This window comes from Thermoactinomyces sp. CICC 10735, from assembly GCF_016055175.1.
GTDB lineage: Bacteria > Bacillota > Bacilli > Thermoactinomycetales > Thermoactinomycetaceae > Thermoactinomyces > Thermoactinomyces vulgaris.
In genome coordinates this window covers 1-57671 of sequence record NZ_JAECVT010000007.1, presented here as the reverse complement: position 1 = coordinate 57671, position 57671 = coordinate 1, and the positions used below count along the sequence as shown (strand labels likewise).

The 57671-nt window shown below is 47.1% G+C and carries 62 protein-coding genes (1 of these 62 running past the window's edge); 43 read left to right on the top strand and 19 right to left on the bottom strand.

What is annotated here, in order from left to right:
- From purC to purD, 10 genes are all read left to right on the top strand, one after another.
- Nucleotides 1-213, top strand: partial view of a phosphoribosylaminoimidazolesuccinocarboxamide synthase gene (gene purC / locus I8U23_RS13135; RefSeq protein WP_037996219.1) — the 3' portion only. It extends 507 nt beyond the left edge of the window; the window shows 213 of its 720 coding nt (coding positions 508-720); its start codon lies off the left edge, out of view; it ends in the stop codon at nt 211-213.
- Complete coding sequence (gene purS / locus I8U23_RS13130) at nt 206-457, top strand: phosphoribosylformylglycinamidine synthase subunit PurS (RefSeq protein ID WP_037996215.1); 252 nt, start codon at nt 206-208, stop codon at nt 455-457. Before purC ends, purS begins: the two co-directional genes overlap by 8 nt.
- 1 nt (nt 458) lies before the next feature.
- The gene (gene purQ / locus I8U23_RS13125; RefSeq protein WP_049719582.1) at nt 459-1142 is read left to right on the top strand and encodes a phosphoribosylformylglycinamidine synthase subunit PurQ; all 684 of its coding nucleotides are present in this window, start codon (nt 459-461) and stop codon (nt 1140-1142) included.
- Nucleotides 1132-3414, top strand: a complete 2283-nt coding sequence (gene purL / locus I8U23_RS13120; RefSeq protein WP_370526955.1) for a phosphoribosylformylglycinamidine synthase subunit PurL — start codon at nt 1132-1134, stop codon at nt 3412-3414. Before purQ ends, purL begins: the two co-directional genes overlap by 11 nt.
- Nucleotides 3378-4802 carry an amidophosphoribosyltransferase gene (purF, locus tag I8U23_RS13115; RefSeq protein ID WP_037996212.1) on the top strand — a complete coding sequence of 475 codons (1425 nt, stop codon included), beginning with the start codon at nt 3378-3380 and terminating at the stop codon, nt 4800-4802. The genes purL and purF overlap by 37 nt, the downstream gene beginning before the upstream one ends.
- Nucleotides 4799-5842: a phosphoribosylformylglycinamidine cyclo-ligase gene (purM, locus tag I8U23_RS13110; RefSeq protein WP_198051120.1), complete on the top strand. Its 1044-nt coding sequence runs from the start codon at nt 4799-4801 to the stop codon at nt 5840-5842. The genes purF and purM overlap by 4 nt, the downstream gene beginning before the upstream one ends.
- Nucleotides 5833-6408, top strand: coding sequence for a phosphoribosylglycinamide formyltransferase (purN, locus tag I8U23_RS13105; RefSeq protein ID WP_037996205.1), 576 nt, complete (start codon nt 5833-5835; stop codon nt 6406-6408). The genes purM and purN overlap by 10 nt, the downstream gene beginning before the upstream one ends.
- Nucleotides 6409-6441: 33 nt before the next feature.
- Nucleotides 6442-7992, top strand: coding sequence for a bifunctional phosphoribosylaminoimidazolecarboxamide formyltransferase/IMP cyclohydrolase (gene purH, locus I8U23_RS13100; RefSeq protein WP_049719584.1), 1551 nt, complete (start codon nt 6442-6444; stop codon nt 7990-7992).
- A 103-nt stretch (nt 7993-8095) separates the two neighbouring features.
- The gene (locus I8U23_RS13095) at nt 8096-8368 is read left to right on the top strand and encodes a hypothetical protein (RefSeq protein ID WP_037996198.1); all 273 of its coding nucleotides are present in this window, start codon (nt 8096-8098) and stop codon (nt 8366-8368) included.
- A gap of 23 nt (nt 8369-8391) precedes the next feature.
- Nucleotides 8392-9651, top strand: a complete 1260-nt coding sequence (gene purD, locus I8U23_RS13090) for a phosphoribosylamine--glycine ligase (protein WP_037996191.1) — start codon at nt 8392-8394, stop codon at nt 9649-9651.
- A gap of 136 nt (nt 9652-9787) precedes the next feature.
- Here the strand turns inward: purD and I8U23_RS13085 are convergent, their stop codons facing one another.
- Together I8U23_RS13085 and I8U23_RS13080 are read right to left on the bottom strand one after the other, a co-directional pair.
- Nucleotides 9788-10000, bottom strand: coding sequence for a hypothetical protein (locus I8U23_RS13085; RefSeq protein ID WP_037996188.1), 213 nt, complete (start codon nt 9998-10000; stop codon nt 9788-9790).
- Between the two features lie 708 nt (nt 10001-10708).
- Nucleotides 10709-10906, bottom strand: coding sequence for a YgaP family membrane protein (locus I8U23_RS13080; protein ID WP_037996180.1), 198 nt, complete (start codon nt 10904-10906; stop codon nt 10709-10711).
- 122 nt (nt 10907-11028) lie between these two features.
- On the opposite strand from I8U23_RS13080, the gene I8U23_RS13075 reads away from it, so the two are divergent.
- The gene (locus I8U23_RS13075; RefSeq protein WP_049719586.1) at nt 11029-12810 is read left to right on the top strand and encodes an adenine deaminase C-terminal domain-containing protein; all 1782 of its coding nucleotides are present in this window, start codon (nt 11029-11031) and stop codon (nt 12808-12810) included.
- A 110-nt stretch (nt 12811-12920) separates the two neighbouring features.
- On the opposite strand, the gene I8U23_RS13070 is transcribed toward I8U23_RS13075, so the two are convergent.
- A complete protein-coding gene (locus tag I8U23_RS13070; RefSeq protein ID WP_049719587.1) occupies nt 12921-13748 on the bottom strand; it encodes an ABC transporter ATP-binding protein in 828 nt (275 codons plus the stop codon).
- A 355-nt stretch (nt 13749-14103) separates the two neighbouring features.
- Between I8U23_RS13070 and I8U23_RS13065 the strand changes: the two genes are divergently transcribed.
- The 4 genes from I8U23_RS13065 to I8U23_RS13050 all read left to right on the top strand — a co-directional run bounded on the left by I8U23_RS13065 (nt 14104) and on the right by I8U23_RS13050 (nt 17435).
- Complete coding sequence (locus I8U23_RS13065) at nt 14104-15453, top strand: O-antigen ligase family protein (RefSeq protein WP_037996176.1); 1350 nt, start codon at nt 14104-14106, stop codon at nt 15451-15453.
- 124 nt (nt 15454-15577) lie between these two features.
- On the top strand, nt 15578-16174 hold the full coding sequence (locus I8U23_RS13060) for a 3D domain-containing protein (protein ID WP_049719588.1): 597 nt from the start codon (nt 15578-15580) through the stop codon (nt 16172-16174).
- Nucleotides 16175-16337: 163 nt separating this feature from the next.
- Nucleotides 16338-17237 (top strand): DNA-3-methyladenine glycosylase family protein, encoded by a 900-nt coding sequence (locus I8U23_RS13055; protein WP_049719589.1) that lies wholly within the window; start codon nt 16338-16340, stop codon nt 17235-17237.
- Between the two features lie 45 nt (nt 17238-17282).
- Entirely contained in the window at nt 17283-17435 is a 153-nt protein-coding gene (locus I8U23_RS13050; RefSeq protein WP_165489714.1) for a hypothetical protein, read from the top strand.
- 77 nt (nt 17436-17512) lie between these two features.
- Here the strand turns inward: I8U23_RS13050 and I8U23_RS13045 are convergent, their stop codons facing one another.
- Together I8U23_RS13045 and I8U23_RS13040 are read right to left on the bottom strand one after the other, a co-directional pair.
- A complete protein-coding gene (locus I8U23_RS13045) occupies nt 17513-18445 on the bottom strand; it encodes a mechanosensitive ion channel family protein (protein ID WP_049719590.1) in 933 nt (310 codons plus the stop codon).
- A 34-nt stretch (nt 18446-18479) separates the two neighbouring features.
- On the bottom strand, nt 18480-19457 hold the full coding sequence (locus tag I8U23_RS13040; RefSeq protein ID WP_198051119.1) for a metal-dependent hydrolase: 978 nt from the start codon (nt 19455-19457) through the stop codon (nt 18480-18482).
- A 242-nt stretch (nt 19458-19699) separates the two neighbouring features.
- Between I8U23_RS13040 and mutY the strand changes: the two genes are divergently transcribed.
- The 16 genes from mutY to I8U23_RS12960 all read left to right on the top strand — a co-directional run bounded on the left by mutY (nt 19700) and on the right by I8U23_RS12960 (nt 35998).
- Entirely contained in the window at nt 19700-20803 is a 1104-nt protein-coding gene (gene mutY, locus I8U23_RS13035; protein ID WP_206760065.1) for an A/G-specific adenine glycosylase, read from the top strand.
- Nucleotides 20804-20833: 30 nt separating this feature from the next.
- Complete coding sequence (locus I8U23_RS13505; protein WP_062843401.1) at nt 20834-22159, top strand: VanW family protein; 1326 nt, start codon at nt 20834-20836, stop codon at nt 22157-22159.
- 457 nt (nt 22160-22616) lie between these two features.
- Nucleotides 22617-23306, top strand: coding sequence for a hypothetical protein (locus tag I8U23_RS13025; RefSeq protein WP_037996169.1), 690 nt, complete (start codon nt 22617-22619; stop codon nt 23304-23306).
- A gap of 64 nt (nt 23307-23370) precedes the next feature.
- The gene (locus tag I8U23_RS13020; RefSeq protein WP_082240699.1) at nt 23371-23814 is read left to right on the top strand and encodes a GNAT family N-acetyltransferase; all 444 of its coding nucleotides are present in this window, start codon (nt 23371-23373) and stop codon (nt 23812-23814) included.
- Between the two features lie 687 nt (nt 23815-24501).
- Nucleotides 24502-25332 (top strand): pyrroline-5-carboxylate reductase, encoded by an 831-nt coding sequence (gene proC / locus I8U23_RS13015; RefSeq protein ID WP_037996166.1) that lies wholly within the window; start codon nt 24502-24504, stop codon nt 25330-25332.
- Nucleotides 25333-25362: 30 nt separating this feature from the next.
- Nucleotides 25363-25701: a hypothetical protein gene (locus I8U23_RS13010; protein WP_037996164.1), complete on the top strand. Its 339-nt coding sequence runs from the start codon at nt 25363-25365 to the stop codon at nt 25699-25701.
- A gap of 132 nt (nt 25702-25833) precedes the next feature.
- On the top strand, nt 25834-26358 hold the full coding sequence (lepB, locus tag I8U23_RS13005) for a signal peptidase I (RefSeq protein ID WP_049719594.1): 525 nt from the start codon (nt 25834-25836) through the stop codon (nt 26356-26358).
- A gap of 220 nt (nt 26359-26578) precedes the next feature.
- On the top strand, nt 26579-27358 hold the full coding sequence (gene codY / locus I8U23_RS13000; RefSeq protein ID WP_037996159.1) for a GTP-sensing pleiotropic transcriptional regulator CodY: 780 nt from the start codon (nt 26579-26581) through the stop codon (nt 27356-27358).
- 167 nt (nt 27359-27525) lie between these two features.
- Nucleotides 27526-29307: an ABC transporter ATP-binding protein gene (locus tag I8U23_RS12995; RefSeq protein ID WP_052186753.1), complete on the top strand. Its 1782-nt coding sequence runs from the start codon at nt 27526-27528 to the stop codon at nt 29305-29307.
- A gap of 12 nt (nt 29308-29319) precedes the next feature.
- Complete coding sequence (locus I8U23_RS12990) at nt 29320-29730, top strand: ATP-binding protein (protein ID WP_037996158.1); 411 nt, start codon at nt 29320-29322, stop codon at nt 29728-29730.
- 430 nt (nt 29731-30160) lie between these two features.
- Nucleotides 30161-31111, top strand: coding sequence for a heme o synthase (cyoE, locus tag I8U23_RS12985; RefSeq protein ID WP_231564613.1), 951 nt, complete (start codon nt 30161-30163; stop codon nt 31109-31111).
- Nucleotides 31112-31278: 167 nt separating this feature from the next.
- Entirely contained in the window at nt 31279-32232 is a 954-nt protein-coding gene (coxB, locus tag I8U23_RS12980) for a cytochrome c oxidase subunit II (RefSeq protein ID WP_049719596.1), read from the top strand.
- A gap of 196 nt (nt 32233-32428) precedes the next feature.
- The gene (ctaD, locus tag I8U23_RS12975) at nt 32429-34198 is read left to right on the top strand and encodes a cytochrome c oxidase subunit I (protein ID WP_231564615.1); all 1770 of its coding nucleotides are present in this window, start codon (nt 32429-32431) and stop codon (nt 34196-34198) included.
- Complete coding sequence (locus I8U23_RS12970; protein WP_037996154.1) at nt 34198-34812, top strand: cytochrome (ubi)quinol oxidase subunit III; 615 nt, start codon at nt 34198-34200, stop codon at nt 34810-34812. The genes ctaD and I8U23_RS12970 overlap by 1 nt, the downstream gene beginning before the upstream one ends.
- Before the next feature lie 3 nt (nt 34813-34815).
- On the top strand, nt 34816-35124 hold the full coding sequence (locus I8U23_RS12965; RefSeq protein ID WP_049719597.1) for a cytochrome C oxidase subunit IV family protein: 309 nt from the start codon (nt 34816-34818) through the stop codon (nt 35122-35124).
- A gap of 142 nt (nt 35125-35266) precedes the next feature.
- Nucleotides 35267-35998 carry a hypothetical protein gene (locus tag I8U23_RS12960; protein ID WP_198051118.1) on the top strand — a complete coding sequence of 244 codons (732 nt, stop codon included), beginning with the start codon at nt 35267-35269 and terminating at the stop codon, nt 35996-35998.
- A 65-nt stretch (nt 35999-36063) separates the two neighbouring features.
- Here I8U23_RS12960 and I8U23_RS12955 read toward each other — a convergent pair whose 3' ends face one another.
- Both I8U23_RS12955 and I8U23_RS12950 read right to left on the bottom strand, forming a co-directional pair.
- Complete coding sequence (locus I8U23_RS12955; protein ID WP_131470860.1) at nt 36064-36273, bottom strand: hypothetical protein; 210 nt, start codon at nt 36271-36273, stop codon at nt 36064-36066.
- Nucleotides 36274-36520: 247 nt separating this feature from the next.
- Nucleotides 36521-37576, bottom strand: a complete 1056-nt coding sequence (locus tag I8U23_RS12950) for an alpha/beta fold hydrolase (RefSeq protein WP_198051117.1) — start codon at nt 37574-37576, stop codon at nt 36521-36523.
- Nucleotides 37577-37977: 401 nt separating this feature from the next.
- Here I8U23_RS12950 and I8U23_RS12945 point away from each other — a divergent pair, with 401 nt between their 5' ends.
- Nucleotides 37978-38322, top strand: coding sequence for a hypothetical protein (locus I8U23_RS12945; RefSeq protein ID WP_037996151.1), 345 nt, complete (start codon nt 37978-37980; stop codon nt 38320-38322).
- Between the two features lie 34 nt (nt 38323-38356).
- Here the strand turns inward: I8U23_RS12945 and I8U23_RS12940 are convergent, their stop codons facing one another.
- The gene (locus tag I8U23_RS12940) at nt 38357-38755 is read right to left on the bottom strand and encodes a globin domain-containing protein (protein WP_049719600.1); all 399 of its coding nucleotides are present in this window, start codon (nt 38753-38755) and stop codon (nt 38357-38359) included.
- Nucleotides 38756-38776: 21 nt separating this feature from the next.
- A complete protein-coding gene (locus tag I8U23_RS12935) occupies nt 38777-40069 on the bottom strand; it encodes a glutamate-1-semialdehyde 2,1-aminomutase (RefSeq protein ID WP_049719601.1) in 1293 nt (430 codons plus the stop codon).
- 253 nt (nt 40070-40322) lie between these two features.
- On the opposite strand from I8U23_RS12935, the gene I8U23_RS12930 reads away from it, so the two are divergent.
- From I8U23_RS12930 to I8U23_RS12920, 3 genes are all read left to right on the top strand, one after another.
- The gene (locus I8U23_RS12930) at nt 40323-42014 is read left to right on the top strand and encodes a coiled-coil domain-containing protein (protein ID WP_037996149.1); all 1692 of its coding nucleotides are present in this window, start codon (nt 40323-40325) and stop codon (nt 42012-42014) included.
- Nucleotides 42015-42092: 78 nt separating this feature from the next.
- The gene (locus I8U23_RS12925) at nt 42093-42836 is read left to right on the top strand and encodes a sporulation protein (protein WP_052186751.1); all 744 of its coding nucleotides are present in this window, start codon (nt 42093-42095) and stop codon (nt 42834-42836) included.
- Between the two features lie 43 nt (nt 42837-42879).
- A complete protein-coding gene (locus tag I8U23_RS12920) occupies nt 42880-43632 on the top strand; it encodes a sporulation protein (RefSeq protein WP_049719603.1) in 753 nt (250 codons plus the stop codon).
- Between the two features lie 59 nt (nt 43633-43691).
- Here I8U23_RS12920 and I8U23_RS12915 read toward each other — a convergent pair whose 3' ends face one another.
- The 6 genes from I8U23_RS12915 to gerPC form a co-directional block, all read right to left on the bottom strand.
- Nucleotides 43692-44459, bottom strand: a complete 768-nt coding sequence (locus I8U23_RS12915; protein WP_049719604.1) for a MurR/RpiR family transcriptional regulator — start codon at nt 44457-44459, stop codon at nt 43692-43694.
- Between the two features lie 110 nt (nt 44460-44569).
- On the bottom strand, nt 44570-45916 hold the full coding sequence (locus I8U23_RS12910; protein ID WP_037996264.1) for a 6-phospho-alpha-glucosidase: 1347 nt from the start codon (nt 45914-45916) through the stop codon (nt 44570-44572).
- A 147-nt stretch (nt 45917-46063) separates the two neighbouring features.
- Nucleotides 46064-47656 carry an alpha-glucoside-specific PTS transporter subunit IIBC gene (locus I8U23_RS12905; RefSeq protein WP_198051116.1) on the bottom strand — a complete coding sequence of 531 codons (1593 nt, stop codon included), beginning with the start codon at nt 47654-47656 and terminating at the stop codon, nt 46064-46066.
- 239 nt (nt 47657-47895) lie between these two features.
- On the bottom strand, nt 47896-48219 hold the full coding sequence (locus tag I8U23_RS12900; RefSeq protein WP_232335546.1) for a FluC/FEX family fluoride channel: 324 nt from the start codon (nt 48217-48219) through the stop codon (nt 47896-47898).
- Nucleotides 48110-48625 carry a fluoride efflux transporter FluC gene (locus I8U23_RS13495; RefSeq protein ID WP_049719607.1) on the bottom strand — a complete coding sequence of 172 codons (516 nt, stop codon included), beginning with the start codon at nt 48623-48625 and terminating at the stop codon, nt 48110-48112. The genes I8U23_RS12900 and I8U23_RS13495 overlap by 110 nt, the downstream gene beginning before the upstream one ends.
- A 61-nt stretch (nt 48626-48686) precedes the next feature.
- Nucleotides 48687-49004 carry a spore germination protein GerPC gene (gene gerPC / locus I8U23_RS12890; protein WP_049719608.1) on the bottom strand — a complete coding sequence of 106 codons (318 nt, stop codon included), beginning with the start codon at nt 49002-49004 and terminating at the stop codon, nt 48687-48689.
- Between the two features lie 146 nt (nt 49005-49150).
- On the opposite strand from gerPC, the gene I8U23_RS12885 reads away from it, so the two are divergent.
- The 6 genes from I8U23_RS12885 to nth all read left to right on the top strand — a co-directional run bounded on the left by I8U23_RS12885 (nt 49151) and on the right by nth (nt 52361).
- The gene (locus tag I8U23_RS12885) at nt 49151-49558 is read left to right on the top strand and encodes an Hsp20/alpha crystallin family protein (protein WP_049719609.1); all 408 of its coding nucleotides are present in this window, start codon (nt 49151-49153) and stop codon (nt 49556-49558) included.
- A 20-nt stretch (nt 49559-49578) separates the two neighbouring features.
- On the top strand, nt 49579-49785 hold the full coding sequence (locus I8U23_RS12880) for a spore germination protein (RefSeq protein WP_082240704.1): 207 nt from the start codon (nt 49579-49581) through the stop codon (nt 49783-49785).
- Nucleotides 49709-49969 carry a hypothetical protein gene (locus I8U23_RS12875; RefSeq protein ID WP_037996256.1) on the top strand — a complete coding sequence of 87 codons (261 nt, stop codon included), beginning with the start codon at nt 49709-49711 and terminating at the stop codon, nt 49967-49969. Before I8U23_RS12880 ends, I8U23_RS12875 begins: the two co-directional genes overlap by 77 nt.
- A gap of 380 nt (nt 49970-50349) precedes the next feature.
- Nucleotides 50350-50817, top strand: coding sequence for a thioredoxin-dependent thiol peroxidase (gene bcp, locus I8U23_RS12870; protein ID WP_037996254.1), 468 nt, complete (start codon nt 50350-50352; stop codon nt 50815-50817).
- A 91-nt stretch (nt 50818-50908) separates the two neighbouring features.
- On the top strand, nt 50909-51679 hold the full coding sequence (locus I8U23_RS12865; protein WP_037996253.1) for a class I SAM-dependent methyltransferase: 771 nt from the start codon (nt 50909-50911) through the stop codon (nt 51677-51679).
- A gap of 19 nt (nt 51680-51698) precedes the next feature.
- Nucleotides 51699-52361 (top strand): endonuclease III, encoded by a 663-nt coding sequence (gene nth, locus I8U23_RS12860; RefSeq protein ID WP_037996252.1) that lies wholly within the window; start codon nt 51699-51701, stop codon nt 52359-52361.
- Nucleotides 52362-52426: 65 nt separating this feature from the next.
- Here the strand turns inward: nth and I8U23_RS12855 are convergent, their stop codons facing one another.
- Nucleotides 52427-52798 (bottom strand): DUF4383 domain-containing protein, encoded by a 372-nt coding sequence (locus I8U23_RS12855; protein ID WP_049719610.1) that lies wholly within the window; start codon nt 52796-52798, stop codon nt 52427-52429.
- A gap of 229 nt (nt 52799-53027) precedes the next feature.
- On the opposite strand from I8U23_RS12855, the gene I8U23_RS12850 reads away from it, so the two are divergent.
- Nucleotides 53028-53465 (top strand): Fur family transcriptional regulator, encoded by a 438-nt coding sequence (locus I8U23_RS12850; protein WP_037996248.1) that lies wholly within the window; start codon nt 53028-53030, stop codon nt 53463-53465.
- Between the two features lie 58 nt (nt 53466-53523).
- Here I8U23_RS12850 and I8U23_RS12845 read toward each other — a convergent pair whose 3' ends face one another.
- From I8U23_RS12845 to I8U23_RS12835, 3 genes are all read right to left on the bottom strand, one after another.
- Nucleotides 53524-54933 carry an AMP-binding protein gene (locus tag I8U23_RS12845; RefSeq protein ID WP_049719611.1) on the bottom strand — a complete coding sequence of 470 codons (1410 nt, stop codon included), beginning with the start codon at nt 54931-54933 and terminating at the stop codon, nt 53524-53526.
- A gap of 147 nt (nt 54934-55080) precedes the next feature.
- On the bottom strand, nt 55081-55539 hold the full coding sequence (locus I8U23_RS12840; RefSeq protein ID WP_049719612.1) for a thiol-disulfide oxidoreductase DCC family protein: 459 nt from the start codon (nt 55537-55539) through the stop codon (nt 55081-55083).
- Nucleotides 55536-55877, bottom strand: coding sequence for a DUF2614 family zinc ribbon-containing protein (locus I8U23_RS12835; protein WP_049719613.1), 342 nt, complete (start codon nt 55875-55877; stop codon nt 55536-55538). The genes I8U23_RS12840 and I8U23_RS12835 overlap by 4 nt, the downstream gene beginning before the upstream one ends.
- 121 nt (nt 55878-55998) lie before the next feature.
- Between I8U23_RS12835 and I8U23_RS12830 the strand changes: the two genes are divergently transcribed.
- Nucleotides 55999-57489, top strand: a complete 1491-nt coding sequence (locus tag I8U23_RS12830; protein WP_198051115.1) for an MDR family MFS transporter — start codon at nt 55999-56001, stop codon at nt 57487-57489.
- Nucleotides 57490-57671 lie beyond the last annotated feature (182 nt).

Below are 57671 nucleotides of genomic sequence, written 5' to 3'. Positions count from 1 at the left end.
GGAATTGTGCTGGTGGATTTTAAATTGGAATTTGGAACGGATGAAAAGGGCGAAATATTGTTGGCGGACGAAATTTCACCGGATACTTGCCGCTTTTGGGATAAAGAAACCGGGGAGCGTCTGGATAAGGATCGTTTTCGCCGTGATCTCGGCCAGGTTGTGGAATCTTATCAAAAAATTTGGAATCGTTTGGAAGGGGATAGCCATGTTTAAAGCTGAAATTTTCGTGTCGCTGAAAGAAAGTGTTCTGGATCCGCAGGGAGTGGCCGTCAAAAGTTCACTGCATTCCCTCGGGTTTCAAAAAGTGAGCGATGTCCGCATCGGCAAGCGCCTGGAGATGATGCTGGAATGCGACAGCCGGGAAGAGGCGGAAAAACAGGTTCAGGCGATGTGTGAAAAAATGTTGGCCAATCCAACGATCGAAAATTATACCTTTGAAGTGGAGAGGGTGTCCTGACGTGAAATTTGCGGTTCCCGTATTTCCCGGATCCAATTGTGACATGGACTGTATCCATGCGGTTGAAGACGTATTGGGCGAACCGGTGACACCGGTATGGCATCATGAATCGGATTTGTCTTCCTATGATGCCGTGATTTTGCCGGGAGGATTTTCTTACGGCGATTATTTGCGCTCCGGTGCCATTGCACGGTTTTCCCCGGTGATGCAAGGTGTCAAAAAAGCAGCGGCAGACGGAAAACTGGTGATCGGCATCTGCAACGGATTTCAAATTTTGCTGGAAAGCGGATTGTTGCCGGGAGCGATGTTGAAAAACAAAAACCTTTCTTTTCTCTGTGATTTTCAGACCCTGCGCGTGGAAAACGCCAAAACCCCGTTTACGATGCAGTATCAGGAAGGTGAACGGATCCGGATTCCGATCGCGCATCAGGAAGGCAATTATTACTGTGATGAAAAGACCCTCGCCAGGTTGGAAGAAAACGGGCAGATTGTGTTTCGTTATGCGGATGAAAATCCCAACGGCTCCGTGCAAAACATCGCAGGCATTTGCAACCGGGAAGGAAACGTGCTGGGCATGATGCCCCACCCGGAAAGGGCAATTCACGAGTGGATGGGATCCGAAGACGGAAGACGCCTGTTTCAATCGATGTTGAAATACGGGAAGGAGAATGGCGGTGCAGCTTGAGAACAAAGTGATCGAGAAGTTGGGCAATGAACCCTCCCCGGAAGTGATCAAGGAGAAAAAATTATACCGGGAGATGGGGCTGTCGGATCAGGAGTTTGAACAAATTGCCGGGCATCTGGGACGTTTGCCGAACTGGACGGAAACAGGGATTTACAGTGTCATGTGGTCAGAACACTGCAGTTATAAAAATTCAAAACCGTTGTTGAAGCGGTTTCCGACCCAGGGCCCAAGGGTGATTCAAGGGCCCGGGGAGGGAGCCGGGGTGATCGACATTGATGATGGCCAAGCCGTTGTTTTTAAAATCGAAAGTCACAATCACCCTTCAGCCATTGAACCGTTCCAGGGGGCCGCAACCGGGGTGGGCGGCATCATCCGGGATGTCTTCTCCATGGGCGCCAGACCCGTTGCGCTTTTAAATTCGCTCCGGTTTGGCGATTTGCGTTCCCCGAGGGTCCGTTATCTGTTTGAACAAGTTGTGGCCGGGATTGCCCATTATGGAAATTGCATCGGCATCCCGACCGTGGGCGGGGAAGTCGTTTTTGACGATGCATATGACGGCAATCCGTTGGTCAATGCCATGTGCGTGGGTGTCTTGAATCATGACGAGTTGCAAAAAGGGGTTGCCATTGGTCCGGGAAATCCCGTGATTTATGTCGGTTCCAGCACCGGACGGGACGGGATCCACGGAGCCACGTTTGCCAGTGAAGAGTTGAATGAATCGGCCGGGGAAAAACGTCCGGCGGTTCAAGTCGGCGATCCGTTTATGGAGAAGCTGCTGCTTGAGGCTTGTTTGGAAATGGTGAAAAAGGAAATGTTGATCGGGATTCAGGACATGGGCGCCGCCGGACTCACCTGTTCCAGTGCCGAAATGGCGGCCAAAGGCGGGCACGGATTGGAACTGAATCTGGATCTGGTTCCCCAGCGCGAAAAGGGAATGACCCCCTATGAGATCATGCTTTCCGAATCCCAGGAACGGATGCTTCTGGTGGTGGAAAAAGGGCGGGAGCAAGAAATCATGAACATCTGCAAGAAGTGGGGCTTGCAATCCGCCGTGATCGGGCAGGTGACTGAAGGGGATCGTTACCGGATTTATTCCCAAAATCAATTGGTTGCCGACATTCCTGTCAACACGTTGGTGGATGATGCTCCGGTTTATACCCGGGAGGAAAAAGTCCCGGAATATTATGTGCAAAATGCCTCGGTCCAACCGGAAGAAGACTTGAAAGATATTGATCCCGGGCAAGCGCTTTTGCAGATGGTTTCTTCCCCCAACATGGGAAGCAAAAAGTGGGTTTACCGCCAATATGACCACATGGTGCGTGCCAGCACGGCGGTGCGGCCGGGATCGGATGCCGCGGTGGTCATTCTTCGCGGGACGGAGAAAGCCTTGGCCATGTCCACCGACGGAAACGGGCGTTATGTTTACCTTGATCCGGTTCAGGGAGGAAAAATTGCCGTCAGTGAAGCGGCGCGAAATGTGGTTTGTTCCGGGGCTGAGCCTTTGGGCATCACGGATTGCCTGAATTTCGGAAACCCGGAAAAACCGGAAGTGTATTGGCAGCTGTCCAAGGCGATTGACGGCATGTCCGAGGCTTGTCGCGTGCTTGAATCCCCAGTTATTGGCGGAAATGTCAGCTTATACAACGAAACCAAAGGAAATCCGATTTACCCGACTCCGGTGGTGGGAATGGTCGGGCTGATCCAAAAGCGGGAGCATATCACGACGCAAGCGTTTAAAAACGACGGGGATGTGATTATTCTCCTGGGGGACACTTATGCCGAATTGGGAGGAAGCGAGTTGCAACATCTGATCACGGGCTTGGTCAGCGGCCGGCCGCCGGTATGTGATCTTCAGAAAGAACAGGCTGTGCAAAAAGCGGTTCTTCAAGCCATTCGTTCCGGATACGTCCAATCGGCGCATGATGTGTCCGAAGGCGGTTTGGCTTTGGCTCTGGCCGAATCTTGTATTTCCGGCGGAAAAGGGGCAACCGTCTCCGTGGAGACTGACTTGGCACCGGCCGTCTGTTTGTTCAGTGAAAGTCAGTCGCGCATTTTGATCACCGCTTCCCCGGAAAATGCGGGTCAGATTCAGGAGATTGCCCGCCAATACGGAGTTCCTTGCCGCAAAATCGGGGAAGTGACCGGTGAACGTAAGTTGAAGGTCTCGGTAAACGGGCGCGGTGTTATTCACCAAGATGTTGATCTTTTGAGCAAACGATGGGAGGCTGCCATTTCATGCGCGATGAATCCATCTTCGACTTCGATGAGTTAAACGAAGAATGCGGTGTTTTTGCGATCATCGGACATCCGGATGCCGCGCTGCTCACATATTACGGCTTGCACGCTTTGCAACACCGGGGGCAGGAAAGTGCCGGCATTGTATCCGCTGAGGACGGGGAATTGTTTGCCAAACGGGGGACCGGGCTGGTGACCGAAGTGTTTGATTCCGCGAATTTGAAAGGGTTAAAGGGAACCACCGCCATCGGCCATGTCCGGTACTCCACCTCCGGGGGATCAGGATTGGAAAATGCCCAACCCTTGGTCTTTAATTTTTCGTCGGGCAAATTGGCGATTGCGACCAACGGCAACTTGGTGAATGCCAAACGGTTGCGCTTGCAACTGGAAAAAGAAGGATCCATTTTTCAAACCACATCCGATACGGAAGTCATTGCCCATTTGATTGCCCGTTCCAAAGCCCCGACATTGGAAGAAGCCGTCAAAGAAGCCCTGAAGCAAGTGGTCGGCGCCTATGCTTTGCTCATCCTGACCAATGATCAATTGATCGTCGCTTCGGATCCGCACGGCCTTCGTCCTTTTGCCATGGGGAAAATCGGAGAGGCTCATGTCTTTTCATCCGAAACCTGTGCGTTTAATGTGATCGGCGCAGAATTGGTAAGAGAAATCGAACCGGGGGAGATGATTGTTTTCGACCGGAACGGCGGGATGAAAACCACCCGGTTTGCCGGAAAAAGAGAACGCGCGCTTTGCGCATTTGAATATGTGTATTTTGCCCGTCCGGACAGTTTGATCCGCGGGGTGAATGTGCATGCGGCCCGCAAGCGGATGGGAAGAATCTTGTCGCAAGAAGCACCGGTGGAAGCGGATGTGGTGACCGGGGTGCCGGATTCCAGCACCTCAGCGGCAATCGGGTTTGCCGAAGCCACAGGCATTCCGTACGAGTTGGGATTGATTAAAAACCGCTATATCGGACGGACTTTCATTCAACCGAGCCAGGAATTGCGGGAACAAGGCGTGCGGATGAAGTTAAGCGCCGTGGAGGGTGTGGTTTCCGGAAAAAGAGTCGTCATGGTGGACGATTCGATTGTCCGGGGCACCACCAGCCGCCGGATTGTACGGATGTTGCGGGAAGCGGGCGCCACGGAAGTTCATGTCCGCATCAGTTCCCCTCCTGTGAAAAATCCGTGTTTTTACGGAATTGACACGCCGGACCGCAAACAGTTGGTGGCGGCGGTGAAAAGCATCGATGAAATTTGCAAAGAGATTGGCGCCGATTCGCTGGCTTTTCTCAGCGCCAAGGGAATGCTGAATGCCATTGGATACACTTCATCCGATCAAAACCACGGGCACTGTCTGGCTTGTTTCACCGGTGAATATCCGACCGAAGTGGAAGAGGGACTGGCATTGGAGGGGAAATCATGAGTCAAGCGTACAAGGCCGCAGGAGTCGATATCCAAGCCGGCAATGAGACTGTCAAACGGATCAAAAAGCATGTGCAAAGAACCATGCGTCCCGAAGTGTTGGGGAACATCGGCGGATTTGGCGGATTGTTTGCCTTAAAGCCTTATGAGGAGCCGGTGTTGGTATCGGCAACCGACGGCGTCGGGACCAAACTTTTGATTGCCATGATGATGGACAAACATGACACCGTCGGCGTGGATTGTGTGGCCATGTGTGTGAATGATATCATTGTTCAAGGGGCAGAGCCCTTGTTTTTCCTGGATTATTTGGCAACCGGCCGCCTTTTGCCCGAACAGGCCGAACAAGTGATCAAGGGGATCGCCGATGGATGCGAACAGGCAGGCTGTGCGTTGATCGGGGGAGAAACAGCAGAAATGCCCGGGATGTATTCATCGGGAGAATATGATATTGCCGGGTTTGCAGTGGGGGTTGCCGAGAAGAAAGATCTTTTGCCGCGGAAGGACATTCAAGAAGGCGATGTCTTGATCGGGCTTGCTTCCAGCGGACTCCACAGCAACGGGTTCAGCCTGGTGCGGAAAGTGCTGCTTCAAGACCGAAAACATTCGCTTCACGAAGAAATTCCGGCACTGGGACAAACCTTGGGCGAAGAGTTGCTCACCCCGACCCGCATTTATGTAAAAACCATATGGACGCTTCTCCGGGAATTTACCATCAAAGGCATGGCCCACATCACCGGAGGCGGGTTTGTGGAAAATATTCCCCGCGTTTTGCCGGAGGGGGCCTGTGCCGTGATTGACCGGTCTTCATGGGAGATCCCGCCGATTTTTTCCTTGATTCAAAAAGAAGGAGCCATTGGTATTGAAGAAATGTACCAAACATTCAACATGGGAATCGGCATGGTTCTGATCGTTCCCGAAGAAGAGGCCAAAGCGGTGCTTCAAGCTGCCGGGCAACTTGGTGAGAAGGCTTGGGTGATCGGAAACATCGGGAGCGGAACACAACCTGTCCGGTGGGCAGGAGGGGATGCAAAGTGGGTGTAGCCATTTTTGCATCCGGAAACGGGAGCAACTTTGAAGCACTGGTCCACCATTCCCGCAAGCACGCTTGGGCAGATGAAATCAGGCTGTTGTTTTGCGACCGGCCGGGAGCCGGTGTGATCGGGCGTGCCCAGCGGTTGAAGATTCCGGCCATTCAACGGAGCCCCAAGGAATTTGCCGATAAAGCGTCTTATGAAAGATGGCTGCTCGGGGTGTTAAAGGAACATGGGATTGACCGGATTGTGCTGGCAGGATATATGCGGTTGATTGGCCCGACTTTGCTTGAGGCATATCCCGACCGGATAATCAATATCCATCCGTCTTTGTTGCCGGCATTTCCCGGAAAAGATGCCATATTAAAAGCCTACCGCCATCCGGTGTGTGTGTCCGGCGTCACGGTTCACCTGGTGGATGAAGGAATGGATACCGGACGGATTTTGGCACAAGTCCCGGTTTCTATTGAAAAAGGGGACACTCTGGAAACATTTGAGGAAAAAATGCATCAGGCAGAGCACCGGTTGTATCCCGAAGTTGTTCAAAAATGGATTGCCGGTGAAATCGGGGATTAGAAGAACAGTACAGCTGATAAGGGAGGCAGAACATTGGCAAATGCAAAGCGCGCATTGATCAGTGTGTCGGACAAAACCGGGATCGTCGATTTCGCGCAGAAACTGGCATCCTTGGATATGGAAATCATCTCAACGGGAGGAACCTGCCGGTTATTAAAAGAAGCCGGGATTCCTGTCAAAAATATCTCGGAAGTCACCGGGTTTCCGGAAATATTGGATGGCCGGGTCAAAACCTTACATCCCAAAATTCACGGCGGGATTTTGGCCAAACGGGACGCCGTTTCCCACCTGGAGCAATTGAAAGAAAACGGGATCGGGACCATTGACGTGGTCATCGTCAACCTTTATCCCTTTCAAAAAACAATTGAAAATCCGGATGCAACGTTGGAAGATGCCATCGAAAACATCGATATCGGCGGCCCTTCCATGCTTCGTTCCGCGGCCAAAAATCATCAAGATGTCACAGTCGTGACCGATCCTCAGGATTATGACCGCGTTTACCGGGAATTGTCGCAACAGGGAAGCACCAGCTTGGAAACCAGAAGATATCTGGCCGCGAAAGCTTTTAACCATACGGCTTATTATGATGCGCTCATCGCCGGATACTTTAATCAGTTGCTGGACAATCCGTTCCCGGAACAACTGACGATGACATTCACCAAAGCACAATCGCTCCGCTACGGGGAAAACCCGCATCAAAAAGCGGCTTTCTACAAAAAAACCTTTGGCAACCACAGCCATACTTTGGCCGGAGCCAAACAACTGAACGGAAAAGAACTGTCTTACAACAACCTCAATGATGCCAATGCCGCCTTGGAACTGGTGCGCGAATTTGACCAGCCGGCCGTCGTTGCAATCAAGCATATGAATCCTTGCGGAGTGGGACTGGGTTCCAACCTTTTGGAGGCATATCAAAAAGCGTATGAAGCCGACCCGGTATCCATTTTTGGAGGCATTGTCGCAACCAATCAGACGGTGGATGCCCAAACGGCGGTGGAAATGAAAAAAATCTTCTTGGAAATCATCCTGGCGCCGGCCTTTACGGAGGAAGCCCTTGAGATTTTGAAAACGAAGAAAAATTTGCGTTTGTTAACCGTGGCAGAAGCGGCGCAAGGACAAGCGGACATTCCGCTGAAATTGCAATCAATCGGCGGAGGACTTCTTGTACAGGAAGAAGACCTCAAGGGCTTGGCGAAAGACGAATGCCAAGTGGTGACAGACCGTGCACCCAGTGAAGAAGAATGGGAGCAATTGTTGTTTGCCTGGAAAGTCGTCAAACATGTCAAATCCAATGCCATTGTGTTGGCGAAAGATTTCCGGACGGTGGGTGTCGGTGCCGGGCAGATGAACCGGGTTGGTTCGGCGAAAATTGCCATTGAGCAGGCCAAAGAGGATTCCAAAGGATCCGTGCTTGCTTCGGATGCTTTCTTCCCGATGAGGGACACGGTACAAGCCGCCGCCGAAGCTGGGGTGACTGCCATCATCCAACCGGGCGGATCGATCCGGGATGAAGAGTCCATCGAAGAAGCCAACCGGCACGGCATTGCCATGGTGTTCACAGGCATTCGCCATTTTAAACATTAATCATTCATGAAAGAGAACGGGAGATGTATCAGAAGCCTTTTCTTGTGCGTATACTGAGAATAATTTTTGTGGAAAATGTAAATAGCACAAAGGAGGAATGTTGATGCGTCTCCTTTCATGGTCTCTCATGTGGATCGGCATCGCTCTGGCTTTAACCGGGGTGACGACCTATTGGGCGTATGACCTGGATCCCGCTGTTTGGCAAAGGCAACTGCAGACCGCAAGCGGTGTCTTTTACATGGCGGCGATGATCATCGGCGGGGTGTTTACAACCAAACGGTCTTATCGCCATAAAAACCCTTTGGATAAAGAGCGGTCCTTTATCTGCATCATGGTCACACTGGGATTGTTTACGATCAGCCTGATGATTTCATAAGAAGAGCGGGGAGGAGACAATAAGTGAAAGTGCTGGTTGTCGGCAACGGAGGAAGAGAACATGCCATTGTTTGGAGTTTGCTCAAAAGCCCCAAGGTGGAAAAAGTGTATTGTGCACCAGGCAACGGAGGCATTCAGAAAGATGCCGAATGTGTGGATATTGCCGCCACCGACATTGAGGGGCTGGTTCACTTTGCAAAGGAAACCAAGGTGGATTTAACGGTGGTCGGTCCTGAAGTTCCCTTGTTGTCGGGAATTGTTGACCGCTTTGAAGAAGAGAGGCTTGCCATCTTTGGGCCCCGCAGGGAAGCGGCACGGATTGAAGGAAGCAAACGTTTTGCCAAAGAGTTCATGAAAAAATACGGAATTCCGACGGCGGATTTCAAGTCATTCACGGAATCTTCGAAAGCGATTGAATATATCCGCGGGAAAGGAGCCCCCATTGTCGTTAAGGCGGATGGTTTGGCTGCCGGAAAAGGGGTTGTGGTGGCAAGCACTGTGGAAGAAGCGGAAAAAGCCGTCATTGACGCAATGGAAGAAAAGGTTTTTGGCGATGCCGGCCGGGAGATTGTCATTGAAGAGTTTTTAAGCGGTCAGGAAATGTCGTTGATGGCGTTTATGGACGGAAAAACGGTCAAACCGATGGTGGTTGCTCAAGACCATAAGCCGGTGTTCGATCATGATCAAGGCCCCAACACCGGGGGAATGGGCGCTTATTCACCGGTTCCCCAGATTCCGGAAGAAGTGATCCGCGAAGCCGTTGAAACAATTTTGCTTCCTGTACAAAAGGCGTTTCAGGAAGAAGGAATCGAGTATAAAGGCGTCTTGTATGCGGGGTTGATGATCACCGCATCCGGGCCGAAAGTGATCGAATTCAATGCCCGCTTTGGCGACCCGGAAACACAAGTGGTGCTGCCCAGACTGAAAACGGATTTGGTGGAAATCATGGAATCGGTCATCGATGGCAAGCTCTCGGAACAGGACATCGTGTGGAGTGATCAAGCTGCTGTTTGCGTGATTCTGGCCTCGGGCGGTTATCCGGGATCGTATCAAAAAGGAATGGCCATTCAGGGGCTTGACAAACCGGCTGCCGATACGGTGATTTTTCATTCCGGAACGGTTTTGAGCGGTGAAGAGTGGTTAACGGCAGGAGGACGGGTTTTGGGAGTGACGGCATGGGGTGAGTCGATTCAAGAAGCACAAACGCGGGCTTATGAGCGGGTTAAACAAATTTCGTTTGACAATGTTCATTACCGGACAGATATTGCAAAGAAAGCTTTGTAAATCGCTGAACGGGACTGCTGGAACCAAACCAGCAGTTTTTTTATATGTAAGGAAAATAATAAAAACGAGCCACTGGGTCAGGCTCGTTAAATTTGGCAACCGGCACCGGTTGCGCAATAAAAGCCGTTTTCATTGATTATCCAATTTGAGTCGTTTCTTTTTCACCTTGAATGCTGATTCCATTGACCGGGATCTTAAACCACCAACCACCTTGTGTTTTTTTGACCGGTTGGTAACCCGCTTTTTTCAGGGAACGGGCAACCGTCCAGCTGGCGGTGTATACGGTGGCCAAATTGGTCGACTCATCAAATTGGATCACAGTTTCTTTTTCCATTTCGCTAAGAGACATATAACTCACGCTCCTAAACGGTTTTAATTTTCAAAAAACCGATCGTTTGTTCGCATTGCTATTAACCTTATTGTACCACTTTTTTTATGAAATGCCACCTCTGAATCAAAATCAACTTGATTCTTTTTTTCGACGTCAGGTTACAAATTATCCTGCTTATTCATGATAAAAAATGACGAAATTTGTATACAATATTACCAAAGTTCGATTTTTGTCGAATGAAGAGTTGGAAAGGTCGGACAAGTGTTATGGTGATCTTAGCTTGATTCTACGCCATCTGACGCATTTAATCAACTGCCATCTTACAGCACAGGAAGGAAAAAGGCTGAAAAAAGCGTTAAAATTCTTGTCGATCAGGTGGATGAGAGATTTTTATGAAGAATTTTTCATCAATTTTTCACGAATGAAAGCGTTTTCCTGTGTGTTGGCAGACACCTCGTATGTCAGAAACCGTCAAATTTCGAAGGTGACCCGCGGGACAGGTTTTCTTGAAAATCATTATACAAAAGAGTCAGAATTTAATCAAGAGATTCTCTTTTATATTTTTATATTTTCATGTTATTTATGATTGCGTCTCCCCTTTCTTTTTCTAAATCAGGAAAAAAGGGGAGAAATAAATTAAATTTTCATAGATTCCGTCATGAAAATGCAATCATCCATTCCATGATTCATTCTAATATTGTATAGTTTTAATTAAATATAACTTTTTCATGAAAGGTTTCTGTTTTCTTTTCCGAAAATGGCGATAATTGGACAAAAACGGGTGATCCCCTCTGCGACTTTCAGAGCCGAATGAATCGCCAAACACCAAGGAAAACGTCGTTTTGTCGATGCACAATAAGCCAAACCAACCAGTCCGAACGTAATGCGAATCAAAGCATCCAACGTACCCACATTCTTTTGCAAAGGAATTCCTCCTTTCGGCTTGTTACTGTTATTTTTGCAGGTTGTGCGCCGAAGTATGCAACCTGTGGGCAGGTAAAATGTTGTTCGACTAGCAAGTACAAAAATTGAAGGGGAGAGAAAGATTGTTCATCGAGATTTCAGCTGCGGAACAAAACAGGTTGATTGATGTGGCAATGGGAAGAATAGCCCCCAGCAAGTTGATCTTGGGAGGAACGGTACTGAATGTATACACCGGACAGCTGGAAAGAGCCGATATTGCCCTGTCCGGAAAAAGAGTGGCCTATGTTGGTCCGATGGAGCAAAGCGGGCTGAAGCTGGATGAAGAGATTCCCACTCTGGATGCGACCGGGCAGGTGTTGGTCCCCGGATATATCGAACCTCACGCACATCCGTCACAAATTTACCATCCGTTGACACTGGCTGAAAAAGCCGGATCACTGGGTACCACCACTTTGATTTGTGATAATGTGGTCTTTTTTGCCGAAAAAAATTTGTCACAAGTCATACATATGATGGATCAATTCAAGAAGTCACCCGTTAAATTTTTCTGGTGGGCACGGCTGGATCCCCAAGCTACTTTGCCGGATGAACGGCAAGGATTGTTTGAGCAAAAACGGGTGGCAGAAATGATCGGCTATGACCAGGTGGTGCAAACCGGCGAGCTGACCGACTGGGCGTCCCTGTTGGATGGCGATGAGAAAATGGTTTCCTGTATCACTTTGGCCAAGAATCAAGGCAAAAAAGTGGAGAGCCATGCTCCAGGGGCTTCTTATCAAACTTTGGCCAGATTGTCTGCGGCCGGCGTGACCGGTGATCATGAAAGCATCAGCTGCGATGAAGTATTAAATAGACTCCGCTTGGGTTATATGGTCTCCTTGAGATACAGTTCCATCCGCCCGGACCTTCCGGAGATCATGAAAGAACTGGTCCGGCAAGAGAATGTGCCGTGGCACCGGTTGATGATGACAAGCGACGGAGCGACGCCGTTATGTTTTAAAGATGGCTTTGTTGATTATTTGATTCGTTTGGCCATCGAAAGCGGTTGTCCCCCGGTTCATGCTTACCAAATGGCAACCATCAATCCGGCGGTTTATTACCGTATGGATGAGCATTTGGGAGGGATTGCCCCGGGACGGATCGCCGACATTAACTTTTTGTCTTCATTAAATGATCCCACTCCTGTCAAGGTGATGGCAAACGGCGAAGTGATTGCTGAAAACGGAAGATACAAGGAAGAGAAAAAATTGTCGCGTGAATCCGTCTATGCGGGAATGAAGTGGGATATGTCATCCTTTGAAGTGAAGCCGGAGGACTTGACCATTCCGGATCCGGGGAAAAAGAAATTTCCGGTGATCCAATTGATCAACTCCGTGATCACCAAACGGTCCAAAGAAAAAGTGGAAGCAAAAGATGGAAAAGTTTATTTGCCGGAGGGGGATGAACGGCTGTTTTCTTTTTTGATTGACCGGAACGGCCGATGGATCACCCCCGGATTGTTGCGCGGATTTGCCGTCGGGATTGACGGAATGGCGACAACCAACACGGGGTCGCGCGATATATTGGTTTTGGGAAGGGATCCGGAAGCGATGGCGATGGCTGCCAATCAAGTGATCCGGGATCAAGGGGGATTGGTTTGGATTCAGGATGGAAAGGAAAAGTTTCATCTGCCTCTGCCTTTATTGGGCATCATGGTGGATTTGTCCATCGATGAACTGATCGAACGGTTGGAGCTTTTTATTGACGAACTGAAACAGTATGGGTTTTCCCATTTGGATCCGCTGTTTACCATGACGTTTTTATCTTCCACGCATCTCCCTTATATCCGGCTCACCAGTGAGGGGATCATGCAAGTGAAAAAGAAGAAAGTGGAGTATCCTTCCAGCCGGCTATTGGAGTTGGTATAGTGGTTTTGAAGCGCTGAAAAATGCAGGTGGGCTTCTCTGGATGAGACCCACCTCTTCCCTTCCCAAATGGCGGAAAATTCGGATAATAAAAATGGCAGCCGCAGAGGATTTCAGGAAATCCCCGTTGCTGTGAAAGTTTGTTGAGAGATCCGGCGCCCTTTTCCGTAAGGGATGCACAAGGGGGTGCCAAAAATCGGATCGGTTGTAACCTTGGACTTCAGTTTGAAAACTTCTTCCACCATGCGTTCGTTGACCACCTTTTCCGGAGCGCCTTGGGCATAGACGGTTTGGTTTTGAATGGCGACAATATGATGGGCATACCGGCAGGCCAAATTCAGATCATGCAGGACCATCACAATGGTACGTCCTTCTTTTTGATTAAGGTCAAACAAAAGATCTAAAATTTCAATTTGGTGAGTAACATCCAGATAGGTGGTCGGCTCATCCAACAGAATGATATCCGTGTCTTGAGCCAGGGTCATCGCGATCCAGGCACGTTGCCGTTGCCCTCCTGACAAGGAGTCCAAGGGATGATCGGCATATTCCGTCATTTGGGTCATTTTTAAAGCCCACATTACTTTTTCTTCATCTTCCTTGGACCATTGGCTGGCCCAGGTTTGATAAGGATAACGGCCTTGCTTGACCAGTTGCATCACGGTGAATCCTTCGGGGGTTTCGGGCCCTTGGGGAAGGATCGCCAACTGTTTGGCGATTTCTTTGGAAGGACGTTTGTGAATTTCTTTTCCATTTAAAGTGATTTGCCCTGCGATCGGTTTTAAAAGCCGCGCCAGCGAGCGCAGGAGAGTCGATTTCCCGCAGCCGTTGCTTCCGACAAAAACCGTGATTTTTCCATGCGGGATTTCCAAATTTAATTCCCGGATGATGGTGGAAGAGCCGTATGCCAGTGTCAATTGGTGAGCGATGATGCCTTTTTGCAATAGGAACGCCTCCAGTCAGCCCTTGATCGGACAGCATTTGCATTTGTCTTTCATTCTATGAGAATAATTTTCAATCGTCAACGTGATTAAAATTTGTAATCCATTTTATTCTTTTTAGATAAATGATATTTTCTATTTGACCCGGAGAGAGGGTTTGGATATATTAGTCTTTATGGTAGGGAAAGGGTTGCTTTTTTCTTGAAGGAATAAAGAGGAATGAACCGATGGGCGAATCGAAATATATATAAATTACGTGTACAATGTAGAGTAGGAATAAAAAAGGCGATTTTGTCCACAATAATTTTGCATGTGCTGTCGAAGATGAGCGAAACTTGATCAAAAGGAGTTTATACTCTTGAAAGTAATAAATTTCTGGGGAAATCAACGGTTGGCACAGTTTTTATTTTTATCCATTATCTTGACGCCATTGTTGCCGCCGGTTGCCCTTTTGTGCATTGCAGCAGCTGTTTTGTGGCATCGGAAAGAATACCGGTTTTTGAAATCCCTTGATTGGCCGGAGAAGGCTTTCATCGGGTTCATGCTGATTTCCGCGGTCAGCTGGCTGGTGGAACCTTCCTGGTTTTACGGGATTCCCGTCGGGTTGATTCCGATTGCCATGTTTGGGCTTTATTGGATGTTGGCGGTTTGGATCCGCCATTTGAGCTGGTCTTGGCAAGAAGTGCAAAAGACGTACCTTGCTTTTTGGCTGAGCGGTCTTTACATTGCGGTCATTGTTTTTATCCAGCAAATGGATTGGCATGTCATCAATGACTCCTTTGTAGGTAATATTTTACAATTTTACAATGATTTTCGTTTTCAATCGGAACGATCCGTCCGCAGCATCGGAACGTCGGGAAATTCCAATTTGACTGCCGCTTTGCTCATCTGTTTTTCCTTGATGAGCATTTATGCCGCATCCGTGTTGAAGAAAAAATGGCATAAGTTGATGGCATTTTTGATTTTCGGGGTTTATGTGACGGCGATTTGGTGTACGGGTTCCCGCGGTGCATGGGCCGGATTGCTCATCGGCTTGATTGTCCAGCTGTGGATGACGGGACACCGAAAACGAACTGTGACGATTACGCTTGCCATTTTTTTGCTGATTTCTTGTTTTCCCGAGCTGATCCCGCGCAAGGAAACCTTGCAGGCAACCATTGAAGTCCGTTTGGAAGTGTGGACAACCGCGTTCAAGATTTTCAGGGAACATTGGTTGCTCGGGGTGCTGCCCCTTCATTTCGGCCAACTTTTTGTCAAAGAAGCCGGATTTTATGTTTATCATGCCCATAACATTTTTTTGGGGGTTGCCAGTGAGTTCGGTGTGTTGGGGTTGGGGCTGTTTCTTTGGATGTTGCTTTTGACCATCCAACGGGCGAGGCGCTGGCGGAAGGTGGCCAACCAAAAAGAAGAAAAAAGGCTGGCCGGAATGCTCTTGTCTTTGACCATTGCTCTTTTGGGGCATGGAATGTATGACTATCCGATTATTGCTCCGCAGATCGGCCTGATGTTTATGCTTAGTGTCATTATCATTCATACTCAGTATGTTCGTCGTTGCGTCAATAAGCCGGACTGGAGCAAGTCTTCGGAACCCGAGCGGGAATTTCCCGCTTTTTCGGAGCGAAAAGTGATTTCATGGATCTTGCTCTTTATCCCGTATGAAGTGATGTACTGGATTTATCGCGTTTTTGTACACCGGAAAATCGAGTAGAAGCCGGGGAAATGCATTTCCCCGGCTTTTTTGTATTCATCCAAGAGGAACAAGAGTGTATAAAATCTGAAAAATTAGATCAGGATGGTACCATGAAAAAACTTTTTGGTTTGAGGTGGTACCCGTGAAATGGATACATATGCTTTGCTTTGTTTTGTCTTTCTCTCTGGCAGCCTGTTGGTTGGCCGGTGATGCCGGGGCCGAAAGCCTTGCGGAGGACGCGGTGGTGGTTCAAAAAGGGGATACGTTGACCCGGTTGGCGAGGAAATATGAGGTTTCCGTGAACGATTTGGTGCGGATGAACCACCTGAAGGATCCGGATAAGATCTATCCGGGACAAAAATTGCGGATCCGGAAAAAACAAGGATCCGTCCAATTGTCTGCCCATGCCATGCCGGCGATGAAAAGAGGGAAGGACCTCGGTGAATTTACGCTCACGGCCTACACGGCCGGACCGGAGTCGACAGGCAAACGGCCGGGTGACCCGGGGTACGGGATCACAGCCAGTGGAAGTCCGGTAATGGAAGGATTGACCATTGCCGTCGATCCGGATGTGATTCCCATCGGCTCCCGTGTTTACATTGAGGGAATTGGTTACCGGATTGCCCAAGACACCGGAGGGGCGATCAACGGGCGGCGGATAGACGTTTACATGGAAGATCTGGATGAAGCCCTTCAATTCGGAGTCAAGAGAAATGTCCGCGTCGAAATGGTGGAATGAGTTTTTTCCGTCTTGGGCGATGGTTCGTTCACCGGATCATTGCCGCCCTGCCAAAAATCCGATCCATAATTGTGAATTTTACGAACAATGGGCTTTTCCTGATGGAAAAGTCTTTTTTTTTGATTGGGGATGAGCATAAAATGAAAGGGAAAGGAGAAATCCGATGGAATTTTCACTTCCATTGCGTTATCCGTATTCATTTAAACTTACGACCAAACGCCTTCATTCATTTGAAAAAAGCATTTATCGTTGCCGACATGGCCGTTTTCAGCGTACCATTCACGGAAAGCACGGTCCGTTATTGCTCTCGGTAAGCTGTGACGAGGAGGATGTTGCCCTGAAGGTGGAGATCACCGGGAAGGTGGAGGAACAGGAAGAAGAAGGGTTCCGCAAAAAAGTGGCCCGCATGTTTTCCACCGAAGTGGACTTGCAACCGTTCTATGAACAAATGGAACAAGTCCCGGAGTTGGCCCCGGTGATCCTGGCACGGAAGGGATTGCATTTTGTGCTGGATCCCGACTTGCATGAGTGTTTGATCAAAACGGTCATCGGGCAACAATTGAATGTATCTTTTGCAGCTGTCCTCATTCGCCGTTTGATTGAACTGGCAGGGGATGAAGCCGAATTTCAAGGAGAACGATGGGCTGTTTTCCCGACCCCGGAACAGATTGCCCGGCTCAGGTATGAGGATTTGCAAGAGATCCAGTTCAATCGTCGCAAAGCAGAATACATTATCGATTTGTCGAGAAGGATAGCCGGCGGCAAATTGGATCTGGAGGCACTGGACAGATGTTCCGATGAGGAAGTCTTTGCCCGCTTGCTTCCAATCCGGGGGATTGGACGTTGGACGGCGGAATGTGTGATGCTATTTGGACTGGGGAGGCCCGATCTGCTCCCGGCCCAGGATATCGGGCTGAGAAATGCGGTCAAACAGTTTTATTCCATGCAAGAAAGACCGGATGAACCGACCATCCGGCAACTTGGCAGAAGTTGGTCCCCCTATGCCAGTTATGTTACTTTTTATTTATGGGATGCCCTGAGCGACCTGAAAAACGGGGAATAATGGAAATGGCAATGTCGATCGACATTTGTAAAGGAGAAGATGAAAGTGGCAAGGAAGAGAGCTCAACAAAAGAAGAAACGTGTTGCGGAAGTCGATGCCCATGGCATCTTGATGCGGGATCTCAAAGCGATGGCAGTGTGGACAGGGATTGCAATTCTTGCCATTACCGTCTTTGTGCTTGCCGGGCAGTTTCTATAAAAAAAACCGTTGACGAAACAGTGGTCGGAAAAACAGAAAAGCCCCTCCTTCAAAAAGGAGGGGCTGATTGTATTTCCTTACACTTCAAAGCCTTCTTTGACCAGTTTCGCTTCTTGTCCGTCTTCTAAGTGATATACCACACTGCGCGGATAAGCGAAGTCGATTTTGTATCTGTGCAAAACAAGAATGGTTTCTTTTCGGATCGCCCTTTCCAGTGCCCAAAATTGATCCGGTTCGCTGAGGGCGGTCAGAGTGAATGTGACCCCGCTTGCATCCATCGTGGTGATCCCCATGATTTCCGGTTCTTGAATCAGAGAAGAGGCAAACTTTTCTTGAATGTTTGCACAAACCTCTTCCAATGCTTCATTCACTTTTGACAAGTCGGATTCATAAGGAACCGTCACGTTGACAATGGCCCGCATCTGATCCCGGTTGTAATTTGTCACTTGGTTGATGTTACCGTTCGCGAGATAATGCAGCCGTTGGTTAAATTCACGAATTTTGGTGATGCGGAGGCCGACTTCTTCGACCGTTCCGCGGATTTGACCGTTGATTTCCACATAATCGCCGACTTCCAACTGTCCTTCGAAGATCATAAAAAATCCGCTGATGACATCCCGGATCAGATTTTGTGCCCCGAAACCGACCGCCAAGCCCAGAACCCCGGCACCGGCCAGCACAGGCAGCGGATCAAAGCCGAGATTGATTAAGATGGTGAGTGCGGATATAAAGTAAATGGCATAACGGGCAATGGATTTGATCAACTTGCGGAGGGTTTGCGCTTTTTTGGATTCCATCCGGCTGATGTCAAAAATTTTATCCACAATCCGGTCGACAAAGCGAAGTGCCACGATCGTCAAAACAACGATGAGCGCAATTTGACCGGCTGGAAGGACAATGTAAGACATCGGATCTTCAATCATCCGGGTCAACAGGGTTTTGGTTTGCACTGCCAATTCCCCGGCGGCCGCAATTTGTGTATTCAATGTTTGTTCCGTTATTCCATTCATTCTTTTACTTCTCCTCCGGTTTCATCAAGCGAATTTATGAAATGAATTGTTTTGTTTTTTTATCTAATTGTTCTCTGCTCATCCAACCAACATAAGCGTAAAAGATCTGGTGTTGATGGTCAAGTAAAGCAATGGCAAAAAAGGGATAATGCCTTTTATAATGGTACCGGACGTCCAGCCAGCGGACTTCATAACCGTAGGGACGTTCAAAGACTTTGGGATATCCGTAAGAAGTAAAAGAAAGGAAAGCACGGATGGGTTCGGCCTTTTTCGATTCCTTGACGGCCGGATGAAGCATATCTTTGGTCGGAAAACGGCCGGTCCAATGGATTCGTTTACTCCGAATTTCACCCACTTTTGCCATTTCCGGGGTTTCAACGATCAAATTCCACACATTCCAGCGAAAAGTGGGGGTCAGAGTGTATCTGCCGAGCACATTGACTTGTTTTTGTGCCATCCGGAGCAGATTTCGCTGTTGCCAAAACCGGAGCGCAATATAACCGGCGATTGCCAAATAGACCAGAAGGAAGATTTTTCCGCTTTGAGCCGGCCATATCCACCACAAGGCAAATCCGGCCAGATGAAGGGAGAAAATGAAAGGATCAAAGATGTTCAAAACGTTAAAAGTCACCCAGTTTCTGGATAACGGACGGAACGCCTGGGTTCCGTAGGAATTAAACAAATCAATAAAGATATGGATAAAGACGGCAAGAAAGCTCCATAAAAACGTGTGTAACACATTTATTTCCGGTAGCAGAAGAAAAAGCCCAAGGGTGATGAGACCGGGCCAAACCAAAAGCATTGGCAATGAATGGCTGAATCCCCGGTGATTCCGGATATATTTGGCATTTCCTTTCAGGCGGTAAAGCGTATCGATATCCGGTATTTCAGATCCGATCACGGTTGCCAACAGCACCGATTTCATTGTTTCAGGATCGGTTGTGACCGCCGGATCCAATTGAGCCAATCCGAAAAGTCCCACCCCCATCACAAAATGGGTTCCTGTATCCATTCTTAGACCCTCCTCCGGGACAGACTGAACAAATTTTATCAGATTTTTATAATGAAAAGATTGACGTAATCGATAAAATTTATTTTAATAAAGCAACTACTGTCCATAGTTTAAAGGAACGTTAAAATTCATTTATACAAATCGGGGTCAGGTCGTGTATGATGTTAATAACAGGATTTTCTGTATCATCTCATTCAGATTATAACCTTTGGAACCGAATTCATGCTAAAGGAGGACACTGATTGCCAAAAAGTCGCGATATTGATAAACATTTATCCATCAGTGAAGAAAAACGACATACTATTCAGACACAATTACTGGCGTGGTACGGACAAAACAAGAGAGATTTGCCGTGGCGAAAAAACAAAGACCCTTACCGAATCTGGGTTTCCGAAATCATGCTGCAACAAACCCGCGTCGATACGGTGATCCCTTATTTTGAACGGTTTATGAAGCTGTTTCCCACGGTGGAAGATCTGGCCAATGCCCCCGAAGAACAAGTGCTGAAGGCTTGGGAAGGTTTGGGCTATTATTCGCGTGTACGAAATTTGCACCAAGCCGCCAAGCAAATCGTTCATGAAGGCGATGGGAAAATTCCTTCAGATAAAAAATCTATATTAAAATTAAAAGGAATTGGCACTTATACCGCCGGAGCGGTGTTAAGCATTGCGTTTGACCAAAAAATTCCGGCTGTGGACGGGAACGTGATGCGCGTTTTTTCCCGTTTGTTTGCCATCGAAGAGGATATTGCATCCGGCACCACCCGGAAAAAGATGGAGTCTCTGGTGGAGCGTGTCATGCCGGAAGAAGCCCCGGGGGATTTCAACCAGGCGTTGATGGATTTGGGGGCAACCATTTGCACTCCGGTATCACCCGGCTGCTTGCTCTGTCCGGTTCGTTCGGTGTGTGAAGCCTATGAAAAAGGGATGGAAGAACAACTTCCGGTCAAAAAAAAGGCAAAACCGCCGGTGCAACAAGAGATGGTGATGGTCTTTTTTCAACATCAAAACTTGTTTATCGGGGAGAAAAGGCCTGAACAAGGATTGCTTGCCGGGCTTTGGGGTTTGCCGACCTTTGAGATCCCCAAAGGAGATCATCATTTGACAATCATAGAAAAATTTTGCAAAGAAAATCGAATACCTGCTTTAAATTATATAATCAAAGGAGAATTTCAACATGTTTTCAGCCATCGCCATTGGAAGGTGACGGTGGTGGAAGTGGAGCTTAAAAATACCGGCTTTGATTTGCCAACGTCATGGTCATGGCTGGAAAAAGAGAAAAGAGAAGAAAAAACCTGGGCCAATGTTTACCACAAAGCGTTTAAAACAGAACGAAAAAAAGTCTGACGGATGGATGATAAAAGGGAGAGTGTGATTGTGGAGGAAAAAGAGAAGAAGCATGAGGAACATTCCTCTGAAACAAAATCTGAGTTGGAGATCCGTGTGGATGATGGAAAGAAGCCGGAAGGGACAGGAAGCGGAGAGCAGCAGGCATTTGGCGATCCGGGGGCATTTTCCCCGACCGGGGCTGAAGAGCATGCAAAGGCTGAACAAGCCCATGCGAAACCGGAAGCAATGAGCAATGAGCAAAACAAACCAAATGAGAAAGCGGACGGGACCCCGGCCGGCGTGCCGCAGGAAAGAGGAATCCGGGAAAGGATCAAGAGTGAAATCAAAAACACTCCCCGTCCCAAAAAGATTTTGGTGAGCACCATCATCGCATCCATGACGGTGGTGGCGATCCTGGGCTTTGGTGTTTACGGCCCGGCAGGGACGACGGAAGAAGTTGCTGCGGTTCAAACGGAGGAAGAAAAGAAAGATCCGGCCAAACTGATTTTGCAACATGAGGGCAAAAAATACGAGTTGGATTTGTGGCAATTGGGTTATGATGGAAAAAGTCCGGAAAGTGTGGATATGAAAAAATTAACCGAATGGTTGGACAGCGTCCGCAAGGAAGTGCGTGTCGAACCGAAGAATGCCCGGTTTGAGAACAACCGTTGGGGGGAGACCCTGATCAAGGGAGAATACGGAGAAGACATGGATGTGGAAAAAATGAAGGAATGGCTGAATAATTGGCATGCTTCCTTGAATCAACCGTATACGATCCCCATGGTTGAGGTGAAACCGGAGGTGACCAGCAATGATTTGCGCCAAGTGGATAAAAATTTGATCGGAAGCTACACCACCAAATTCAACCCAGGAAACGTCAACCGGACCACGAATATGCAGCTGGCCTCCAATGAGATTCATAATTTGGTCATGTTGCCCGGCGAAAAATTTTCATTCAACCAAGTGGTGGGAGAGCGCACTGAAGCAAGAGGATATAAAACCGCTCACGTGATTGTCAAAGGAGAATATACCGAAGGCATTGGCGGAGGCATTTGCCAAGTCTCTTCCACGTTATACAACAGTACGGACCGTGCCGGATTGAAAATGTTGAGAGTGGTCCATCACAGTGCAGATGTCGATTATGTGCCCAAAGGCCGGGATGCCACGGTTTCATGGGGCGGTCCGGATTTCCGCTTCCAAAACAATCTGGATGCTCCGATTCTTTTGAGGATCTTTATCAACGGCGGGGAACTGACGGCAAATGTTTATACGGTTCCCGGAGCCAAAGTGAAAAAGCGCAATGTGGCGCCGGCACCCGAATCCTTTACGGAAGTGGTCGTTGATCAGAGCGGAAAGGAAGTGCCGCAGTCTTAAACAAAAAACACCCTTCGGCCAAGATGAACGGGTCAAAGGGTGTTTTTTGTTCAGCCGGTTGGTTTTCATCCAACATGGCCGTGTCGGAAATAAGCACCAGATCGCATTGAAAACGTTTTTTGTATCTCTGTAAACAAGGGATGAGATGAGGACTGCCGATTTCTTCTTCTCCTTCAATCAGGAATTTCACATTCACGGGAAGACGTCCCTGCAAGACGAATTCAGAGGCTGACGCTGACCCGGGTGGTCAGTCCTTTTTGCTTATGGAACAACTGCGCGGCATGCATGATTTATACCGGTTATGCACCAAAGTGAATCCGCAAGGAATGCGTTTTGCAAATCACAACAAAAATAAAAAGATCTGGAAAAAAGTGATTGAAAGAAGAGGGGGCAGGATAAAATAAAGAAAAAGGAAAATTTTGCTGTTTTCTGAGTGTTCCGGCGGGGGTGGTAAGTGATGAAACATGTGTCTGTGGGGGTTCGCAAGCATTGGTTTTTATGGGTATTCCGCGGGTCGGCTCTTCTTCATTTTGTCACCGTTCTTTTTGTCATGTTCGTTCTTTTCCAACTGTCTCAGGGGTCCTGGCTCAGACGGTTCCGTTTTATGCAGGCGAATGAGGTCCTGGTGACGATCTCCTGGATTAGCATTCTGATTGCCGTTTTGTCCATTCTGGCCGTTTTCACCATCTTGTTGTTCACCCTCGACCGGCAATATCGCGTGATTTTGCAGTGGGGTTGGTTTATTCAATTGATGGGCAGCCTTTCCTTATTCATCCATGTCTTTATACAAATGTTTGTCTATCCATTGCTGATGAAAATGGCTTGGGAGACAACCAATCCGCTCTTGTTTCATCATCTGGATGATTGGGAACATTTACTTGTCCCCGCGATCAGCGTCTTTGTCCCCTCTTGTTGGGCCGTCGGCGGGTTGATCTATACCGCCGTGATGTTCCGGTCATCGGGTCTTTCCCGCTTGCTTCATTGGTGGTCGTTGCTGGTTTGGGTCATGGTTCTGACCGGGGCGGTCTTGGTGCGGTGGGTCGGTTCTGCGGCGGTTTTCTGGCAGGGGGCTGCCATCCTTTTGTTTGTCCCGTGGCTTTGGTATGCGGCTGAAGATATGAATCCGATTGGAAATGAAATGGATTGAAATAAAATTAGTTCTTGAGGTAAAATAAATAAGCCGAGAATGGGATCTGAAGCGGGGGGAAAAAATGATACGCTTACGTTCTTTTCGATTGTCAGATGTACATGATGTATCAAACATTTGGCAAATGACAGCTTCTCGCGAGCAGGAAAAAGAAACGTTGCAAGTGTTGGCGGAACAAATCAGCTTGGACCGGGATTTGGTGATCGTGGCTGAAGAAGAAGGAACAGTGGTTGGTGCGATTGTTGGTACGATTGATCAACAAACGGGCTTTTTTTATTGTCTGGCTGTCCATCCTGACCATCAAAAGAGAAAAATTGGCACCATGTTGGTCCGTGAGTTGGAACATCGTTTTTGGAAAAAAGGAGTCAAAAGGATTTGGATCACAGTCGATGAAGGAACGAAAAAACTGCTCCCATTTTATCAACATCTCGGCTATACCAATAGTTGCTCCACTCGCTTGGAAAAAGAGTTGTATTCTGTCTTTCAAAGGCGTCAAACCGTTTCATAATTTTTTATGCTTTGAGTTTCTGCCGAAAGGCAGAGATTTTTTTGTGTCCAAATCCTTTTTTGGACCCCAAGCCTATTTAAGGATATCTGTTTTAAGTTAAGATTACTACACTTTGAATGCGCTTTCAAATTAAAATTATTTGAACGGTTTATTTTTTTGCCTGTTCCGCTTTTTTGAAAAGATGAACCGGCTTTCTTGTTTTGTTTTTTGTTATGTAAATTTTAATGATTCATCAAAAAATTATTAAATGTGTTTGGATGAATGCATTTGCTTTTTGCTTTCTCTTTTCTGCAAGCTCAAAACGGTTGCCGGGGTGGGGGCCGGGCCGTGATCTCCGGTTGACATCCCGATCGCAATGATTCATAATAGTTAGCAGAATTTCATGATCAGTGAGAAAAAACCGTTCGTACAACCGATATATGTTGGAAACGCGATGACGAGGGCCAGTAAAACATGACAAGCCGTACAGAGAGTAAAGCCCGCCGGTTGAGAGGCTTTGCCGGTGTTGTCTGTTTGAACCCACCCTTGTATGCGGAAGATGATGAATCTATCCGGGTTTTCCCGTTACAGATAAAAAGCCGGGCACAATGGATGTGCCAACAAAGGTGGTACCGCGGAAGACAAACCTCTTTCGTCCTTTAGGCGAAAAGAGGTTTTTTATTTTGAAACAAAGAGGAGGGATTTTTGATGCTTGCACACAAGACCATCGGGTTTATCGGCGCCGGATCCATGGCGGAAGCGATTTTGGAAGGGCTGATCACGGAGAAGAAGGTGAAGCCGCATCAAGTGAGCATGGTGAACCGGCAAAACCGCACGCGCATCAAAGAAATATGTCAAAAATACGGGCTTGATTGGACGAAGCAAAGCGAAGAAAATGTGGCCGGGGCAGAGATTGTGATTCTTGCGGTAAAACCCAAAGATACGGTCGAAGTGTTGAAAAAATGGGGAGAGCGTTTACAGGACGGACAAATTTTAATCTCTGCGGTGGCGGGAATCACCACGGAATTCATTGATAATTATTTACAAAATCGCGTTTCGGTGATGCGGGTGATGCCAAACACCTCTTGCCGGGTGGGGCGATCGGCCACGGCGATGAGCAAGGGAAGCCGGGCGACCCGGGAAGCGGTTGAGATCACAAGAGAGATTTTTTCCACTATCGGCTTGGTGGTCATGGTGGAAGAAGCTTTGATGGATGCCGTGACGGGCCTGTCGGGAAGTGGTCCGGCTTATATCTATACCATGACGGAAGCCATGGAGTCTGCCGGGGTATCGGCCGGTTTGGATCCGGAAACAGCCCGGATCTTAACGGTTCAAACTTTGCTGGGAGCGGCACATATGCTCATGGAAAGCGGAAAAAATGCCAGGCAGTTGTGTGAAGAAGTCACATCTCCCGGAGGCACCACCATGGCCGGTTTGCAGGCATTAAGGGATTATCGCTTTGACGAAGCGGTGAAAGCGGCCGTGCTGAAGGCGGCGAAGCGGGCGGGTGAATTGGGCAAACAACATGCTTCTTATTGAAATGTTGAGAGTCCATGACAAGGCGGGTTCATGGACTCTTTTTCATGCCGGAGTCCGGTTTTCCCTGAAGTTGATTTAGTAAGGGATTTTTCTTTATTACAGAAAAAAATTAAATTCAGAGTTTTGGGTGTTTTATTTTATGTTATTTTTGGAAATAAAAAGACTAGAAACTTCATTGAGAGGAATGGAAAAGAGCCAAAAAAGACGGTGATGCCATCGGAGGAGCGGATGATAAAACTACGTGTTTTTGGGTGTATTTGCCAAAAATACGTCATTTTGTTAACAAATGTTGGGTTTATGCTTGCAATTGACAGGGGAAAAGTGGTAGAACAAGATGATGTGAGTGAAAATTCCTTGGTTTGGCAATAGGTTTCTTTTTTAAAAAAAAGATTCATTCTTTGTCTTCACCGTGTCGTCAGAAACCTTTTGCTCCGCGTCTGCTTCCTTCCGGTATCACCGGTACCTTGCGAGAATTGGGGGTAGATGATGGAGTGAATGAACATGGACTTGGTGAAACGATTGTATAAATGGGTGTTTGTGCTCATCTATGCAATCTTGTTTTCCTGGGCGGTCAACCATTACGGGATTGCACTATCCGTTGTGAACGGGACATCAATGAAGCCGACACTTCATGACGGGGACTATCTCCTTGTGAACAAATTTACATTCTTGTGGAATGAACCAAAACGGGGAGATATCGTCACGTTTCAAGATCCATCCAATCCCGGGCGTTATTTGGTGAAAAGGGTGGTGGGTGTCGGAGGGGACATCATTGAAGTGAAAAATGGATATTTATACCTGAACGGGAAAAAAGCAGTCGAAGAGTATATTGACACCAAGATCGAAGACGGGGATTTCGGACCCGTCCGGGTAAAGCCGGGGACAGTATTCGTCATGGGAGATAACCGGCACCGGTATGCCAGCAAAGACAGCCGTTATGAAAGCGTGGGATTTGTTCCCTGCGAATTGATCAATGGAAAAGTGGAACGGATCTTATGGCGGTCTTTGTCCGGTTCTTCCCTTTAAAGCCATAAAGGAAACAATTTGGAATAGGTATAAAAGTCGAAAATTGTTCACAGAATTGAAATTGCGTAATTGCTTAAATGTCGCATAATAGGTAAGTGTTTACTTTTATTGATTTTCCCCGGAATTCAATCCCGTTAAAAATAACCCGTCTTTTGGACGGTCAAAAGGACGGCCCATAAACATACAAGAATCAAAGAAAATGAACTTGGAGGTTATGGATATGGATCTATTGAACAAAACACGACGCATTTCCAAAATTTTGCAAAGAAACGCAGGTCACAACCTGGTGGATTTTGATGAGGTTGCAGAAGCGCTTTGTGACATTATCGGCGCCAACATCTATGTCGTCGGGCCTGAAGGAAAACTGTTGGGAATGGCGATCAACCATGACGTCGAGAATGAACGGATGAATCAGTATTTGAAAACCCGTGAATTCCCGCCGGAATATGCAAAATTGCTCATGGAAGTTGACAAATCCATGACAAACGTGGATGTGGACAGCCCGTACACGGCTTATCCGACTGAAATGAAAGAGATGTTCAAAAACGGGTACACCACGATTGTTCCGATCATGGGTGGCGGTGACCACTTGGGAACATTGGTATTGTCCCGTCTGAACAATAAATTTGAAGAAGACGATTTGATCTTGGCAGAGTATGGGGCAACCGTCGTGGGAATGGAAATTTTGCGTGAGCGTGCCGGCCAAGTTGAAGAGGAAGCACGGAGCCGTGCGGTTGTACAGCTGGCCATCAACTCCCTGTCCTTCAGCGAGTTGGAAGCGGCTGAACACATTTTCAACGAATTGGATGGCATGGAAGGGCTCTTGGTCGCAAGCAAAATTGCCGACCGTGTGGGAATTACACGTTCCGTCATCGTAAATGCTCTGCGCAAACTGGAAAGTGCCGGGGTTGTGGAATCCCGTTCATTGGGAATGAAAGGAACCTACATCAAAATCCTGAATCCGAAATTGTTGCCGGCTTTGGAAAAAGCCCGTCACTGATGGATAAAACACCGGTCCCTTGTTCAAGGGGCCGGTGTTTTTTGCCATGTATGTTTTGCAATGGTTGTCTGTACGGACGAAAGGGGAGATCTTCCCCTTATTGGTGATCCGATTCTTGTACCCTGTTATAATAGAAGTCAGTTCTTAACATACAGGGGTTGAAAGAAATGGGTAGCATGAAGCGATATCTTCAATTTGTCAAGCCATATTGGAAAGAAATCACTCTGACGATGATCATCGGGATCGTGAAGTTCGGGATTCCGTTGCTTCTTCCACTGCTTTTGAAATATGTGGTGGATGATTTGCTTTTGTCATCGTTGCCGGCTCAGGATAAGATACAAAAATTGATGTGGGTGATGTTGGCGGCCCTTTTTGTGTTCACGGTGATCAGAATTCCGGTGGAATATTTCCGGCAATACTTTGCCCAATGGACTGCAAGCAAAGTATTATTTGACATACGCAACAAACTTTTTGATCATATTCAAAAGTTATCCTTGCGGTATTACCAAAATCACAAAGTGGGGCAAATCATTTCCCGGGTCATTCACGATGTGGAACAAACCAAAGAATTTGTGATTACCGGCATGATGAATATCTGGCTGGATTTATCCACCCTGCTTATTGCCGTCGGTTTCATGCTTTGGCTGGATCCGTGGATGACACTGATTTCTTTGTCAGTCTTTCCGTTGTATGCCATCTCCGTCAAGTACTTCTTCCAAAATATGCGAAGAACCACCAAAGAGCGTTCACAGGCTTTGGCTGAATTGCAAGGGCATTTGCATGAGCGGGTCCAAGGCATTTCAGTCATCCGTGCGTTCCATTTGGAAAATCACGAACAGAAACAGTTTGAACAGCGAAACCGGCATTTCTTGGACAAAGCCCTCAACCAAACCCGCTGGGTGGCCAAAACGTTTGCAGCCATCAATACCATCACCGATCTGGCACCCATTCTGGTGATTGGCGTGTCCGGTTACCTGGTGGTTCAAGGACGGCTGACCATTGGTGAAATGACGGCTTTTTACGGATACATGGGATTGATTTACAACCCGATCCGGCGCTTGGTGAACTCTTCAACCACACTGACCCAGGCTTTTGCATCGATGGACCGGGTGTTTGAGTTTGTGGATGAGCCTTATGACATCACCGATTTGCCGGATGCTAAAAACGTTGAACGGGTTAAGGGGGAAATTATCTTTGACCATGTCAGTTTCCGTTACCACGAGAATCAGGATTATGTGTTGGAAGACATTGATCTGAAAATCGCTCCGGGACAAACCGTTGCATTGGTGGGTCCAAGCGGCGGAGGAAAATCATCTTTTATTTCCCTGATTCCGCGTTTCTATGATGTCGATCAAGGACAAATCCGCATCGATGGCCGTGACGTCCGCTCTTTTACTTTAAACAGTTTGCGGAAACAAATCGGGATGGTTTTGCAAGAAAACATCTTGTTCAGCGGGACGGTCAGCGAAAATATCCGGCTGGGAAAAGTGGATGCATCCTTTGATGAAATTGTTGAGGCGGCCAAAGCGGCCAATGCCCATGACTTTATCCAAGAGCTTCCCCAAGGGTACGATACTGAAATTGGCGAACGGGGCATTAAATTGTCAGGAGGGCAAAGGCAGCGGATTGCGCTTGCCCGTGTTTTTTTGAAAGACCCGTCCATTCTGATTTTGGATGAAGCAACCTCGGCACTGGATTTGCAAACGGAGCACTTAATCCAGGAATCTTTGGAGCGTTTGGCCAAAGACCGCACCACTTTGATCGTTGCCCACCGTTTGTCGACGATTACCCATGCCGACCAGATTTTTGTCATTGACCATGGCCGGTTGATCGAACATGGCACACATGATGAATTGATGCGCCGAAACGGCAAATATGCCGAGCTTTACCGGGTGCAAAACTTCGACCACGGGACATCGGCGGAAGCGGACCGGAAGCTTACCACGTGATGGAGGGGAAACATGCAGAAAAGATTTGAGATCCATGCAGAAGAGGATATTTTCCACATACGGAGTGAAGTGAGGGAAATGGCAAAGGAAATTGGTTTTGACGAACTGGAACAATCGCGGATTGTCCAGTCCATGTCGGAATTGGCCCAAAATGTGGTGCAATATGCTGACAAGGGGATTTTGACCATTTCCCCGGTAAAGGAAGAAGGGGGACGCAAAGGGTTGAAGATTCAAGTCCGTGACGAAGGGCCGGGATTAAACAACCTGGAAGAATTGGCAAAAGGAAAAGCCCGGCAAGTCGGGGAAACTTCCGGCCTTCAGCATGTATATATGCTGATGGATGAGTTAAGGCAAATTCCGGTTGAATCCGGCACTTGCCTCGAAGCGGTCAAATGGTTGAAAAACAAACCCATTATTTCATAATCCACCCATTAAAAAACCTTATTTTGGATAAGCCGGCCATTTGGTTTCCATTGCCGTTGCAGGCCGGGAAAAATGTTCACAAATATGTCATCTTCCGCTTGGAACAATCGATTAGACTAATGAGTGAAAAGGTTTTTTGCAGAAAAAAGGGCCGCGAGGGCAATAATAAAAAATGAAGGAAACTGTTTGATCGCACGGCAGCGCTTTTACCTGCTCTTGCACGAAGGGGTTCTATCATCTAAAATGATGATGGTAATTAGGCAAAAAGTATCTCTTTTTTTGCAACATGCCCGAGAAAGAGAACAAAAGAGCATGTAAAGGAATTTGTGTTTTTTTCTTTGTTTGTATTATGTTAAATTATATTGTTCCCTTTCTTCAACAGTCATTTCCAGTTGAAGATGGTTTCTTGGTAGAAAGGAGGTTTGTACGGGTGAACCATACTGTGTCCGAGCAAACCGCATCTGAGCAGATGTTAGATTCTGTGGAATCGAAAAATAAAGCCTCCTGGCGTGATTATATAGAAATTACGAAACCGGGGATTAATAAGAGTAATTTGATTGCCACGTTTGCAGGGTATTTTGTAGCGGCGGGATTGACGGATTTGAATCTGGTCACTTTGATCCTGACTTTGCTCGGAACCGCACTTACGATTGCAGGCAGTTGCACATTGAACAATTTTATCGACAGGGACATTGACCCGTTGATGGAACGTACCAAGAGCCGCCCGGTGGCTGACGGAAGAATCAAACCGGCTACCGCTTTATGGTATGGTCTGACATTAACCCTTTTGGGACTCATGTTATTGGCTGTCGGTGTGAACATTCTTGCTGCATTTGTTGCATTTATCGGGGTAATGGTATATGTTTTGATTTATAGTTTATGGTTAAAAAGAACCAGTACTTTAAACACAGTGGTTGGCGGGATTTCAGGAGCTGTTCCGCCGATGATCGGTTGGGTTGCGGCCAATCCGGCCATCGATTTGAATGCTTGGGCACTCTTTCTCATTTTGTTTATGTGGCAACCTCCTCACTTTTTTGCCCTTGCGATGCGGCGTGTGGAAGAGTACCGTCAGGCAGGAGTTCCGATGTTGCCGGTCGTCAAAGGGTTTCATGAGACCAAGAAACAAACACTGTTCTTTACGATTCTTTTGCTCCCTTCTTCTTATTTGTTGTTTTACACAGGGACTTTGGGTTGGTTTTATCTGATTGTGTCACTTGTGCTGGGTGGGATTTATGTCGTTTTATCCATCCGCGGCTTTTCTGCAAAAGATGATATCAAGTGGGCAAATCAGATGTTTTTTTATTCTTTGATTTACTTGACGGTGATTTTGCTTTCGATGGTGATCGATGTTTTGATTCGTGATTTGATGCGCATTTTATAAATACGATACAGTGCTTATCATGAGCTTGATATAAATAGATTTGATGCACTGTGAAAATGATTGGTCCGGCTTCGGTTGATCGGGGTCGGATCAACCTTACAGAAAGCGAGGTAGGAAATGTGGTGAGTCGAAAAGGCGCATGGCGAGTATTAAGTTTATTCGCAATTATGTCTCTGGCTCTCACTGGATGTTCCGGGGTTGACGGGTTCAGTGTTTTGAAACCGAAAGGGACATCAGGTGAGATGTCGCTTGATATGATTAAATTAGCCTTATTCATCATGTTGGGCGTCTTTGCTGTCGTTATATCCATCTATATTTACGTGCTGATCCGGTACAGAAAACGGAAAGGCAAAGATGTGATGCCGGAACAAGTTCATGGAAACAATGTTCTGGAAATCGTCTGGACTGCTATTCCGATCATTTTGCTTACGATATTGGCAATTCCGACGGTCAAATACACGTTTAACATGTCGGAAATAAAAGCTTCGGAAGACTCCCTCACGGTAAAGGTGACGGGGTATCAGTATTGGTGGGAGTTTCAGTACCCTGACCTGGGAATCAAAACAGCCCAAGAGCTACATATCCCGGTAGGGAAAAAAGTGAATTTGATTATTGAAGGAAAAGATGTTTTGCACTCCTTCTGGGTTCCCGCGCTCAGCGGAAAAGTGGACGTCGTTCCAGGACGCACAAACACCTTGCCGTTGGATGCGAAAGAACCGGGTGTTTATCAAGGGAAATGTGCAGAATTGTGTGGAGCGGGCCATGCTTTAATGGACTTTAAAGTGATCGCTCAAGAAGAAAGCGACTTTAACAAATGGGTGGCACAAATGCAACAACCGTCCACCGTTCAAACCGCCCAGCAAAAACAAGGGGAAGCATTGTTCAACCAAAACTGTCTGGGTTGTCATGCCGGAACAAACAAAAACATCAAAGGTCCGGATTTGACCAAGTTTGGAACACGTTCCACCATTGCAGGGATTTTGCCGCATGACGAAGAGAATCTGAAAAAATGGCTGAAAGACCCGACTGCGGTGAAACCGGGTGCGCAAATGCCGAAAATTGACTATTTAGAACCGCAAGAAATGGAAGCGCTTGTGGAGTATTTGATGAGCAGAAAATAACTTTTCACACATCGTATCGTAACGGATCACGTTAGAAGGAGGGAACACCATGGGTACGCTCTTAATATTGATCGTCTTTGCTCTTTTCATATGGGCGATCTTTACGGGAGGCTATAATAAAAATTTACTCAGTCTCGTAAAGAAGAGCAAAGTTTGGGAATGGCTTACCACGGTGGACCATAAGAAAATCGGGATCATGTATTTTATTTCCGGGATCGTTTTCTTTGTCATCGGGGGAATTGAAGCCTTGTTGCTGCGGTTGCAGCTGATCGTGCCCAATAACGATTTTATTGTTGGCGACACCTTTAACCAAGTGTTAACCATGCACGGAACCACGATGATTTTCCTTGCAGCAATGCCTTTGATTTTCGGATTGATGAACGTGGTGGTTCCGCTTCAAATCGGTGCGCGTGATGTTGCGTTTCCGTTTTTGAACTCACTCGGGTTCTGGCTTTTTACAGCGGGTGGAGTCATTTTAAACCTCAGCTGGATTTTTGGGGGTGCACCCGATGCCGGTTGGACTTCCTATGTGGGATTGGCCTTGAATGAATACAGCCCCGGACCGGGTGTGGACTACTATGTGATCGGTTTGCAGATTTCCGGGATCGGGACGTTGCTCAGCGGGATCAACTTCCTGGTGACCATTATCAACATGCGGGCTCCCGGAATGACATTCTTGAGATTGCCGCTGTTTACATGGACGACGTTTGCAACGTCCGCATTGATCATTTTTGCCATGCCGCCATTAACTGTCGGCTTGTTGCTGTTGATGTTTGACCGCTTGTTTGGTGCGAACTTTTTCGATTACACGATGGGCGGCAGCGCCGTGCTGTGGCAACACTTGTTCTGGATTTTCGGGCATCCGGAAGTATACATTGTGATTTTGCCGGCGTTTGGAATCATGTCCGAAGTTATCAGCACGTTCTCGAAAAAGCGCTTGTTCGGATATACCTCCATGGTCTTTGCAACGGTTTTGATTTCTTTCCTCGGGTTCATGGTGTGGGTTCACCATATGTTTACCGTTGGACTGGGACCGGTTGCTAACTCCATTTTCGGGATTGCGACCATGACCATTGCGATTCCGACGGGGATCAAGGTCTTCAACTGGTTGTTTACCATGTGGGGAGGGGAAATCCGCTTTAAAACCGCCATGTTGTTTGCCCTCGGGTTCATTCCCACCTTTGTGATGGGGGGTATGACCGGGGTAATGGTGGCTTCGCCGCCTGCAGACTTCCAATACCATGACACTTATTTCGTCGTGGCGCACTTCCACTATGTATTAGTCGGAGGAACCGTCTTTGCATTATTTGCCGGTGCCTATTATTGGTGGCCGAAAATGTTCGGGAAACTGTTAAACGAAAAATTGGGTAAAGTTCACTTCTGGACTTTCTTTATCGGTTTCCATCTGACCTTCTTCCCGCAACACTTCTTGGGACTGTTCGGTATGCCGCGCCGGGTGTTTACCTACCAGGCAGGGGCCGGATTGGAAACCTTGAACTTCATCAGTACCATTGGCGCACTCTTCATGGCAATTGGTACGATCGCGTTTGCACTGAATATTGTTCTGACTTTCAAAAAAGGCGAAAAAGCATCGGGAGACCCGTGGAATGGACGGACTTTGGAATGGTCGATTCCTTCGCCGGCTCCGGAATATAACTTTAAACAAACGCCTTTGGTGCGTGGTTATGATGCATGGTGGCTTGAAAAGCAGGCCGGAAACAAAGAAATGCAACCGGCTGAACCGTTGGGCCCCATTCATATGCCATCCCCGACCTATATTCCTCTTTTGATGGCATTAGGCTTGTTTGTAGCCGGTTTGGGATTCATTGCCCGTGGCGATTTCAGCGCGGCGATTATCGGGATCATTGTCGTCTTCATTGCCATGTTTATGCGCTCGTTTGAGCAGGATCATGGCTATCATATCGATCCGGAGGAAATTGACAAAGAAAAGGGGGTTAAGGCATAATGGCAGCCCAAACGGAAGCGGCCCAAAAGCCTCAACATCTGGAAACGGCCACGCTGGAAGGGAAAAACAAAGTCTTGGGCTTTTGGCTCTTTTTAGGAGCCGAAACCGTCTTGTTCGCTTGTTTGTTTGGTTCTTATTTGGCTCTTCGCAGCCAAAACATGGGCGGACCGGACAGTACCGAGTTGTTTGACTTGGAACTGGTTGCGGTCACCACGGCAATTCTTTTGACAAGCAGTTTGACCAGTGTGCTTGCGATGGTGAAAATGAACCAGCGCCATTTGAAAGGAACACTGGTATGGCTCGGAATCACGGTTCTGCTTGGTCTGGCTTTTTTGGTGCTGGAAATTTATGAGTTCATTCATTATGTGAGCTTGGGGCATACTTTCATGAGCAGTGCTTTTGGTTCCGCTTTTTATGCCCTGGTCGGTACCCATGGTGCGCACGTCACATTCGGGCTTTTCTGGATCTCGGGGTTGATGATTCAGGCAGCCAAACGTGGGATCACAAAGGAAACGGCGCCAAAATTGTTCCTTTCCAGTTTGTATTGGCACTTTATTGACGTGGTTTGGGTGTTTATCTTTACCCTGGTTTATCTTTTGGGAAAGGTGGGCTAAACGGTGGCACAACAAGTCAGTCAGTCTTCAAACGAGCAGTCTGCCCATAAATCAGAGCGCGTGACGAAGCATCTCATTTCGTTTGCCGTGATGATCGTGTTGACAGCGGCTGCTTTTTACCTGGTCGCCACCGATGTGGCACCGGAACACCTGGTCTTGCCGGTTCTTTTGATCTTGGGTGCGGTGCAGGTGTTTTTGCAGTTGTTTACGTTTATGCATCTGGATCAAAAAGGAACGGCTTTCTACAGGATATTTATTGTGGCAGGCATTTTCTTCGCAGTCATCAGTGCTGTGGGAATCTTTTTGATGTAAAGGTCATTGCAAAAGCCTCTTGTTGGATAGCAAGAGGCTTTTGTTTTTGTATATAATGGCTCTGGATATATAAAAGAATTATAGATTAAAAATCATTTATTTTATGTTAAATTGATCACGTTTCGAAAAAACAGGAGGAAACATGAATAATCTGTTGAGAGATCAACTCCTAACCAACCCAAAGACCTTTTTGCGCTCCATTCCTTTTATGAAAGTGTCTGAGGGAATTGCCATCGGGGCGGTCGCCGGACTGGGTTATTTTTCGGCTTATTTGTCCGATGTCAGTTACAAGGCTTATTTTGGATTGCCTGCCCTTTATGCGAGTGTGGGGTTAAATGCCATCATTCTCTCCATTTTTGCGTTTGTGATCATGTCGCTTGTGCTTTTGGCCTATTTGCAATACCCGATCGTGGCCCGGTATGGAAAATGGGTTTTACCCGTTTTTTTGCCCGGGGCGGTGGCATTTATGCTCGGGTTGCGGTTGGATTTTGAGTTCCATTATTCGGTGGAAGTGCTTTTGTTTTTCTTTTTGTTGTATGTTGCTTTTACATATGCGTTGATCCGGATGGTTTCCAAGCGAAAATGGTTCATTGCCGGGCTGATTTTCATGGTTTTGGTGATTTCCATTTCCAGGGCTTGTGGCTATTTGATTGCTTTAAACCAAAAGGAATATCTGGTGTTCATGGAGGAACCAAGGCCTTATGCAGTGGTGGATGTCAACGGGGAAGCCATGATTATGATGCCTGTTGATTTAAAGAAAAAAACACTCCTGCCGGAATACCGGTTTGTGGATCAAAAAGCGGAAATGGAGAATTCGATTCCTTTGAAAAAAATGAATATTGGTCCTCTTCATGTGCAGGGAACCCGGCCGTGAAAGGACAAAAATTAAAAAACACCGATAGCTTGGACTATGCGGTGTTTTTCATCGTTTATGCATATTCATAAAAAATCACTGAACGTTTTGTATTTCCTGGATACTTGTGTGTCCACATATTCTTTCCACATTTGCTTTGCACATTCTTTTGAACAAATGGGGGATTCAAAGCTGATTTCAACATAGTATGCTTCTTTCCCACAGATTGAACAAGGAGCCGTTTTGTTAGCGGGCAAAAGAATGTCTTCACCATGCAAATCATCTTTATAATTCAACAGAATCATCCTCTCCTTATTCGGTTTTGTGGTGTCCCACTTCCGCTAAGGAGGAATTGATTGAAGCAATCAATTTCTCTTAAGCTTATTTTCTCATATTTCCCATGAGATCTAAAGCCTTTTTTTGTAGAGTCACAAGAGATTTCAGATGATTACAAAGCAATAACCGGCCACGATGGAAAAGAACGCAAAATTTTGACGGGTTTACTGTAAAAAATGAGAAATTCAAGATCCGGGCCAAGCCGGTTTAAGGCGCGTGTTTGACGGTCGGTTCCCCGGCTTTGCCGTTTGCCGCTTTATGTGATTGATTTTGGAGTTTTTTTTGTTGGAATAACAAGCTTTCTTCTTTGACACGCAAAAGCAAAACGAGGAACGAAGATGATTCTTCAAGATGAGGCGCATGCGCCGAATTTTCAAACCAAATCATGTCTTTTACGGGGGCATCAAGCTGCTCGTAAAATTGTTCCTGCAGCTCAAAAGGAGAGTAAAAATCATAACGGCCCACACAGAAATAAGCCGGAACCTTCAGTTCTTGAATTTCTTCAAAAAGATTGACTTGCAGCAGTTGGGGCATGAGCCGTTTGAAAGAAGTCCGATAGCCCCGGATCCATTTAATCCAGTCCAAAAGTGTATACTCCGAAGAAAAGAACCCTTTGGCCAAATATTGAAAAAGGTTTCCCTTCCGAATCAATCCCCCGAAACGAGTCAGCCACTTGTGTTGTACAAGCACATGGCGCAAATCTTTATATGGTGGATAGCCGATGCGTTTCAAAGCACGCATCGCCAAGAATTTCCGGTTGTGTCGGGCATGAATCAATACAAACTGATACGAGAGCAGTGCGCTTTTTTGCACATCGGTCATTTGGCCGATGCCGATGTAGGCGTGGAGCAAAGACGGATATTTTTTGGCAAAGCGTGCTCCGATGATGCTGCCCCAGGAGTGTGCAGCCAAATAGATTTTTTTCTGTTTAAAGCGTTCCAAGAGGATTTGAACCAATTCATGAGTATCTGAGACGAACTGGTCAAGATTGATGGCTTTTGGATCCATTTTTGCGGAAAAAGATTTTCCGGCTCCCCGTTGATCCCAATGAACCACGATAAAGTGCTTTTCCAGTTCTTCTTGATAATGCCTCATAAACCCGATTGGCGCAAATCCAGGACCCCCGTGCAAAAACAAGAGAATTGGATGGCTGGTGTCTTGGCCCCGTATCATAATGGATTGCTTTGCGATTCCCAGTTGAATCGTTTCAATGGTTGCCGTTCCATTCTCCAGCGTTTTGTTGGGGGTTTGACTCTTAAACATTTGTTTCCCTGCCTTTTCATCATAATCAATGGATAAATATGTCGGGATAAAATAATTCTGCATTTCTCCGGGGTTTCCTTCAAAAAAACGGGATTTTAATCTAAATTACAGAACGGAATGATCGGATCACACGAAAAAACAGCCGGATTTTGCAAACGATAAAGGGGCAGAAACGGAATAATTTTAATCAAGTTCCTTCTTTTTTCATGTTTTTGCGGGATGTTTACGGAGTCGTTAAAAAGGGGTAAATTGTGTTTGAGTAACTGGCAACAAAATGAATTCTTGCGGACAGATGGCAATCTTTGTGATTGGAAAAAATTAATTTCAAAGAGTATAAATGGAATGAGGCGGCTGTTGATTTGGGATGACGCGACAAGGGTTTTGGAAAGGGGGAAAGATGGTTGCGAAGATGGACGGTATGCGGATGGATTCTTTTGGTTTCTTTTTTGTTGTCAAGCGGTGAAACCTGGGCCAATGAGATGGGCTGTCATTCATTTGAGAACTGGAGCGAGTCGCAGAAATATTTTGAAGAAAAAGGCGGATCCAAACATCTGAATATCGATGGCTTGGACAGTGACCAAGATGGATTGGCTTGTGAAGAGTTGATCGGCTTTGATCCCGGCCACATCAATCCGAACAATGACCGGCGACCGGATGCCAACAAGGGCAATGATTCCGCGGAAAAAGGCGTTTGGGTGGAGATTTTGTCGGTGCTGAAAAAATGGTGGCGTCAGTGGTTGGATTAAAAAAGCCCCGGACAAGTTTCCGGAGCTTTTTTGTTTACGGTTGCCGGTTGGAAGGTTGGTTCACCATGTGGTGGGCCGTCAAGACCAAACGGCTCCAGATCGCTTCTCTGATTTTCCCGCCGATCTCCACTTCATCCAATGCCTGGCTCATGCATTCCAGCCAGGCTTCGGCTCTTTCCGGGGTGATGGGAAAAGGCATGTGGCGTGCCCGAAGCATGGGGTGTCCGTATTTTTCGCTGTAGAGCGGGGGGCCCCCGAAAAATTGCGTAAGAAATAAGTATTGTTTTTCCATCACAGGGAGGATGTCTTCCGGAAAGATCGGCTTCAAAAGCGGATGTTTGATGACACGCGGGTAAAATGCTTCGACCAATTGCCGGACTTTCTTTGCTCCCCCGATTTTTTCATAGATCGTGACAGGTTCGTTTCGTTCCATCGAATCACCTTTTCCACAATGTTACGGTTTCATTTTTTTGAAAGCCCGTTCGACGGCACGTAAAGTGAATTGGATGTCTTCTTCCGAATGCTGGGTTGTCAAAAACCAAGCTTCGTATTTGGATGGAGCAAGGTAAACCCCTTCTTCCAGCATCAGCCGGAAAAACTGTCCGAATTGTTTACTGTCCGCTGCTTTGGCTCCTTCGTAGTCGGTCACTTCCTGATCGGTGAAGTAGACGGTCAATGCTCCCCCCACTTGATTGATTGTGATGTTCAAGCCATATTTGTCGGCCAAACGGGAAATCTCGTTGTTTAATGTTTTGCCCATTTTTTCTAGTCGTTCGTAGGTGTTGGGTTGCTTTAAGGTTTCAATGCATGCCAGGCCCGCGGAGATCGACAACGGATTTCCTGCCATCGTTCCCGCTTGGTACATCGGCCCCATCGGGGAGACTTTTTCCATGATTTCTCTTTTTCCGCCATAAGCCCCGATGGGAAGTCCGCCGCCGATGATTTTGCCCAAGGCGGTCAGATCCGGCTCCACATGATAGTAATCCTGGATTCCGCCGTAATGAAAGCGGAAAGCGGTGATCACCTCATCATAAATGACCAAGGCGCCTGCTTGATGGGCCAATTGGTTGATGGTTTCTAGGAAATTCGGTTGGGGCGGGACGATCCCGAAGTTTCCGACCAGCGGCTCGACCAAGATGCCGGCGATTTCGTCTCCCCATTTTTCCATGGTCTCTTCCAAGATTTCGATGTTGTTGTAAGGGATGGTAATCACTTCATTGGCGATGCTGACGGGCACACCGGCGCTGTCGGGAGTGCCGAGGGTGGAAGGGCCTGAGCCGGCGGCCACCAGAACCAAGTCAGAGTGACCATGGTAACAGCCCGCAAATTTCAGGATTTTGGTGCGGTTGGTATAAGCGCGGGCCAAACGGATGGTTGTCATGACCGCTTCCGTTCCACTGTTGACGAAGCGGATTTGTTCCATGGACGGGATGGCTTCCCGCAACATTTTTGCAAAACGCACTTCTTTTTCCGTCGGCGTTCCGTATAACACCCCGTTGGCGGCCTGTTCAACAATCGCCGCCGTCACCACCGGATGGGCATGCCCCAAAATAATCGGGCCGAAAGCCGCGAGATAATCGATATACCGGTTTCCATCTTCATCCCAGAAATAAGCGCCTTGTGCTTTTTTCATAAAGATCGGCGTGCCGTTTCCCACTGCACGAAAAGACCGTGACGGGCTGTTGACACCGCCGACAATGACATCCAATGCTTCCTGATAAAGTTTTTCCGATTGCTGTATATTCAAGAATATCCCCCATTTCGTCTCCTTTGTGACATTTGATGACGATTTGAAAAAACGACGTCATGTGCAGGAACCATGCATCATATTTTTTTTACTGACGAAACAAGTCCCTTTTTTAATTGTAACGTGATGCACAGAAAATGCCTAGGGAGGATTGTCTCTGTGAATCATCCTGTGATATGCTGAAATTGGGTATATATGTCGATTTTTCGGAGTTTATATATATTTTGGGAACGGAAGATGGAGGCGAAGTATCTTGTCATTCAGATTTCAAGTCGGTGAGCGTTATAGAGATTTATATCAAATCGAATATGTCGTCCGGTTTTTTGACGGTGAACTGGCGGTTGCCCGAAAAGGTTCGCAACGCTACTACTTGCAGTCATCCCGTTTGGAAAAACAAGCGCCGATCTCCCGTGCGATTGCGCACTACCGCTCCTTTGAACATCCGTTGGTGATTCCTTATGAAGATGTGTATGCCGAAGACCGTTCGATCGTATTTGTCCGCCCTTATGTTCCCATCCTGCCTTTGCGGGAGGTTTTTGCCAATCATGAGGTGGAAGAGGCGAAACTGGTCGAATGGGGAAAGCAACTGCTTGGGTTGGAAAAGGATTTGAGGGCGCAACCGATGCGGATGTATTTGCTTTTGGATCCCGGAAATATCGGGGTGACGGAACATAATGAGGAGCTGAAGGTGTTATTTTGCGGTACGGAAACCATTACGGCACAAAAAAACATACTCGATTGGGGAACCTTTTTTTATTCCCTTTTATCCGGCGAACCCGTGGATAAGCCGATTCAAAGATTGCCGAACGATTTCAAGGCATCGAAAAAGATGGTGCGGTTAATTCAACGGAGCTTGCAAAACGACTCGCCTGATTCGGTCTTGTCCCATATCAAGCAGTATGAGAAAGTGGGACTGTTGGACCGTTTGTTTGGCAGCGGAGGGGAGAAAAAGAAGGACCCCAAACCCCGAAAATCTCCAGTGAAACATCAGCCATCCACAACCGATACCCCGGTTTCTTCCGCTTCTGAACCCCAAGAACCGGCAGAAACAAAAAAGGCGGAGGCCGCGAAGGTCACATCCGATATACCTGAAACAATACAGAAGAAACAGGAAGAAGATTATATCGCAAGTTTGAAAGAAGAATTTGAAAAGAGACAAAAAGAAGCCTTGGAAAAACAGCGCAAAGAATTGGAAAAGCGCCAGCAAGAGTTGCTGGAGCGTCAGCGGCTGGAATTTGAAAAACGGGAACAAGAGTTGTTGCAAAAGCAGAAAGAAGAGTTTAAACAACAAATTGAAGAGCCGGAACAGCGGGAGAATTGGGAACGGGAGATTGCGGAAAGAGAACGCATGCTTGAAGAACAAAAACGAAAAGAAGAAGAAGAAAAAGCCCGTCAGGAAGAAGAGCGCTTGAAACAGGAGCGGCTCGAGCAAGAACGCATCGCATTGGAACAAGAAGAGCGGCTGCAAAAAGAATTGGCCAAAGTGGAAGAAGAACGGATCAAGTGGGAACAGAAGCAAAAAGATTTGGAGAAAAAAGAAGAAGAATTACGGGAGAAGTTGCAAAAAGAATTTGAAGAGATGGCGAAGTCTTTGCTGCAAAAACAAGAGGAAGAATTTAAAAGACGCCAAGAGGAGTTGCTGCAGCAACAACGGGATCTTTTGGAAAGCCAGACCAAAAAACGCCTGGAACGGCATCGCGAAGAGTTGGAGCAAACATCCAGGCATTACTTGATCACCCCGGACACCAAACCGCGTGCCAGCTTGTTGGATTTGGAAAAAGAAAACAAAGCGAAAAAAGAAAACGAACAACCGAAAGAAAACACCCAACCGCAGCAGGACGACCGCGAGCGCTTGCGTAAGGAAAAACTGGCTAAAGAAAACAAGGATCACGACGAATTGGTGAAACAGTTCGAGGAGTATATGAACCAAATGTACCCCAAATAAGGTGGACAAGAGAGAGCGGGTTTCCTGTTCTCTCCTTCTTAAACGGTTTTTATCTTTAAGCTGGAAAGGATTGAAAACATGGTTCTTTACAGATCATTGGCCCGTTTGGGCATCGGCGGAACCACCGTGGATGCGCAGATCGAGGAAGAACAATTCCGGCCGGGGGATGTCATCAAGGGGGAAATCAAGATTCGGGGGGGACAAGCCGAACAGCAAATCGATGACATTTACATGTACCTGATGGTGACGGTGTCCAAAAACGGAAGAAAAGCTTCCCATCTCATGCAACAATATCCTTTGTCCCATTCCATGATCATTCAAAAAGACGAGATCAAAAAGGTTCCGTTTCAAATTAAACTCCCCATGGAAACGCCCATGTCGACGGGAAGCTTTCCTGTGTACCTGAAGACGGGATTGGACATTAAAATGAGCCTGGATCCCACCGATCTGGATAAAATTGAAGTCGTGCCCGCGAATTTGGTGCAAAAAATCTTGAAAAAAATTGAGGATGCTGATTTTATTTTATATCGGATACATAACGAATATGATCCGCAACAGAAGCCTTATCCTTTTTTCCAGATGTTTCAGTTCCGCCCGACAGGCCGTTATCACGGATATGTCGATGAATTGAACGTATTCTTCAAAGTGACGGATATGTCAATCCGGATGGATATCGAGCTGATCCGTTCCGACCGTGTTTTAAACAGTCAATTTTCCTGGGAATACCATGATCCCAAAGGAACCCTCATGATCAATAACGAGCGGGTGATTCGGGATCCGCTTGAAAAAATTGATGAAATGCTGAACCGCAAAATGCATTAACAGAAAAAGGACGGATGCTTATTTGGGATTGGAGTGAGAAAGCATGTTTAACAAAGTGTTAGCCGGCTTGGGTGTCGGAGCCGCCAAGGTGGACACCCGGCTTGAAAAATCAACGTACCGCCAAGGAGAAATGATTAAAGGGGAAATATTTATTCAAGGCGGGCAAACGGAACAACGAATTGATGAAATCTATTTGTACCTGATTGTCCGGTATCATCATGAAGGAAAAGATCAAAAGCATGTCATCAGCCAGTTTCGGATCACGGACACATTTGAAATCGGAGAAAGGGAGAGCAAAGTGATTCCGTTTGAAATTGAAATGCCGTTGGATGCCCCGATTTCAACCGGAGGGTGCCCCATCTATTTAAAAACCGGACTGGATATCAAAATGGCGATCGACCCGAAAGATACCGACGGCATCGAAGTTCTTCCCCATCCGTTGGTGGACAAAGTGCTGCATGCGGCGGAAAATGTCGGATTTCGGTTGACCAGTGTCGACTATGCGTTTGACAAATTTTATTCCCGCCATCCTTTTGTGCAGGAATATCGCATGACGCCAATGGGCAAGTATGAAGAGTATTTTGATGACATCAGCATGGTTTTTTATCCCGATCATGATTCGTTGGATGTCATCATGACTTTGGACCGCAAAGCCATTGATTTGATGAGTTCGATGGAAGAAGCGCTGAATCTGGATGAGCGGCTGATGAGATTTACGGTGACAAGAGAAGAGCTGGAAGATAAAGAGAACCCGTTTGAGGAAAGATTCACCGAAATCGTGGAGCAGTATATTTAACGGGCAAATCCCCGGATTCCTGTGGATAAGGCGTTCCACCATGAAGTGGAATGCCTTTTTCAGTTGGTTTCTTCTTTTTTCTGATTGATGAAATCCACATAATGGCTGAATATCGCTTCCACGATCATGAAAAAGGAAGCAAAGGTATCCAGATGAATTCCGTTATGGATGGAAATGGTCGAGCTTCTGGCATACAAATGATACGGAGTCATTTTGGCCAGCCGGTTATTGACCAGATTCGTGACGGAAACAAAAGGAACGCCTTTGGCCACCAAGGTTTGTACGGCGGGAAAGATGGACGGGGTGTCTCCCGATAAAGAAAAAATAAAGACCAGGTCGTTTTTTGTCATATCCTTGACGACGATTTCAAATTCAGAGTGAGAGGGAATCACATTCATATACTTTTGAAGAGGCAGAAACATCCGGTGCAGTTCCAATGCACAATTCCGCTGGGCATTTCCCGTGCCAAAAACAAATAATTTCTGCGCCTCATCGATTAATCTGCAAATGTCCGAAAAGTCCTTGGTCTGTATATATTTCATGGTCTCGCGAAAGTCTTCTTCCAGAATTTCAATACTGCTTTTATTTTTCACTGTTTTATCCTGGTTCTGCCATTTCAAAAAAATGCGAAATTCACTGTAACCGGTAAAGCCCAGCTTTTGTGCCAGACGCAAGATGGAAGAGCGGGACACATTGCACCGGTCGGCCAGATGATTAATCCCCAATTGATAGCACGTGTCTTTGTGATTCATAATGTATCTCAAAATGTGTAAATCGGTTTCATTGAGCTTGTTGTAATGTTCATTGATAAGTTCTTCTAATGTCAAATGATTCTCCTCCCTGCACCAAGAGAATTCCTTTATAAAAATTAAAACAAAAAGTGCAAAGAGGTACAAGCTCTTTGCACTTTCCGTCCGTATGGTGTACGGATCCCTGTTTATAAATCTTCACGCACGACGACATCCTCTTTGTGCAGTTTTGGCCAATAATCTTTGTTTGCCTCAATCAAGTCATCCAGGATGGCTTTGGCCACTTTGGCGCTGGGAACGGTTTTGGATAAGGTGAGGGCTTGCCACAATTTTTGATAAGAGCGGGTGATCCAGGCTTCGACCACGAGTTTTTCAACGGAAACTTGCTGTTCCATCAATCCTTTTTGGAATTGCGGGATTTCTCCGATGGCGATGCGTTCGGGCCCGTTGCTTCCCACGATACAGGGAATTTCCACCATGGCGGTCGGATCGAAATTGGAGATGGCCCCTTGGTTTTCAACAATCAACAACATCCGCTCTTGTGTGTTGAATGCGATGGCGCGTGCCAGATCCACGATATAGGAAGCGTGTTCGTCAACATGCAGTTTGGAACCTTGGGTTGATTGGTTTTCGATGATTTTTTGGCACTCACCGAACACAAATTTTTCCCGGCCCTCCATGACTTCATTGGCCCGCGTGTATTCCGGGTTGGAATGTTCAAACACATAATCCGGGTAAAAATAATATTTCAAATACGTATTCGGCAGGGTGTCCGGATCCAGTGCGTAGACATCGCGGGCTTTTAAAAAGGTGTCGCTCCAGCTTGCGTCGGCATCATCTTTGGGGACGGTGTAACCGTGTTTTCGGACATGTTCTTTCAGTTTGGGTATCAAATCGTTCCCGTTTTGATCACGGATATCCGTCCACCAGCCGAAATGATTCAATCCGTAATAACGGACCTTCATTTCCTTGCGGCTTTTAAGTCCCAGAATTTGAGCCATGCGGTTTTCAATGCCGATGGGCATGTCGCAGATGTTGAGCACTTTGGAATCCGGTCTCAGGCGCCGGGTGGCCTCGGCGACAATGGCCGCCGGATTGGAGTAGTTTAACATCCATGCATCGGGAGAGTATTTTTCCATGTAGTCGATCAATTCTAAGACTCCCCCGATGGAGCGCATGCCGTAGGCAATTCCTCCGGGGCCGCATGTTTCTTGACCAAATACGCCATGTTTCAACGGGATTTTTTCGTCCAGTTCCCGCATCGCATATTTTCCAACCCGAATGTGTGCCATGACGAAGTCGACGTCGGTGAATGCTGCTTCCGGATCGGTGGTGGCCAAAAACTCGATTCCCGGCGCTTTTTCTTTCAGGATGATTTTGCAGGCTTCGGCAATCGTCGACTGGCGGGCTGCATCATTATCGTAAAGTTTTAATTTCTGAATCGGAAATTGATTCAAATTTTCAAGAAGCATCAAGACAATTCCCGGTGTAAAGGTGCTGCCTCCTCCGGCAATGACAATGGAGAATTTTTTCATTTTGCTGATTCCTCCTTATTTTCGTGACCGCTTACAACTCAGTTATAACAACCTGGTGACGAGAGAACAACAGATCGGGCGGATGCTGTTCATAATCACACATCTTGTTATTTTTCACGTGAGTATGGAAATTTTCCCGCCACCATTTTATGCATTTTCCCGGTTTGGATGATTCAACAGGTTCTCAAACTGTTCCCGGATCTGCGGGGAAGACAAACCGACGATGACCTGGATGGCTTTTCCGTTTTTAACGACCCCGTGGGCCCCGGCGGAGAGGAATTGTTTGTCCGGTGCCGTTTTGGTTTCATCATGCACAGTGACGCGCAATCTTGTGGCGCAGTTGGTCACTTCCGCAATATTGTCCGGCCCGCCCAATGCTTCCAAAAACCGGGTGGCTTTTTCCGCATAATCATTTTTCTTTTGCTTGGCCGCTTGTTTTTCTTGGAAATCTTTTTTGGTGTACAGTTTGGTTTCCTGTTCTTCGTCATCTTCACGGCCCGGCGTTTTCACATCCAGTTTCAAAATCAAATAGCGGAACAGGAAGAAATAGATTGCCGTAAAGATCAAGCCGACTACGATTTGAGCCAAATAAGTGGCGCTGTGGTATTTAAACAGCGGAATCCAGTTTTGGATGGCCACTTCAAGCAATCCGCCCCCCATATTTCCGGAAACCCCGAGGGAGTATATGATGGTGGACATGGTTGCCGCCAGGAGGGCATGAATCAGGAAGAGAACCGGCGCAACGAACAAAAAGGTGAATTCAATTGGTTCCGTGATTCCGGCGATCACAGAAGTGAGTGTTGCCGCGATCAACATCCCGGAGATGATTTTTTTCTTAGAGGATTTGGCCGTGACATACATGGCCAGTGCAATGCCTGTAATTCCGAATATTTTTGAAAGTCCGTGCAAAGCAAAACCGCCTTCCGGGAACATTTCCTTTAATGATTGCGAATTGGTGGCAAATTCGCTCAAATGTTCCACCCAATATTTTACGATTCCGCCGTCCACCACGGCCGGACCGAAGACGAAAGGACCGTAAATAAAGTGGTGCAATCCGGTCGGGATCAAAATCCGCTCAAGAAATGTATATAACCAGACGCCCAAGGCCCCTGACGAAGCAAGGAACCCTTGCATGGAAGCGATGCCTTTTTGAATGACCGGCCAACCCCAGGATGTGAGGAGTGCCAAAGGCAGCATGATAAAAAAACTGAGGATGACGACATAGGAGGTCCCTTGAAAAATCCCCAAAAAATCAGGCAACTTTTTATCGAAATAACGGTTATGAAGATAAACGACGATAGCAGAAATAAGGATGGCTCCAATGATATTGGTGTCTAACGTTTTAATGCCGGCGATTTCCGTCAGTCCGCTCACTCCGCCCGCTTCTTGTTCAAAATCAACGCCAAATTGGGGTCCCCAAATCGTCAAAATGGCATTGATAAAATAGTTAAAGGTCAGATAAGAGATCAAAGAAGCCAAAACGGCTCTGGCTTGGGCCTTTTTGGCCAGGCCGATCGGGAGGCCCACTGCGAACAGCAAAGGCATTTGTTTGAACACCGCCCAGCCGCCTGCTTCGATCACGGTCCAAAATTTGTACCAAAAGCTATCGGGATGTGCAAGGGCATTCATAATATCCTGATTTTTCAGCAGGGTGGTCAGCCCGACCATGATCCCGGCAAAGGGGAATAACAGAACGGGTACAAACATGGCTGCCCCGAAGCGCTGGAACTTTTGCAGCATGGAAATCACTCCTTTTTTTAATTTACATAGCATGTTTTTCTGAGATTTTTGTTATCTTTTAATTGAGATGCGAACAAATTGTTAACGCTTACAAATAAAATATCTTATAATTCACGTTCCAACAATTGTTTTTGCTCATTTTGAAACAGAATCACTTTTTTTGTACATTTTCACACTGCATAAAAACTTTCCCATAAAAAAACTCCATGGCTGGCTTGCGCCTGTACCATAGAATTTTTTTACGAAACCATGCCGGAGGAGATGTGAAAACCGGACCAAACCAAAAACAAACCGAGGAAAAGGCTGGAGAGGAGATAAGCCCAAAATTTCCCCTTTCGCTTTTGTTGCCGGAGCCTCTCCGCTTCATATGAAAAAGTGGAAAAGGTGGTGTAACCGCCGAGAAAACCCGCTACAAACGGACGGTTTGCCATCATCCAGGCGACCGGCAACCGGTCATGAACCCATCCCAAATAAAGCCCCATGATGAAACAACCAGTCATATTGACAAGAAATGTTCCGAGCGGAAATTTCCCATCCCGGGCGGGAAACGCCTCCGTGACCAGCCAACGGCATATGGCTCCGATTCCCCCGCCCAAAGCAATCCACATCATTTCCAACCGGCTTTCCCCCTTTGGGCCAGCCAAACCCCCAGGCGGCAAAAAGCAGGCCGCCCGTGGCGGTGACGACGATATAAAAAAGGGATAAAAGCGGAGGCAAGAGATGGGTTTCCACGCACAGTGTTGAAAAAGTGGTGTATGCTCCCAAAAGTCCGGTGCCCAATCCTTTTTGCCAAACAGGAGAAAAAGCGGTTTTCGTTTGTTCATTCAACCAGGCCAACCCGAGACAGCCTGTCCAATTGGCGATCAAGGTTCCGAACGGAAAAACGGGGTCATTAAAAGCCTGCGCCACCCCAAAGCGGAGCAAGGTTCCGACGGCACCGCCGATCCCGACAGCAATGATCATTCTCATACCGGCAGCTCCTTCGCTTTTTTTGGTTTAAGATTAGATCAAATTGCAACTGCCGGCAACATTATGAAGAAGATTCCGCCGGTTCCTGTTTTTCTTCTTCGTCTTCCACCACGATTTGGGAAGCGTGGTTGTCTACCATTTTTTCAATGATTTCTCCCACACCGGCATCTTCTCCGTTGGCGGTCAGTCCGATATTTAAAGTCCCGCTTAACGTTTGGACATGCAATTCGTGGATTTTATATTCCATTTTTTCGATGTGCACGGGTTTCAGTTGCTCTAGGTCCTCTTTCAGTTGATGGTTTTCTTGTTGCAGGCGCCGGATTTCTTGTTCCAAATCTTTTAGCCGTTGATCTATCCAATCAAGCGGATGCTGGTACATGCGAACCATTCCCCCGGATTCTTTTTATCCTTGTTCCATTATATGATGAGGGTCTCTTAATTCATGCCCTCCTTGTGACAAGACGGGCCCGCATCGAATAAAATATGGGCATCATACCAATGTACCGGCAAAAGGAGAGATGATGGGTGAAAAATACTTTCCGCAAAATGCCCTGGCATGAGCTGGCCCGTCAATTTTTGGGGGAGGACTTTTTTGAAGACATGCAAACGGCGGCCCGTCAAGATGAACCTGCAGCCGATGTTTATCACGGGGAAAATGAAGTGATTGTGGTGGTCAATTTGCCCGGACTGGAAAACGTTCATGCTTTGGATTTGAAATTGGAAGGAAACAATTTGATCATTCAAGGGGATTATCCGTCTCCGTATGAGGGGTATCAAACCATCTTCTCAGAAAGAAAAAAAGGCATGTTTCAAAAGGTGATTCCTTTACAGGCATCGGTATCCAAAAGATACACGCATGCCAGATACCGCCGGGGGGTTTTGGAAATCCGTTTTCCGAAGAAGCCAAGGCAGACCCGATCCCTGCAAATATGACACCATGAGGAGGGGAAAGCGTGGGGACCATCAATAACATTCTGAACATCAAAATCAACAATATAAGTAACTCAGGTTCAGTCAATTTTGGAAACACGATCAATGTGGGGAATGACAGCTTGACCAAATCGTTGGGAGGATCTTCACCGATTGGCGATTTTCCAAAGAATTTGGATTTTGAGCGGAATGTATATTTTGATCCCGATCAATTTGATCAAAACGATTGAGGTGGTTTTCTTGTTGAAAGTGTGTATTCAATCCATTCGGATTTATACGGTGGGAGATGCTGGATCGTTTAACGTGGGAACAACTTTAAATATCATTTCAAAAAAGGGAGGAGGGGAAGAAGCTCCGCAACAGGTAGAAACGCCCACACCGGAGCCGACACCTCCGACCACCATGTCTGCCTGAACTGTGGTTTGTATTTTTCTCGTTTGCGGACCGTCAGGAGAAAAAGAATTCTTTCGGGATGCTTGAACCATCGGGCAAATCCCGGTCGGACAAGCAAGAGGGAACGGATTTTTGAACGAATTCTTTTTCCTCAAGCGGAAGGAGGTTGGGATTCTCTCGCAGGGCCCATTAGCAAAAGCTGTTTTCTTCGCTGGTCATCCGTGGTCACCATCGTGATGGTTGTGAAGTGATCAGGAATTATTTTTATTATAAATCCAATCGTGTTTATTACGATTAATTCATTTCCGTAACCTTACGGTAAGGGCTGAACGTTTCTTCTCCTTCTGAGAAGTGTTAAAATATGTTTACCGTTTTCGGAAGCATTCAGGAGGTGGATTCCTATGGTCAAAGAAGGAGATCATGCCATTGACTTTACGCTTGAAGCCACAAACGGGGAAACCGTGACTTTATCTGATTTCAAAGGCAAAAATGTGGTTCTGTTTTTTTACCCCAAGGATCAGACACCGGGCTGTACCAGGGAAGCTTGCGACTTTCGGGATGCCTATCAGGAATTTTCGGATCTCAACACCGTGATTTTGGGAATCAGCAAAGATTCCATTGCTTCCCATCAAAAGTTCGTTGAAAAGCAGAATTTGCCTTTCCTTTTGTTGAGTGACCCGGAGGGAGAGGTTTGTGAAAAATACGGAGTGATCAAAGATAAAAACATGTTTGGAAGAAAGTACAAGGGAATTGAACGATCCACATTTGTGATTGATAAAGAGGGGAAGATTGCCAAAGCTTACCGGAAAGTGAAGGTTGCAGATCATGTGCAGGAAGTTCTGCAGTTTGTCAAAGAAAACTTACAGTAGGACGGTAAGAAGGGTTTCCCGGTGAAACCCTTCTGATCAATTGTTTTGGTGGTTTCATTGATTTTTGCCGTTGGACGGACGGAGGTGGAACATGGATTTCCATACATATGATTGGCCGGACTATTATGACTGGACTTCAACGGGGCTGGATCATGACATCACTTACTACACCGAACTGGCCAAACAACAGGGCGGTCCCGTTTTGGAATTGGGCTGCGGAACCGGCCGGTGCACCCTTGCGATTGCGCGGGAAGGAATCCCCGTCGTCGGGTTGGATTTGAGCGAACCGATGTTAAAAAGGGCCGAAAAAAAGGCTAAAGAGATGAATTTGGACGGGGAAACCGAGTGGGTACACGGCAATATGGCGGACTTCCGTCTGGACCGGAAGTTCCCCCTGATCATCATTCCTTACCGGTCTTTTTTGCATCTGTTGACGGTGCGGGATCAGGTCAATGCGTTGAAATGCATTCGTCATCATTTGACGGATGATGGGATTTTGGCCTTTAATGTTTTTGTCCCGTTCATCAAGCATTTATATGAAATGGATAATCAGTATGCCTACAGAGGAACGTTTCCTGTGCCGGGGACGGAAGAAACGGTTGAGCTTTATGACTTTACTGAATTTGATCATTTTTCCCAGCTGGCTCATGTCATTCGTTATTTTGAGCACTACAGCCCGTCCGGCCGGCTCATGGAGCGGATCCGGACCACCTTTCGCTTAAGGTACATTTATCCGTCGGAACTGAATCATTTGCTCACTTTCTGCGGATTTAAAGTGGTCCGGCGGTATGGGAACTTTCGTTATCAGCCTTTTGACAACCGGAGCCAGGAATTGATCATCGAAGCAGTCAAACGCAAATAGACAAGAAAGAGGGAGTGTTTTGAAACCGAAACCGAAACGAGTCCAAACAGGGAAGATCCTGGAGCTTTTGGAGCAGATGTACCCGGACGCTCATTGTGAACTCAATTTCAAAAATCCGTTCGAACTTTTGATTGCCACGATTCTGTCTGCGCAATCCACGGACAAACAAGTGAATAAAATCACCAAACCCCTGTTTGCCAAGTTTCCGACCCCGTATGATTTCATCACATTGACTGAGGAAGAGTTGGCTGAACACATTCGCGGGATCGGGCTGTTCCGGAATAAAAGCAAAAATATCCTGCAAACTTGCAGGATTCTGGTTGAAGAATATGAAGGGGAAGTTCCGCAACAGAGAGAGAAGCTGGAAGCATTGCCGGGGGTCGGCCGCAAAACGGCCAATGTGGTGCTTTCCAATGCTTTTGGTGTCCCGGCCTTGGCAGTGGACACGCATGTGCACCGGGTGGCCAATCGTTTGGCATTGGCAGACAGCAAGACCCCGCTTGAAACCGAACGCCAATTAACGCGAAAAATTCCCCGCAACCAGTGGAGTGATACCCATCACCGCCTGATCTGGCACGGCCGTCGTTGTTGCACGGCCCGGAATCCCAAATGTGATATTTGTGATTTACTTCCTTATTGCTGGTATGGAAAAAACCGGGGAGATGTTCCGGAAAAGAAATGACCCCCCGGTATAAAAAAACAGGCATGAATTGCCGCCGGCCGGGCATCATGCCTTTGGTGAAAGGTTCAAGTGTTTGCTTGTTCCTTTTTTTCTTGTTTTTGGCTGATCCGCTCGTGGACAAATCCGAGGTAAAGTGCACCCAAAGCGACGATGAAATTAAAGATTTCGGTGGTAAGAGTAATGTTTACAAGGCCGAAGAGTTGGTCGCTGAATAAACCGTAAACGGCCAGCAAACCATAAAGGATACCAAAGACTCTCATGGCAAGCCGGTCCCAATTTTCTTTCAGACTCGCCCCCAAATAGATCAGACCGCTCAACAAGTGAATGAGATTGTGCGTGAGCGTCAATTGGAGGGACTCATTGGATGACAGGAAGAAACCGGCGATCCCAATCAGTGTGAGAACTCCTCCGTAAATTTGCGACCATAATTTCAACATGGAATTCACTCACTTTCTTTTTTTGTTTTTTGGTGGAAATATATGATCTTTTTTTCCGGAACATGCTCATTTGAGGGAAGAATGTGAACCGGCGGGGGGGATTCAAGAGAAAGTGCGGGCGCTGAAACCGCATTGACAAGAAGGCAAAACAAGAAGTAGACTAATTATATATATTATTAAATTAGAATCGTTCCTTTTTGCTGCGAACATATTAGAGAGGTGGAAATAGATGAGTAACAGCCGACTAGAGAAGGCTGTTGAAACCCTGAAAGAGAATGGTGTGCGTATGACGCCGCAACGCCATGCGATTCTCAATTACCTTTATTCAACCATGGGACATCCAACAGCTGATGAGATTTACAAGTCATTGGAAGGCACTTTTCCCAATATGAGTGTTGCCACGGTTTATAATAATTTGCGGTTGTTTAAAGATGCCGGCTTGGTTCGTGAATTGACGTACGGAGATTCTTCCAGCCGTTTTGATGCCAATATGATGGATCATTATCATGTGATTTGCCGGAAATGCGGCAAAATCACGGATTTTGACCACATGCCTCTTCTTGAGATTGAAAGAAAAGCGGCGGAAATCACCAACTATCAGGTTCACACCCACCGCTTGGAAATATACGGAATTTGTCCGGATTGCCAAATGAAATCGAAACAGTAAACACCCTGCCCCGTTTGGAAGCAGGGTTTTTTTAGGGGCTGAAACCAGCCATCGGCTCTTAGTGGACGGCGGTCGGCAAAACGGCTTTTTGGGGATCCAGTTCCACCTTGCGGCGAAGATTGTGCAACGTGCCATCGGCATCCATTTCCGCGTGATCCCCGGTGCTGATCCATCCGTTGGTATAAACGTTGGTGTCTGATAAGGGGATCTTGTAATAACCCGAAATGACTTGCGGGATTTTAATCATCAATTCCCCGTCGGCTTGAATGCGGAGTTCGATCCCCGGGAGGGGTTTCCCCGCCGTTTTCGGTTGCGGGCAGGACAGGTTGGTTGCGGAAATGACTGAAGCGCATTCGGTTAGGTAATACGATTCTACCACCGGCAGATTGATGCACCAGAAAAAGCGATGAACTTTTTCATTCAAAGGAGCCCCTCCGGATAGAATAAACCGGACCCGTCCGCCCAATTGCTTTTGAAGAGGCGCAAACAAGAGGGTTTGTGATATGGAATGATGCAGTTGCAAAGATGAAGGGACGGACCAGTTGTATCCTTTTCTTTTCAATCCGTATATTTTCTCTGCTTGTCGCAGGGCGTGTTGAAATAAATATTTTTTTGCCGGAGACGATTGGATCTGTTTATTCAAATACTCATAGATGGTGTGCACCAAAACCGGCGACAAAGAGAACAGCGTCGGTTTGATCCGTTTGCTGGCTTTCACCCAGTTGGCATCCCTGGCGATGTAAGTGATCTCCGCTCCTGTTGCCAGCGGGGCCAGGTACCCGGCAATCCGCTCGAAAGGATGGGACAGGGATAACACCGACAGCAGATGGTCGTGTTTTGTATATGGGATCACGTACAGAAAACTCTGGAGATTATTCAGAATATTCCCGTGTGAAAGTAGAACCCCTTTTTCGGTTTTCGTTTTGTCATTCGGGTAATAAATAATCGCGACATCCGAAGGCTGGATGGAGGGATAGGCCCATTCCTGCTCTTCGTTTGCAATCGATTGGCCGATTTGGATAATGGTTTCAAATTGCAAAGCTCCAAGAGATCCATCGGCTTTTCCGTTTAGCAAAATGGAATGTTGCAGCAGGTTGGATGCACCTTTTACCTTTTCCAGCAATTCATACCGATCCGTAATGATCCCTGTCGCATCGGCGTGTCTCAAAATTTTTCGGATCTGATCGGGATGCCGGTTGGGATGAATCGGCACGCTTGTGGCTCCCAAGCTTAAAACGGCAAATTCACAGATCACCCAGCGGGGGTGATTTTCTGCGATGATAGCAATCTTTGCGCCAGAGCGGATTCCGATTTTTTCCAAACCGAACGCAAAATCCCGGATCATGTTCCAAAGGCGTTGATAACTCAATTTATGTAACTCATCATTTTCTTCCCAAGAGAGTGCCGTTCGTTCCGGAAACCGTTTGACGGTTCGCGACAACATTTCCAGAAGATTATGTGATTTCACGTGTTTTGCCTCCTTTTCTTTCAATACATACATAGTCCGGATCGGATGCATATCATCGGAGGACTTTACGCATAGTTGTTCGAGAAAACTCGGTGGAATCCTTTTTTTGTAAGAAAAAAGAAAAAACCAACAAATCGTTGGTTTGGATTAGAAAGAATCTTCTTTTTCCAAAACATACTTCAGGCGTCTTTTTTGTTGTTCCGGGGTGGGGACCGGACAAGTTTGCTTTTTCCGGTTCCAGCGATGGCGGTTTCTTGCCGCAACCCGGTAGACCGCATCGCGCAAGGGGCGTGGAATGAGGAAAAACAGCCTGGTGAAGACTGAAAAACGGGGTAATCTCTGTAATATGCGAAGAACCGCCGTGGACCGGATGAAATAACGCCCTTGTTCAATGAGAATGACCGAGTCAAGCGCAGAAAAAGGGACTCCAAGGTGTCGGGAAAGCCATTCGCTTTCTTCGGATTGCAAGGAGGCAAACCGAAAATAACCTTGGGAATCCCGTTGAATGATCCACCGCACCCATCCGTCGCAGAAGGAGCAGTCCCCGTCAAACAAAATGATCCCGTAATGCTTCAGGGAAGACGGAAGAAGGTTTTTATGGTTCACTTTTCCATGCTCCCGTCGGGTGACCCGGAAAGTGCTTCCGCCGGAGCATCTTTCGGATCCAGGGACAAGATGGCTTTACAGTGCATGCATTCGTCTTTTTTGCCCAAAATTTTGGTCGGTTTGTTGCAGGAAGGGCAAACGACCTGCACCGAGTGTGTGGAAAGAATGCCGACCCAAAAGTAGATCCCCACACTGGCCAAAACGAAAATCATACCGAGGACAAAAAACAAGACCATCAAGCTTTCAAAGAAGAAACCCAGGTACATGACCCCGACTCCGACAAAGATCAAAAGCATGGCAAAAGTGCGTATTTTATTCAGTTTCCCGGACAGCAGCATGATGCTCCTCCTTCAAGTTGAAATCAGCTAGATTTTATCATGAACCGATTTTTTGTACAATGTAACAGCGGTTGATGGGACCGGCGGAATAATGATTGCATGAAATGTGAGGGGGACGGAAATGTCAGACAGAAAAAAAGTGACCGTGGCCATGTTGATTGCCACGTTTTTGTCAGCGATTGAAGTGACGGTGGTCAGCACGGCGATCCCGCGTATTGCCAGCGATTTGGGGGGGATTCAATATATCAGTTGGGTATTTGCCGCCTATTTGCTGGCATCGACGGTGACCATTCCGATCTTCGGGAAGCTTGCGGATCTGTTCGGGCGTAAGCGGGTTTTTATGTTCGGGGGAATTGTGTTTTTGATTGGTTCCATGCTGTCGGGAACCGCCGGTTCCATGACTTGGCTGATCTGGTTCCGGGCGGTGCAAGGAGTCGGGGCCGGTGCGCTGAATCCGACCACGTTTACCATTATCGGGGATCTTTACCCGTATGAGCAGCGGGCCAAAGTGCAGGGGTTATTCAGTTCGGTTTGGGGATTGGCCGGGTTGGTCGGCCCTTTGATCGGAGGTTTTTTGGTTGATTATGTTTCCTGGCGGTGGATTTTTTATATCAATTTGCCCTTCGGGTTGCTTGCCATGTTGATGGTGATGTTGTTCTTAAAGGAGGAAGGGGAAATAAAGGAAAAGCCGGAAGTGGATTACTTGGGCGCTTTGACTTTTTTCATTGCAGTCACTTCTTTGTTGTTTGTGCTTTCGGTCGGGGGAACGGAAGTCTCTTGGACCACTCCTTATTTGCAGGGACTTGCGGCTGCAGGGGGGATCGGTTTTATCCTGTTTTTTTGGATTGAGACCAAGGCTCGCGAACCGATGCTTCCGCTCCGCTTGTTCCAGATCCCGTCCATCTTGGTGGCGAATGTCATTTCCTTTTTGGCCAGTTCGATTTTGATTGCTTTAAATGTATATACACCTTTATGGGTGCAAGGGGTGATCGGTTACGGTGCCGCCGGGTCGGGAATGGTTTTGTTGCCCATGTCGCTTGCCTGGATGTCGGGGGCGTTTGTTGGCGGACGGTTGATGTTGAAAACGGGCCCCCGCCTGACAGCGTTTTTCGGCATGCTATTTATATTGGCGGGATGTCTGGCTTTGGGCAACATTGATATTCACACCCCGGGTTGGATCTTGCCGGTTGTCATGTTGGCGAACGGATTCGGCTTCGGTTTTGTGATAACGGTTTGCACGGTGATTGTCCAATCCTCTGTAAAATGGAACCTGCGCGCAACGGCCACCGCGTCCAACACCTTTTTGCGCTCACTTGGACAAACGGTGGGGGTTACGGTGTTTGGAGCGCTGTTTAACCTGTCATTGCAAAATAATGCATGGAATCAAAAAATGCAGATCCCGGTTTCCGAAATCAACCGCCTGCTGGATGCACACGGATTGTCCGCGGTTCCGAAAGGGCTTTTGTCGGGTTTGCGCGAAACATTGGCACTGGGCATGCATCATATTTTTTTAATTTTAATCGGAATTGCGGTGGTCAACCTGGGCTTGACGTTGGCTTTGCCGGCAGGAAAGCCGGATGTTCAGGCAAGGACAGTGAGTGATCGGGCATAGAAGGAGACGACTGTCTCCTTCTTCTGTTCATTGGGAATAAAATTTTTTAAAAAAGTGTTGACTTGTGTCGGGGAAGATGATAATATCATATTTGTCGCCGCGAGAGAGCGGCACAAACAAAGTGAAATGAAGTGTTCCTTGAAAACTGAAGAGTGAAGACATGACTCGTTAATTCTTGAGAG

What these genes read in the sequence shown, in the direction of transcription:
- I8U23_RS12835 (WP_049719613.1), bottom strand. Translation starts at nt 55,877, where the DNA reads ATGCTGCTGTCCGGGAAACTGAATAAAATACGCACTTTTGCCATGCTT.
- I8U23_RS12950 (WP_198051117.1), bottom strand. Translation starts at nt 37,576, where the DNA reads ATGTTTAAGAGTCAAACCCCCAACAAAACGCTGGAGAATGGAACGGCA.
- coxB (WP_049719596.1), top strand. Translation starts at nt 31,279, where the DNA reads ATGTCTCTGGCTCTCACTGGATGTTCCGGGGTTGACGGGTTCAGTGTT.
- I8U23_RS12940 (WP_049719600.1), bottom strand. Translation starts at nt 38,755, where the DNA reads ATGGAACGAAACGAACCTGTCACGATCTATGAAAAAATCGGGGGAGCA.
- I8U23_RS13495 (WP_049719607.1), bottom strand. Translation starts at nt 48,625, where the DNA reads ATGAGAATGATCATTGCTGTCGGGATCGGCGGTGCCGTCGGAACCTTG.
- purM (WP_198051120.1), top strand. Translation starts at nt 4,799, where the DNA reads ATGAGTCAAGCGTACAAGGCCGCAGGAGTCGATATCCAAGCCGGCAAT.
- I8U23_RS12970 (WP_037996154.1), top strand. Translation starts at nt 34,198, where the DNA reads ATGGCAGCCCAAACGGAAGCGGCCCAAAAGCCTCAACATCTGGAAACG.
- I8U23_RS13045 (WP_049719590.1), bottom strand. Translation starts at nt 18,445, where the DNA reads ATGAATGGAATAACGGAACAAACATTGAATACACAAATTGCGGCCGCC.
- I8U23_RS12960 (WP_198051118.1), top strand. Translation starts at nt 35,267, where the DNA reads ATGAATAATCTGTTGAGAGATCAACTCCTAACCAACCCAAAGACCTTT.
- I8U23_RS12920 (WP_049719603.1), top strand. Translation starts at nt 42,880, where the DNA reads ATGTTTAACAAAGTGTTAGCCGGCTTGGGTGTCGGAGCCGCCAAGGTG.
- I8U23_RS12995 (WP_052186753.1), top strand. Translation starts at nt 27,526, where the DNA reads ATGGGTAGCATGAAGCGATATCTTCAATTTGTCAAGCCATATTGGAAA.
- gerPC (WP_049719608.1), bottom strand. Translation starts at nt 49,004, where the DNA reads ATGTACCAGCATCCGCTTGATTGGATAGATCAACGGCTAAAAGATTTG.
- codY (WP_037996159.1), top strand. Translation starts at nt 26,579, where the DNA reads ATGGATCTATTGAACAAAACACGACGCATTTCCAAAATTTTGCAAAGA.
- I8U23_RS12830 (WP_198051115.1), top strand. Translation starts at nt 55,999, where the DNA reads ATGTCAGACAGAAAAAAAGTGACCGTGGCCATGTTGATTGCCACGTTT.
- I8U23_RS13055 (WP_049719589.1), top strand. Translation starts at nt 16,338, where the DNA reads ATGGAATTTTCACTTCCATTGCGTTATCCGTATTCATTTAAACTTACG.
- I8U23_RS13095 (WP_037996198.1), top strand. Translation starts at nt 8,096, where the DNA reads ATGCGTCTCCTTTCATGGTCTCTCATGTGGATCGGCATCGCTCTGGCT.
- lepB (WP_049719594.1), top strand. Translation starts at nt 25,834, where the DNA reads ATGGACTTGGTGAAACGATTGTATAAATGGGTGTTTGTGCTCATCTAT.
- proC (WP_037996166.1), top strand. Translation starts at nt 24,502, where the DNA reads ATGCTTGCACACAAGACCATCGGGTTTATCGGCGCCGGATCCATGGCG.
- I8U23_RS13010 (WP_037996164.1), top strand. Translation starts at nt 25,363, where the DNA reads ATGGACTCTTTTTCATGCCGGAGTCCGGTTTTCCCTGAAGTTGATTTA.
- I8U23_RS12855 (WP_049719610.1), bottom strand. Translation starts at nt 52,798, where the DNA reads ATGTTGAAATTATGGTCGCAAATTTACGGAGGAGTTCTCACACTGATT.
- purS (WP_037996215.1), top strand. Translation starts at nt 206, where the DNA reads ATGTTTAAAGCTGAAATTTTCGTGTCGCTGAAAGAAAGTGTTCTGGAT.
- I8U23_RS12865 (WP_037996253.1), top strand. Translation starts at nt 50,909, where the DNA reads ATGGATTTCCATACATATGATTGGCCGGACTATTATGACTGGACTTCA.
- ctaD (WP_231564615.1), top strand. Translation starts at nt 32,429, where the DNA reads ATGTATTTTATTTCCGGGATCGTTTTCTTTGTCATCGGGGGAATTGAA.
- I8U23_RS13020 (WP_082240699.1), top strand. Translation starts at nt 23,371, where the DNA reads ATGATACGCTTACGTTCTTTTCGATTGTCAGATGTACATGATGTATCA.
- purF (WP_037996212.1), top strand. Translation starts at nt 3,378, where the DNA reads ATGCGCGATGAATCCATCTTCGACTTCGATGAGTTAAACGAAGAATGC.
- I8U23_RS12990 (WP_037996158.1), top strand. Translation starts at nt 29,320, where the DNA reads ATGCAGAAAAGATTTGAGATCCATGCAGAAGAGGATATTTTCCACATA.
- I8U23_RS12910 (WP_037996264.1), bottom strand. Translation starts at nt 45,916, where the DNA reads ATGAAAAAATTCTCCATTGTCATTGCCGGAGGAGGCAGCACCTTTACA.
- I8U23_RS12905 (WP_198051116.1), bottom strand. Translation starts at nt 47,656, where the DNA reads ATGCTGCAAAAGTTCCAGCGCTTCGGGGCAGCCATGTTTGTACCCGTT.
- I8U23_RS13085 (WP_037996188.1), bottom strand. Translation starts at nt 10,000, where the DNA reads ATGTCTCTTAGCGAAATGGAAAAAGAAACTGTGATCCAATTTGATGAG.
- I8U23_RS13025 (WP_037996169.1), top strand. Translation starts at nt 22,617, where the DNA reads ATGAAACATGTGTCTGTGGGGGTTCGCAAGCATTGGTTTTTATGGGTA.
- bcp (WP_037996254.1), top strand. Translation starts at nt 50,350, where the DNA reads ATGGTCAAAGAAGGAGATCATGCCATTGACTTTACGCTTGAAGCCACA.
- I8U23_RS13040 (WP_198051119.1), bottom strand. Translation starts at nt 19,457, where the DNA reads ATGGATACAGGAACCCATTTTGTGATGGGGGTGGGACTTTTCGGATTG.
- I8U23_RS12925 (WP_052186751.1), top strand. Translation starts at nt 42,093, where the DNA reads ATGGTTCTTTACAGATCATTGGCCCGTTTGGGCATCGGCGGAACCACC.
- I8U23_RS12850 (WP_037996248.1), top strand. Translation starts at nt 53,028, where the DNA reads ATGAGTAACAGCCGACTAGAGAAGGCTGTTGAAACCCTGAAAGAGAAT.